We start from the raw sequence: 47,510 nt of genomic DNA, 5'->3' as shown, positions 1-47,510 counted from the left end.
TTCGTTCGCTCAATTCTGGGATCTTCTAAGTCGGCAAAATGGTCGGCGATGGTGATTTTAGGTTTGAGTTTCATACAAGTAAACTCTAATTAAATGTTTTTTGGATACTCAAGAATTCTCCTCCAATATACCAGATTCTGTTAACATAAAATTTAGATGCGTTCGCCCTGGGTTCTACTGCACCTCTCCCAAGTCCTAATAATCAAGGGGATTATATAGGAAGAACTTATCATACTTATTGGGAAGTAGTAGACTCAGACCCAAAGGGGTTAAATTGTCGCATGAATTCTTCTTTTGAAGAATTTATGCGTGTTGACAACCGCACTCCATTTGATGTTTTTAATTGGTCTGTAGTTGGTGTTTTAAAACAGGGACAGCGTTTTGAAAGCTTTCCTGGTAATGCTGGTGTTACTTTCCGTGATACCAGGGGTTTACCTTGGCTTTTTGTAGGAAAAACCTACACTGCTGGTGCGGCGCAAGGTTATTTTATTCGCGCTAATAGTCAATTTGTCAAACCAATACAGATGTCATCGACTCGCGTACAACCCCAAGCGAGTCAACCGCTCACAAGTTCGACAGCACTACCGATGAAGCTTGGTTTTGACGAAGGATTTGGATCGATTGTAGTACCAGAAAGCGATACCAGAGCATCGGCCTATGGAGGACGCTTAAGGCGATATGATGTTCACATTGCTAAAATGTTTGAAGTCACTCACTTTATGTGTCAGGAGGGAACTTTAACACCCGGTATTATATGGAATTACGAGGCTGGAGGTGGCACGATTAATATGGGAAGTTTTGTAATAACCTGCCGACTTGCTAATCAAATAGCTAGTGCCTATGGTTTAGGTAAATCCGAACCTACGAATATTACTTTTTCGGCTGGTGAAATCGGTCGCCCTGATGTCAGAAGTTTCAACATTCCTATCCTAAATATTACAGGTGATAAAGTACCACGCTGGATAAGTTTTGTGCAGGGATTTTAGCCAGTGAGGAGGTAGGGCGATCGCAGAAAATAGGCTCTACTGTCACTTAGAGCAATGTACCTTGATAAAATAGTTGAGAGGAGTTTATGAATATAGATGAAAACGAACTGAAACAACTTTATTCAGAAGGCAGAAGAGATTTTCATGGTTGTGACTTAAGCGATGCTGATTTGACAGAGATCGATCTGAGCTTTGCTAATCTAAGTGGTGCAAATTTGAGCAATGCAAACTTAAACTATAGCAATCTAAGCTATACTAATTTAATCAGCGCTCAATTAAGAGGGGCATCTATTATAGAGGCTAATCTGAAATGGTCAGATATTATTTATGCAGAGTTGAAAGATACAAATCTTGAAGGAGCAGATCTAGATTGGGCTAATCTTAGAGGCGCTAACCTTACCAATGCTTACCTAAAAAAAGTAAAAAATATCGAAAGGGCTGATATAACCGATGCTATAGGATTAGAAAAACCCGAACACATCATTCGGAAAATAGAAGAAAAGAATATATATCAGCTAAATCTATTTTTTCCCGACGACAGAGTTATATCCGATTACAAAAAACAAAAAAATGAACCAAAGTATCAAGAGAGTTGTAATAAAAAACCTCCAGCAGCTTTATGGCCAAATATTTCAATACATACTAAAACACAGGGAATTCTGGCACAGATAGGACAAAAATTAGGCCATAAAGTATGGATTGCGGGAAACGATCACTCAAAGGAGTATATATTCGGAGAGCATAGATTGCGGGACAATACTTGCGAGGACTCTAGGCTCGGTAAGCTTAAGGAGTTAACAATGGAAGAATTCCCTGTTGGTGGATTAGACAAAAAGGTTGAAAAAATTAGTAAATTAATTGATGTAATATGGCTAGATACTCAGTTTAAAATAGTAGCATTATTTGAAATTGAATGCACTACTGCTATCCACTCTGGGCTATTGCGTATGGGTGATTTTGTGGCTAATGTCAAATTAAATCCCCTAACATTTATCGATCCCAATTTTCCATTTATATCGTAATTCCTAAAAAACGAAAGATGCATTTACAAACCTAATTATTTCGACCCATATTTCAATATCTTGAATTGCACAAAAGTTGTAAAGGTATTTATATAGAAGATATAGAGAGAGGTTGAGAAACTATTATCAAGCAAGGAATAGACCCAAATATTATTGATAGTATAGCCTATAGATTTTAGTAAGTCCTTACTTAGTAGAGTGCATCACCTCCGATAATCTATTTGATAATAATCTCAATTGGACGCACTTACATCTAAGCCTTGTGATGAAAATATTTTTATTTATCGTTATCATTGATTAATTTTTTATCAAACTCAATATCACCATCTGCGGCTTAAGCGGAATTGGTAAAAGCAATCTCGCCCTCAAACTCATCGAACTAACTCAAAGCGAATTTGATTATATTATTTGGTTAAGTCTCGCTGATAAACCCACACTTTCAACCGTCCAAACCGAACTCAAGCAATTTTTTGGGCGATTGCCACAACCCCCATTACCCACAGTCATCGATTATTTTCGATCTTCTCGCTGTTTAGTAATCCTTGATGACGTACAAAATATTTTTAAAAGCAGTCAATTAGCCGGTCAATATTTAGCCGGCGCTGAAGATTATGGCAAATTTTTCAAACAAATTGCCACATCCTCTCATCAAAGTTGTTTAATCCTCCTCAGTTGGGAAAAACCCAGAGAAATTACTGCTTTAGAAGCAGTAAACCTCTCGACGCAAACCTTAAACCTCAAAGGGTTAGGAGAACAAGCTGCTGAAATTCTGAGAGAAAAAGAATTAGCAGATGAGGAAAAATGGTCAGACTTGATCGACCTTTATCAAGGACATCCTTCCTGGCTAAATATCATCGCGGCTACAATTTTGGAATTATTTAACGGTAGCGTTTCCCTATTTTTAGCAGATGGAACAGCAGATTTATTTTTAGGTGAGTTAGAACCTATTTTAGAATCTCACCTAGAGCGTTTATCAGACTCAGAAAAAAAGGCGTTATACTGGTTAGCCAGTCAAAATGAAGCTGTAGATATTTCGCCAAAACCTGCTGATAGTGAATTATCCCAATCAGAATTTTGGCAAGCCATACAATCCTTAGCCCGACGCGGCTTAGTGGAAAAAATGTTAGTAGGAGCGCGATCGATGTTTTTTCTCAATCCCGTATTCAAAGCATAACTTCAGTGCAAGTTAAATATTATATAAGCTATGAGTAATTTCACCCGATCGCAACGCAATTAAACCAAAGAATTACTCTTTTCTATTCTACATCGATCGCATAAAAGCACTCACCGCATCATATTGGTCGGCCATCCGCGAATAAAACTCGATCGATCGCAAATCCAACTCCGGCAACAGTTCACTCTTACTCACCAACTCATATCCCGTTGGACGCAAGCAATAAACCGAAATTACCCCATCCTCCCAAAACCAAACCTCCTGCACTCCCACCCGACGATAGATTTCCAGCGCATCAATTCCACCACTCGTCACTGTTATTTCGATCGCCAACTCTGGAACTGACTTGCGTACACCCAAACAATAAGACTCATCTGGTTCCTTCCGTGCACCCAACTCCTTCATGCCGATGGTTGTACTACCACGCGCATAAAAACGAATGTCTTTCGTCCGCATATACATTTCTAAAAGCTGATCTAAAGTGTTTCTAGACTCTTCATGTTCCTCAGAAAAAGGAGCCATAATTTCTAAACACCCATCCAAATAAGTTAAACGCGCCCCAGTCTCAGCCAAATCTGCATCCAACTTTTCCAGAGTCTCCCATGTCACGTTTGACAGGAAAGCCACACCTGTATCCAATCCTGCTTTAGAAATTGCGACAACCATTTGACTTACCTTTTACAATCGCTTTTCTATAATATACGACTTCCAAAACTTGGCGTCTATCCTAATATTCTATTCTTTAGTCCGCGGAGGTGGAATTCGTTTGTGTAGACGCAGTTTCAACCGCCGAGTCATCGCAAAATTATTTTTTTTAAACAAAAAGCGCTCCTAGAAATAGGGCCGCTTTTTGATTATCTCAAGTTAAAAATTAACCATTGATAGAAGGAGCAACCATTGCTACTGGGGTGGTTTCACCAGCAGCCAAATCAAGCGGGAAGTTGTGAGCATTGCGCTCGTGCATCACTTTCCTACCCCAGTTAGCGCGGTTAATCACATCAGCCCAAGTATTGATCGCACGACCTTGAGAGTCGATAATCGATTGGTTGAAATTGAAGTTGCTAGGTCGATCGAGATGACAGCTTAATTATGCCCGCACCAACTCCAACCGATATCGATACAGAGCCACAGGATGCCCCCCAGCAGCAAAATAATCCGGGTCTTGCGGCGACAAATAAATCGCCGTCACCTGATCGGCCTCAATTCTTTTACTCGCAGAATCGCCATTTTCTCCGCCTCCAACAACTCGATAAGCCGTTGTTGTTTCCACCTCATTTAAATAAATATCAGACTCTCCCCGAAAAATCTGCTGAGAAATCTCTGTAGACACAAACTCGCGAGGATTCGGCGTTTCAGTGCCGCGACTGGTAACAATCGAAATTAATTGGCGTTCCCCTTTCAACACAGTAATTTGGCGGTTGGGATTGGTCGGATCGACTTTCACCGAAACTACCCCACCATCGCCTAAATAAGCCTTAGCAATATTCAAACCGTTAAAAGTGCGATCTGCTACAATCTTTTGAGCCTTTTTAAAGGTATAATTAGAAATTAACCCAATATTTTTTTCCGGTTGAAATCGCACTTTAAATAATACCGGATGCTGCAAATACTGGCGGTTGCTTTCAAGCCCTGGCGTGACAATATTTGGCGCTAAAGGAGCGGCTAAATCTACCAAAGTGCTAGCAACATTCCAATTCCCCGCCATCCAGTCGGGATATACCAAATCTCCCTTAGCTACAGCGATAGGAGGCTTGCTTTCCCAATTGGGAAAACTTGATATGCGATCGCTCAAAACCCCCGCCCTCGCACCGCCTCCCCACAGCAACACCAGCAAAACCAAACAAAAACTCCAAATTACCTTCATACCCAATTACACTCAAAAAACGCACCTTCTATCTCTATTTCTCTTCTTTATCTCTTCTCGACTTTCTCTGTGCCCTCTGCGGTTCATTAATTCAGAAATTAGACAACAAATCATTTAAACATCATATTTTATACCCTTTTCATAAACAGGCATCCTGCCTGTTACACAAAAATCAATTTTATTCTTGGGGGGAGTAGGGGTTGGGCAGGATCTCCCGCCCCCCAGATGCAATTTAAAGGTGAGAAAGCCTAGGTTTTAAAGCGCCTCAACAGGTACAGGTTCCCAAACCTCCCCGTATTTTTCCTTCAATTCTTGCCAATTTTCTACCTGTCCTGGTTCGTATTCCCCCGGCTTTCCCCACTGCAAAAACGCGCTCAAAGCAGCCTCATTTTGTTCGTCCAGAAAACGGATTGCATAAGTAGTAAAATTGCCTCTTTTAGCCTCGCCCGTTTCAAACTTCACCTGTTTTATTTTGTCCATATTCACATGAAACTCAAATATTTCGGCGTGCATATTGGCATAGTTACCCTTCGGCAACTCCGCATAAAACAGCTTGCGAATTGAACCGCGCACTTCCAGCACAGCCGCGCTGCTAGTCACGATTAAACGCAGCGTTCCCAATTGTTCGCAAGCTTCCAAGAATTCTTTCAGAGTCGCAGTCATATCAATTTTGGATTGTGGATTGTGGATTTTAGATTAAATCGATCAGAAGAAAATGGTATTTTGGAATTAGGAAAAGGAATTAGAGAAAAAAGGATAATTCTTCCTTCTCCCTTCTCTCGTAGATAACTAAAGCTTTCCTTCTCTCTAAGATAACTAAAGCCTTCCTTATTCCTTATTCCTTCATGTTTCGTGCAGTTCGTAAGCAGCGACGATTCGCTGCACTAGAGGATGTCGCACCACATCCGCCTGAGAGAATTCGCAGAAAGCAATGCCCTCAACGTTGCGTAGAATGTTTTGGGCGACTGACAATCCCGACTGTTGGTTTGGCGGCAAATCTGTTTGAGTGATATCGCCCGTTACTACCATTCTCGATCGAAAGCCCAGACGAGTCAACACCATTTTCATTTGAGCCGGCGTCGTATTTTGAGCTTCGTCTAAAATTACGAAAGCATTGCTGAGAGTGCGCCCCCGCATATAAGCTAAAGGAGCTACTTCGATCAAGCCTCTTTCCATTAAATCGGCCATTTTTTCAGGGTCGATCATTTCTTGTAGGGCGTCGTAAAGCGGGCGCAAATATGGATCGACTTTTTGCTGCAAATCTCCCGGCAAAAACCCTAATTTTTCGCCAGCTTCCACCGCTGGCCTGGTTAAAATCAGCCGTTCGTACTGCTTGCTTAACAGCGCTTGCACGGCGAAAATAGCTGCTAGAAATGTTTTGCCAGTACCAGCGGGGCCAATGCAAAATGTCAGGTCGTGCGTGCGTACTGCTTGGACATATTGCCGCTGCTTGAAGGTTTTGGCTCTAATTTCTTCGCCGCGGCGGGTTCTGGCGAGAACGTCTCGCTGCAAGTCTTGTAAATCGCCTTGGCGGTTGGTATCCAAAGCTTGGCGCGCCGTCTGGATTTCAACTCCGGTAATATTTTTGCCGGATTTCCAATAGTCGGAGAGCGATCTCACTAATTTATGACACAATTCTACTTGGCTTTTTGTGCCGGAAATCAGCAGTTCTTGCCCTCGCATTACCAGGTTAGCACCAGTTTGCTTAGAGATCATTTTCAGGTTTTCTTCTTGATTACCCGCCAGCGACATTGCGCTTTGAATGCTCGGTAACTCTATTGTTAATTTTTCATTCATGCCAACATAAGCTCCTCCAAATAAGCAATTAAAAGTTAACAACTAAACATTAAACCCGTCACTATTTGCGAACAAAAAGACGCCCATTACTAGGTTTTACCTAGTATCTAAGGCGTCTTTTAGATTTAGCTCCCAAATGAGTTTGGTGCTTGAGGCACAAATCAAATCTCCCTTCTATTAAGTCAGGCAATTTTAGATTTTAGATTGGAAATTTTAGATTTTAGATTAACCTGATGCCGCTGACATTTGAAATTTAAAATTTTACATTTGTTTCCGATCGCAAAACCGGCAATTTCAAACCAAACGGGTCTTGTAATACAAAGTCTACAACAGGCAATCTAAAATCTAAAATTCTTTCTGGGCTATGCAGTTAGTTAATAACCGGGAGTATTTCTGCTCGTTCTAAACGTAGGTGTGTTAGTACGGCGAGGTTGTTCTCTCGGAGTTCTGCTAGCTAAGGGACTCGGCGACGGAGGTGGCGTCCGGGGTCGGAAGTCGCCTCGCGGCTCCCGCGAGCCACGATCTGGGCGGTCGCGATCCGGACGATCGCGATCTCCCCTGGGCGGGCCCGATCCGCGATCGCCCGCTTCACCATCGTATATATCTAAGTACAGGGACTGACCCGCTGTTTGCGCCACCGCTTCAAGCGTAGTTCTAATTGCCTGAATATTGCGTCCGCCCCTACCGTACACCCGGCCTTTGTCGGGATCTTCAAAAGCAAGCCTAACCCAGACCCGCGATTGGCGCGGGTGCAGTTCGCAATCAACCCGCAAAGAGCCTGGGGTCTCTAAAAAAGGCCCAATTAAAAACTTAACCAGTCCAGCATAGTTGGGACTAGCTGACTGTTGCTGTGCTGGATTCAACGTTGGCTCCGGCTCCGACTTGTTCAAATACATGGGCTTTTCTCAGGATGTCACGCACGGTGTCAGTTGGCTGAGCGCCTTCTTGTAGGCGCTTGACAATCGCTGGAACATCCAGCCTGGTTTCATTATTTCTGGGGTTGTAATAGCCGAGCTCTTCTAGGGGACGGCCGTCGCGGCGAGTAGAACTGTTCATCGCTACAATCCGGTAGCTTGTCTCGCGTTTTTTCCCGTATCTCTTCAATCGCAGTTTGATCATCTTCTTGCACAATAGTCTTGTTCCAATTCTAAGCTATTTTGTCAGTGCTCCTTCCCCGAACTCCAACTCAACCCCTATTTCTTAACCTCCCACCAAAATATCACTACGATTTGCTGCCCCCAAGGCAGGTCTGGCACCGTCAATGTGCGGTGTAATTGCTAGTGGCAAAATCGATGCTGTTCCCCACTGCTGGACCAATTTTTGCAAAAATATGTCCTGCTGCGCTCTCAAAGAGTCCCAATCGGTGCCGCGATTAATAATTGCAAACCACACTAAACCCCGATCGCGCGTGGGTATGGCTCCAGCCAAAGCAATCACCGTGTCCAAAGTACCAGTTTTCACCACAGCCGATCGCGGAATGTGTCGGTGTTCCAAAGTTCCTCGATCGCGCCCTGACACCGGAAACAAGTCAGCAATCGTCAGCCCAGTAGTCTGAAGGTTGCGGGCTATCGCCTGCAGCATCCCACAAGCCGCCCTCGGAGACATCTGATTTTCCACTCCCAATCCCGAACCGTTAACTAATTGAAGTTCCTCCTCTGGCACCCCCGCAGCCCAAGTCGCTTGCTGCTGCACTATCTTGGCCCCGCCCAAATCGTCTGCCAGCATCTGAGCCATTTCATTGTCGCTGTGGACGTTCATCTGCTTGAGAATTTCGGCTAAAGGAAGCGATCGGCGTTTCAGCAGCAAATGCCCCGAACTCACAAATTTCTCAGCAATGACGCTGCCGGCAACTGTTACTTGCGGTTTTCTAGTTCCTGGAGCCATCTTAGAATACATTGCCACCACGTCCGGAGGCCAATTGCTACCCTCAAGAGCTTGCCGCAGTATCTCCCCCGCGGCCAAAGGATCGGACTCGTAATTCATGCGGAAATTGCCTGTCACTACCAAATTGCCCGCCACGCGCTCGATACCCATTTGATTGAGAGCATTGCCAACGGCGATCGCCTCCTCCCACACGAACAGCGGATCGCCCCCGCCGCTGACCACCAAATCTCCCTGCAACACCCCATTCCTAATCGCCCCCGTTCCCCGGAACCGCGTTTCAAACTGATAATCAGGGCCCCAAGTTTCCAGCGACGCCAGAGAAGTCGCAATCTTAGTCAGCGAAGCCCCAGGCATCAGCACTGTCCCCTGCTTACTTACCAGTGGAACAATTCCCGCTTGCACCCAAATTCCCTGATTGCCCTCAATCAGGTTCTTGTCCTTCAAATCTTTTAAGTATTCCCGCACCGTCGCTTCTGTTGGCAAGTCGGGATTTGCTACATCTATTCCCCCAAAAGCCAAATCTTCGGCCACCACTAACGCGGGTATCCCTCCCCGCCAAGCCAGCACTGACGCAGCATTAGGCCCGACACTGCGTACCCCAGCCATGTCCAGCCACAGAGACATGATCCCCGAGCTAAATAAATCCAGCATTTTTTACTCCTAAAGTCAATCGATTTGAGATTTGAGATTTTAGATTGAAGAAAGCGCTTCCACTGATAAATCCGGAGGCTTGTGATGAGGATGGGCAGCTTTTCTCTCCCTCCACCGATGAATCCGGGGGTACCTGACTAAAGTGCTTGCGGTCATGTAAACTATTCCATTGATTTTTTCAATTTGCAGTCAAAAATAGTAAAGTAGTGACAAAACAAGTTCTATCAGAGTAGTCGGAAATGAGAATTGTCCGATCGCCGTTGCGAGCGGATTTTAGTTCTTTATTCAGACTTCTGGATTCACGCTCCTGACTTCCTGGTAGAATTTTTAGTGTTTCTCAAACATTGGTCAATGGGATCGACACGCGCAAGAATTGCAATAGACGCTATGGGTGGGGATCATGCCCCCGCCGAAGTTGTAGCTGGAGCGCTTAAGGCACAAGAAGAATTAGGCGTAGAGATTTTGCTGGTGGGCGACCCCCAGCAAATAGAAGACTCGCTCCGGCAACAAGACGCGATCGGCCGCGTCTCTACAGGTCAGCTAGAAATCGTTCCTTCTGAAGGAGCGGTGGAAATGCACGAAGAACCTTTGAGTGCTCTCAAACGCAAGCCCAACGCTTCGATTAACGTAGCGATGAACTTGGTAAAGCAGCAGCAAGCTGATGCTGTGGTGTCCGCCGGTCACTCCGGCGCGGCAATGGCTGCTGCCCTGCTGAGGTTGGGGAGGCTCCCCGGAATCGATCGCCCTGCCATCGGTGCGGTTTTGCCGACAATGGTACCGGGCAGCTCTGTACTTATTCTCGATGTCGGCGCTAATGTGGACTGCCGCCCCAAATTTTTGGAGCAGTTCGCTCTTATGGGAACTATTTACAGCCAGTGCGTGCTGGGCGTCGCCGAACCTAAAATCGGCCTGCTCAACATTGGCGAAGAACCTTCTAAAGGCAACGATGCAGCGGTGCGTACCCACCAGTTATTGGTGGACAACCCGAACATTCCTTTTGTGGGCAATGCCGAAGGCCGCGACGTGCTGTCTGGAAAGTTCGACGTGATTGTCTGCGACGGGTTTGTTGGCAACGTGTTGTTGAAGTTTGCCGAAGCCGTGGGCGAAGTCGTAGTCCAGGTGCTTAAGGAAGAGTTGGTCAAAGGGCTCCAACATCAAATTAACGACCCTATGCTGCAAGAAAGCCTCAAGGGGTTTAAGCAGCGGGTAGACCACGTTGAACACGGCGGCGGTTTACTATTGGGCGTTGCTGGAGTTTGCATTATCAGCCACGGTTCGTCTCAGGCTGCCTCGATTTTTAATGCCATTCGTTTAGCGAAGGAGGCTATTGACAACCAAGTGCTGGAGCGAATTCGATCCTCCAATCACCAAAGCGCTATGGAACAAGAAGCTGTGAATTAGAGGCAGTAAGTAGGAATTAAAAATTAAAAATGTAAAATTAAAAATGTCAGCTTAAACCAACTGTTTTGCTTAAAAAAAGTAATTTCAGCAGTTTAAAAAATAATTTTAATTGGTAGTTTTTAATTTTTAATTTCTCGATCGAACAGCGAGTAAATGGAGAGGAATGTTGCAGCAATCAGGGTTCGGCATTGCCGTCACGGGTAGCGGTTCTTGTACACCGCAGGTTTCGCTGGATAATAACGGTTTGAGTCAGATAGTAGAAACTTCTGACGAATGGATTGGGGCGCGGACGGGCATTCGTTCCCGCAGGCTGGCGGACGATCGCACTTCTTTGTGCGATTTAGCTTCGGAGGCATCGCTTCAGGCGATCGCAATGGCAGAAATTTCGCCGACAGATATCGATTTAATTATTTTGGCGACTTCCAGTCCTGACGATTTGTTTGGCACTGCCAGTAAAATTCAATATCAGTTGGGCGCGACAAAAGCTGTAGCGTTTGATTTGACAGCAGCTTGTTCGGGCTTTGTTTTTGGTTTAGTTACAGCCTCGCAGTTCATTCGGACAGGGGTTTATCAAAATGTTTTGCTCATCGGAGCCGATATTTTATCTCGCTGGGTGAATTGGTCGGATCGGGGTACTTGCATTCTATTTGGAGACGGTGCAGGTGCGGTATTATTGCAGGCCTCAGAAGTCGATCGCTTTTTGGGCTTTGAAATTCGTAGCGACGGAACGCAAAATTCCTCTCTCAATTTGGCTTACAAAGCCGAGTCAAAAGGATTAATTGAGGGCGTGAATATCGCCCAAGGTGGATTTCATCCCATCACCATGAACGGTCAAGAAATTTATCGTTTTGCCGTAAAAAAAGTGCCGGAAGTCATAGAAAAAGCTATGTTTCGGGCAAATATCAGCGTTGCTGAAATTGACTGGCTGCTGTTGCACCAAGCCAATCAGCGGATTCTGGATGCAGTTGCCCAAAGGTTAAAGATTCCCCCCGAAAAAGTAATTAGCAATTTGGCGAATTACGGCAATACCTCAGCGGCTTCAATTCCCCTTGCCTTAGACGAAGCCGTGCGTCTGGGTAAAGTTAAAGCGGGCGATACTATTGCTGCTGCTGGTTTCGGTGCAGGTTTGACTTGGGGGGCGGCAATTTTTAAATGGGGAAGATAATATTTGGCGACCGTTTGTAAACTTGCTCCGGTTATTGTCGGGAGTTCGATCGAGTAAAATACAAATCCTTTAACACGCCATACCTAAGGCAAGGTTCGCAGCGGTGCACCACCTCGACATCAGTTATTGACAAGCGCGTGCTGAAATGGAAAATCCTCTATTCTTCGATCGACTTTCCCCGGCTTGAAGGTGAAAATTTTTGTTACGGCTATTAATTAAATTAAAGTAGCAAAAAAAATATAAACCTGGTAAAAAAGGCAATTATATGTTATAATTGTGAGTCGCGTGAGTCGCGAGTAGATAGTTCGTTAACCGAAAGATAGCGGATACCAGCGAGCGAAGTTAGAAGCGGGAAAGAAAGAATTTTTGCAATCACCAATTAGCAACCACCAATTAGCAGATTACCGGAAAAATGACTAAAACAGCATGGGTATTTCCCGGACAAGGTTCCCAGGCGATCGGGATGGGTGCAGACTTATTAAACTTGCCAACAGCCAAAGCCAAATTTGAGCTCGCTAAAGAAATTTTAGGCTGGTCTGTCCCGGAAGTTTGCCAAAAAGAAGAAGCAAAACTATCTCGGACTCTCTACACTCAGCCTTGCTTGTTCGTAGTAGAAAGTATTTTGGCCGACTTAGTGCGAGAAAAAAGCGATCGACCAGCGGTAGTTGCCGGTCACAGTTTAGGAGAATATGTTGCCCTATACGCAGCAGGCGTCTTTGACTTTGAAACCGGATTGCGTTTAGTCAAACGCCGCGCCGAACTCATGGAAACTGCCTCTGGCGGGCAAATGGTGGCTTTGATCGGGTTCGACAGGCAGGAACTAGAATTGCAAATTCAATACAGCCGAGACGTAGTGCTGGCAAACGACAACAGCGAAGCACAAGTCGTGATTTCTGGAACGCCTGCAGCAGTAGAAGATTTGCTTGCCAAAATCAAAGTCAAACGCGCCGTTAAATTGAATGTTTCCGGTGCGTTTCACTCTCCCCTGATGGCATCAGTGGCGGCAGAGTTTCAGCTAGCCTTAAAGTCTGCCAGGTTTTCCGATGCTAAAATGCTGGTGCTCTCGAACGCAGAACCCTCCGCCACTACCAGCGCCGCAACTTTAAAGCAGCGGTTGACTCAGCAGATGACCAAAGGCGTGCGGTGGCGAGAAATTTCCCTGCAATTGCCACAACAAGGAATTGATCGGGTAGTGGAAATTGGCCCCGGCAAAGTTCTCACAGGTTTGATCAAACGGACTTGTCCCGATTTAGCGCTGGTAAATGTTAGTAGTTTTGCAGATTTACCCGCTTAATATATTTTTAGCCTGTTATTAAACGGCAGGTTATAAAATTGAGAGTTAACAGGCCTGAAGATTGCCGAAAAACAAATAGCAAAACAGGCAAATCCGAATATTGCCTGTTTTGCAAATGGGGGATAGACGATCCAGACAGTTAAAAAATATTAATCCAAAATCTAGAAATCGATCGACCTGACGGGGCGATCGACAATTCCTGATGTAAACTAGGCGTAAAAACCAAGCTTATCTGGTACTTATATGAAAAAAGTCCTTTATTGGTTGATGGGTGACAAGGCAGGCAGAACCATCGTAGGTGCGTGGAACTGGATGTGGGGACTGCCCGTAGAATCCGGCGGCCAGGTGTCGGTGGCGGTAGCCGAAGAGTCACTGCGATCAATGCAAGAATCAGTGCAAAAGCTAGCAGCAGCAGTCTCTACCCAAGTTGCAGCCTACCAGCGCGCCAAAACTAAATATGAAGAAAAAGTTAGGGAAATGCAAACCCTAGAGCGCCAAGCCATCACAGCCCAGCGCAACGGCAACGAAGAAGCAGCCCGCTTGGCAATGGCGAAGGTAATTCAGACAGAACAAATCCTGCCGCAATTAGAATCCCAAGTAAAACAAGCCGAACAATACGTCAACGCTTCCAAAGACAAGCTAAATCGAGAACGGATGAAGCTGGAAGCTTACAAAACCGATATGCAAAATATGAAAGATATGGCCGAGATTAACGAAGCCCTCGGAGCCATATCCAAAGTCAACAACGACCTCAGTATCGATTCAGCTCGATCGCAGTTTGAGCAAGCCAAAAACGCCGTCCACGGCCGCCACCTCAAACAGCAAGCTTTAGCAGAAATATCTGAGAACCCCCAAGAAAGACTTCAGGCAGAATTAGAAAATATGACCTTAGACGATGAAGTTAATCGCAGGCTGCAAATGTTAGACGACTCCAACAACAAAGAACTTCCCAACTAAGGAGAATTTTATGGCTAAGAGCGGGCCTCCCCCCATAGTTTTTATTCTGTTATTTCTGTTGCTCGCCGGTGGCGGTTGGTTCTTTTTTCTCAACAAACCAACATCCCAGGATGCCAACAACACCCCGACTCCCACACCGGCAGGCAATGCTGTCGCACCTCCAGTCGCGCCAGTAGTCGGCGGCGCTTCGCCTGTTGCGGCTAGTTCCTTTGCGCTTGCAGCTTCCGTGCCTGCGGGTACGGCGGTGAGAATTGACGGTTCCACCAGCATGGTGACAATCAATCAGAACCTCAAGAACGGCTTTCAAGGCAAGTTTTCCGGCACGATAGTCGATACCAAAGCAAACGGTTCTGCAAAGGGAATTCAAGATTTGGTCGCAGGAACAGCCGATATTGCAGCGATATCGCGACCTTTGACGGCTCAAGAACAAGGTCAGGGTTTGGCAGCGGTGCCTGTTGCGCTAGATACGATCGCCCTTGTAGTCGGCATTAACAACCCCTTCAAAGGAGGTTTAACCTCGGTTCAAGTTCAAGATATTTTCAAGGGAAATACTCAAGACTGGTCGAAAGTCGGCGGCCCGGCGGGCCCGATTAAAGTAATTAACAGACCGGCAGTTAGTGGCACTCACCAAACGTTTAAACTGGACTTCCCCCATAAAAATGTACTAACAGTCCTAAAACTCTTACTCTACAAAGGATGCAACTGTTGAGTAAAAAATTTGTACCCATTTATAAGCAATAGCTGACGCAGGATCTCGCCCTCAATTGTTGTAGATTCAATATAATTGCCGAGCGCAAACAGATATCAATCATCTACATGGGTACACATTTTTTACTCAACAATTGAAACCTTTGTGGTTTGAGGGTTTTGAGCCTGTGTAAGTATATTTGCAGGGGGGGAAGTTCAGTTTAAAGAACAAGTGCTTGGAGGTGGCGAGTTTGGCACGACGCGAAATACTACCACGCTCGATCGAGATGCGACAACTCCCCTGCTGCAAGCTTTAGGCAACAATGGCATTGGCTATGCGACTTTCGCTCAAGTAGTCAATCAGAGAACGGTGCGCGTTGTTCCCGTCAACGGTGCGACGACGGATGCGGGTAACTATCCTTACAAGCGGCAGTTGTACTACGCCTACAAAAATCCTCCTAGCCAAGCAGTTAAGGATTTCTTGGGCTATGCCACTTCTTCGGAAGGACACAAAGCCATGCTGGCAGGAAATTGAGCCTTTGCACACAAAAGTCCGACATTCACTGAAATAGTCCACCCGACTCAAGTCTGGCGCTACACAAGCTTCCCCCCGCGCAGGCGGACTTCTTCTTTAACCGGAACTTATATCAATTCCGCCAGCGCCGGAATGATGTCATATCCGCGCTTGATCGTCATGGTAAAGTCGAATGAAGCTGCCAACAAATATCAACGCAATTTTCAGTTTTTTGACTCACAGTCAACAGTTACAGCACTTTCCTGGTAAGTGCTTTAAGATGCGATTACCCTAGCCTTGTGTAATCTACCAAAGAAATTGTGCGTATTCGTAATCGCTATTCGCACCTTAAAAAAGATAAATTGTGCAGAATTACCGATCGACTAAAAACACAATTCCCAATTCCCCAATGTCATCGCATTTCCGCAACTCTCACAGTCTCTGTAGGTGGCATAATTGCCTCTTTAGCATTCAACTTTTGATTCAACTCCCGAATCCGGCGCGACAGCAAGCGAATAATATTCACAGCAATTCCCGGCGTTTCATCAATCGCATCGTATAGCTGCATTTGAGTCAGCATCAAACACTCGGATTGTTCGAGAGTAGAAATAGAAGCCGATCGAGGTTCTGCATCAAACAGCGACATTTCCCCGAAACAAGCCCCCGCTTTCAACTGTGCCAAATCCCGATCGCCTATATGGACCCGCACCGTTCCCGATACCAAAATATAGAGAGACCGCCCTTCTTGTCCTTCCGTAAAAATCCTGTGCTTGGAAGGAAATGAAAGTTCATCCATTACCGATGCTAGACGCACGAGAAAATCATCCCGCAGTTCCTTAAAAATCGGAACCTCCCTCACAAACAATAGGCGTTCGACGCTTGTTAACATAATGAGATGCAATGATTAATTTAAACTTAAAAAGGGGAAGGAGAAGGGGAATAAAAACGGTTGACAATTGACGGTTAACTGTTGACTGACAATAACAACTGCCAACTGACAACTGACTAACGTTACCTTTTTCCCCCAGCACCCAACTCTGCCATCATCTCTTCAACTTGAGCGGATACCAAATTATCGGGGTCATTTTGCAGCCTGGGCAACAATTCGACCAAAGCCCGCGGCGAGGCTATTTTCAAATAGGCTAACACTGCTTCGCGGACAAAACCCGTCGGGTGTTGCAGACATACAAGAGTTTGTTGAGCGGTAAGACTCCAGCGCGCTTCCCTCGCCAAGTGAAAGCAGCAGGCCAAGGCCCAATCCGAAAGGAAGTGGCGCAATTCTAGCAAGCGGCGCAAACGATCGCTAGGGGCTAGAGGTTTGTAAACCATCAATTCCGAGAGGTTGCTCAATTTTTCTCTTTCCGAGTGTTGATCTAACAAATTGATGAGCGATCGCTTCCTAGCTATATCCACAGTATTATCGAGAATTTCCAATCCCCTAGCAACCAAAGAAGGTTGGCCTGAAGCGATGTTGAAAGCAGCGGCTTGTACCGTGTCCAGCGGATAAAGAAACTTCATCAGCAAAAAACACCGCTCCCTAGCATCAGCTTCCAACCCCGCCAGAGCCCGCTGCAACAATTGAGCCGTATCGTTCCCCGGTTCCCGGCGGCTGTTGCCCTCTCGCTCTGAGAAATTGCCGTAGCTTGTTACCCCAGACAAATCTACCAGAGCTGCATAAATTTGACCGATAAACATTAACTCCTGTTCGATGAGAGTTTCCAAGCCGCTACGGCCGATGCGGTCTAGAACCCCTTCTATCCCCGCTTCCGAAGGCATTTTCAACAGGATGCGGAGGATATTGCGCCTCGTCGTTCCCCAAGCCGTCATCAAATTGCTCACCAAAATGTCTATCGCCTCCGGAGTCCCAATTTGACCGAGAGCGGTCCAAGCCTGCAACCTAACCAAATCCGACTTGTGGATGTCCTCAGCCAAATACACGAGCAAAGGAATGGCGTCGTTGTGAAGTTTGACTATAGCCTGCAAAGCCGCTTCTCTAGTCGATTTGTAACCAAGTCCGCGCAGCAGCGAAGGATAATATTCTTCCGAATGAGTAGACGAAATCACGTCTAACAGAGCGCATCGCACTCGCAGAGATTCATCTTGCAACAGATTGGGGATATGCAGCCGCAGTCCTTGCAAATAATCAGCTTCTCCCAGAGCCCGCGTCCCCATAACACGTTCCCGCTCTTGCTTGTGTGTCAGCATTTGCCGCAGCGTATTAGTAGCCTCTGCCTTTTGCTGGCGATCGCCCCTTCTCATAATTAAAGCAGCCGCCGTACCCCGCACCACCGGATCGACCGTCGGCTGCAAGTAAGGCCGCAAGCTCTCAATATTCGGTTCAGCTTCCGTCAGCCAGATGTAGCGCAAAGCCAAGGCCAGAACCTCCGGCGGTAATGATTGCTGCGAGAGTGCGCGGACAGATTCTAAATATGCGGGGTTCGGGTGTTGCAGCATCGTTTCCAAGCTCTGGCGCTGCAAACCTGGGGACAGGGAATCGAGGAGGGGAGCCAGAACTTCTCCGACATTTTTGGGGTCAATTTGCGTCAGGAGTTCTATGCAAGAGCGCTTTTCATCTTCGCCCCCCGGCTTTTGTAGAGTTTCCACCACTGCGCGCTTGAGAGCTTTGAGGTCAACGTCTGTGACGCCCAAGCGCCCCCGCTCCGCACTTTTGACCAACAAACCCACGTATTGAGAGCGGATCAGCCATACGACAAACACCCACAACATTGCCAATATTACGATCGCGCCAATAAATATCAAGCTTTGCTGGTCGTGAAATATATTTTCGTCTTGCTGGGGGAGTATTTTGCCTGTCACCCACAGCATAATCAGGATGCCTACTCCTGTAGCTCCGCAGGATAAAGGTTCGCCCACACCGTTGACCAAAGTTTGAATTCCCGATCGAATATTGTCGGGAATCGGTTGAAATAAAACCGGGCTAACGGTTTCCAAAAGCGTGTAGTGAAGCAGTTCGTCTAAAAATCTCAGCAATATTAGCCCGATAAACACAGATACTAGCTGGCTCAGAGATGCTCCTATGGTCAGCACCCCGAGTATAGCGATGCCCGCCGGCAAAATCATCGCCGTCACGAATACACCGATTCTTTCCACCAACCTGCTCGAAGCGAACCACTGAGTCGCCACTTGAAACAAGCCTTGTATGCCTTCATAAATGCCCAGGAAGCTAGCGATCCAGCTAGCTCCGTCTTCCGGGTTTTGGTATTCTAACTGGCTGTAAAATTGGAAATCTACCAGCACGTAGACGACTTCTGCGAGGATGAAGAAACTGACTAGAGGTACGGCGTATTTTTGTAGCGGGCCTGTAACTTTGCGGGCGGTAAATTCTTCTTGGTCGTCGTCTTCGTCGTCATCCGTCCAGTGAGCCGTTTCCGGGAATGCTTGGCTGTATTTTTCCGTGAGGTAGTAGAGCAACACCGAGCCTGTCGCCACCATCAACCCCGATATGAGGGTAACGTTTTTGAGTCCAACTACGTACAGCAAAACAGGCAAAGAAAACCCGCTGACTACTCCAGCCACTAGATAGCCGCTGCTGACTAGCGGATAGGTGCGCTTGATTTCTCTAATGTTAAACAGTTGGTTGGAAGTGATGGAAGTGTTGAGGTCGTTGAGGACATAGCAAGCTTCCACCCACAGCCACATTAAAAAAATAGTAATAAAAGCGATGCTGATGCCAGCTATCTTAGTATTTTCGTAGCCGATGCCGAATCGAAACAAAAATAGCGGTACCGACATCATACCCAGAACCACTACGACGGTGCGCCTCAGCGGCAGGATTTTTTGCAGCCACGAGTAGACAAATCCCAAGCCAGAACCGATAAAGGCGCTGGCTATGTAGATAAAGGGCATTTTGTCGGCACCGTACTCGTCTAAAAACAGACCTACTGTGCTGAGTTCCAGCCAGATCAGCCCGACGGAGGTTAGAGTGTAGACGAGGAACATCAGTACGGTTCGCTCTACTTCTTCCGATCGCAGGTTGAGCGATCGCAGCACTCCTTGTCTTACTCCCGCCGAACCGCTGATTTGAAAATTTTCCATGCAGCGTTGATTTCCCTGTGTGGTAGCTTAATTCCTGACTAAATTCGCAAGTCATCAGCTATCAGTCACCAGCTTATGACTGATGACTGCTTACTAATGACTATCTATTTATACTTTCTTGGGCGACAGCAGCATCATCATACTGCGTCCTTCTTTTTTGGGGGCTTGCTGCACTTCTGCGATTTCCTGCAAATCTGTGGCCATGCGCTTAAGCAAGTCCTCTGCTAGGTTGCTGTGTTGGATTTCCCGACCTCTAAACATGATCGTGGCTTTTACTTTGTCCCCAGATTTGATAAAGCGGTCTGCTAGTTTGAGGCGCACTTGGTAGTCGTGTTCTTCAATTTTGTAGCGCATCTTCACTTCTTTAACATCGGCAGTGTGCTGCTTCCGCTTTGCTTCTCGCGCTTTCTTTTCCTGCTCGAATTTGTACTTCCCGTAGTCCATTACCCGGCATACGGGCGGGTCAGCTTTGTCGCTGACAAGTACGAGATCGAGTTCTTTTTCTTCTGCCAGGCGCAGCGCTTCTGCAGGCGTCAATATCCCTAGTTGCGCGCCGTCGGTATCGATTACCCGGATTTTGGGGTATCGAATATTTTCGTTGATCTGGGGTAGGTTGCGATTTTGTCTTCTTTCAATCACAGGCATGAATGGTTTTACAAGCAGTAGTTTAATAGCGAAGCTTCTTGATAGTTACAGGTTTGATCTGTCAATATTTCACGATTGACGATCGAACTGTTTTATAAGGTGTTACCCTTACCGGACGTACTACCGCGCCCTGTGTCCCCTCCGCTAAAGCCTTGGGGAATATTTGGACGATCGTAAATGAATTCTTACAATACTTGCTATTCTACTCAGTCTGGCTGGGTTTCTGCCTAGTTTTATTTTAACTTCACACACGATCGCCCGCCCTGTTGCCCGATTGATGACAAAACCGTCAAAAATTCAGGGTAAAAGCTTAAGGATGAGGTACAGCCGCTTTTCCTAGCCCATCTCGCCCGGTCTGGCAAGTCCCCCAAGTCGCCTGATTTGCCTTGTAGAATAGGTATAAGCAAGTGTAAATTTATGTTGCGAGCTGAGGCAAAATTGACAAATTCTCTGCTGTGGCACCAACGGGTGGGAACTCAACGAGACTGGATGTGGCGGGGTTGGCAAACTCGCTACACTTATTTGCGGCCGACTTTGGGGCGAAATCAAGGCGCGCTGGAATTTCAAGATTCTGCGGCAGAACCAATGGTCCCGCGCGCATCGGGAACGCCGATTATTTTACTGCACGGGTTTGGAGCTTCGATCGGGCACTGGCGACAAAATCTCGCCCAACTCGCCGAAAACCAAACCGTTTACGCCTTGGATTTGTTAGGGTTTGGCGCTTCCCAAAAAGCTCCGGTCAACTACTCTGTGTCTTTGTGGGTCGATCAAGTTTATGATTTCTGGCTGACTTTTATCAGAGAGCCGGTAGTCTTGGCAGGAAACTCGATCGGATCGCTAATTTGTCTGGCCGTAGCTGCAGCTCACCCGGACATGGTAGCCGGCATCGTGATGATTAGCCTCCCAGACCCCTCTGTACGAGCCGAAGCGGTGCCCGGATGGCTGCTTCCGGCGATCGAAGCTGTGGAAAGTTTGTTTGCTTCTCCGATCGTACTCAGGCCTTTGTTTTATTTGGCCCGCAAGCCTTCCTTTGTCCGTCGCTGGGTTGGCTTTGCCTACTCCAACCCCGAAGCTGTTACCGACGAATTAGTTGAAATTCTAGCAGGGCCTGCGGGCGATCGGGGAGCTGCCCGCGCCTTCTGCGCTTTATTTAAAGCTGTAGGCAGTTCAAAATTTTGCCCCAGTGTCAAGATTGTGATGCGAAATTTAACAATCCCCATGCTGTTAATTTGGGGCAAACAAGACCGGATGATTCCCCCTCGGTTCGCCCGACCCCACCAATTTGTCGAATGCAATCCCAATTATGTAGAGCTAGTGGAATTAGATAATGCGGGCCACTGTCCCCAGGATGAATGCCCGGAACAAGTAAATCAAGCAATTTTGAACTGGATGAGCCGGAATTTTACACCTATGGGCGAGAGCCCATTGCAGCACTGTTGATTAGACATGAGGTCGTGGATTACTAAGATAAAAAAATAACTTTTAGGTATCGATCCCCCTCAAAAATAACTTTGCTAGAACTCCATCCCCCTGGTGGTATGGTATAGCAGATGTTGAAGGCGATCGCGACGAGCGGAGCGGGTAAAAAGAAGTCCGAGGCAAGGCGCAATCAACCACTTAGGTTTCAAAAATTAAGAACGTCCTTACCGTCACGGCGGTTGCTATATTACAAAACTTCCCTATCTTGATAGTCAGTCGATTTGAGGTTCAAGATAGACTCCCCAGCGGCTATCTAGAGGCTTGAACTAACCTAAACCACTTGTTTGCTGTGAAGGACTCCTGCTGGAAAGTAAGTCTCCGTCTTTCTGTGATGTCATGTATCTACTGTTATTGATGGCGCCTTTTTTTAGAAGCTCAGACATTGACACAATCACCAAGATAGTGTATCTTCTCTAACTGGTAGTACACATCCAAGTTATGCAGTTAGTCGAAAGGCAACTCATTAAACCAAATCACAGGTTTTACCCAGAAGCCGATCGATTGTCCTGGCTGTCCAACAAACTTTACAACTGCGATAACTATATCTACGGTCAAAACTTTTTCTCAGGTCAACTAACTAATGCTCTGGCTGTCGATCGTGCACTCAAAAAGAGTCTAAAGGACAAAGCATTGCCCGCCCAAGTAACACACAAAACTCTCGCGTTACTGCTGAAAATATGGACTAGCTATCATACTGTCAAATTGGCTGGCGCGATAGCGATCGCCCCACTAAGTTTCAAGCAGTACCGAAAATCCCTGATTAAAAAATTCAGAAAAAAAGAGAGCAGGGGGGATATGTAGTTGTATTTAGTCAATGTGTTAGCAAAAAAAGCTTTCCCAAAAGAATATGCCAGTTGGTCTGGGAGTAACATTTGGCAACCTTGAAAAGTTACCTAAATCTTGAAAATCCGGATTGTTCGCGAGTTAAGTTGTTAAGTTATTGAGGTAGTTTAGGAAAAGTTAGAAGAAAATGCAAGTGTAAAGCGGATTATAACCCTTGCCATAACGAGCTTCGCCAACATTAAAGAGCTATGAAACCCCTCCCTGGAAGAACGCTAAGATTCTACCTTCTAACTTGTACCTTCTAACTTGTACCTTCTAGCTTCAAGAAACACCCTGTTTCTTGCTCCTAAAAATAAATACCTTCCCTTGTGCAAACAATATTTCAGTCTGCTTATAACCGATCGCCCCCAAGTATACGGGAAAGTTAAAAAAATGCAGGGTTCTGGCATTTGGAAGCCTGTTAACGCATAAAAAAGTCAATTTAGCCAACAACTGACGGCCCCCGTGCCACCGGTCTGCTGGCGGCTAACTGCTGAAAGCCGATCGGGCAAGCAGCGCCCTTCCAGCTTTTGGCAGTAACGCAAACGAGGAAAAAACTGTCGTGAAATTCCACTGGCTACTACCGAGTTTCTTAAGTGTATTTTTGCTCGCCGGAGCCGCCGAAGCAGCTAGACTGCAATCTTGGCGGTTTGATGCTTCAGAGAACCGGCTTTACATTACAACAGACGGGGGAGTACAACCCAAGGCTCAACTGATTTTCAACCCGATGCGGTTGGTAATCGACTTGCCGGGGACGAGTCTGGGTCGTCCCTCGGTCAGCAAACCCATCTCAGGGGCGATCGAATCGGTACGGGTAGGGCAGTTTGACAACGATACGACCAGAATTGTGGTCGAGATCAAAGACGGGTTTACTATAGACCCTCAGCAAGTAAAATTCCGGGGGATTTCTCCGAGCGAGTGGACAGTGGATTTGCCAACGCCGGTGCGGGGAGAAACTCAAAATCCGATTTCAGAGCCCGGGGGAGAAAGATTATCGGCTGAACCTTCAGCATCCCAAGCCCAGTCGGCCGAGGCGACTGTAGTTCAGAACGTTCAGGCGACGGCGGACGGTTTTTTAGTCCGCACAGTGGGCGGTCGCCCCCAAATTAATTTTCAACAAAGTCGGGCTGGGGACATCGCCACCCTCGATATTGAAGGAGCTAGTGTAGCTCCGGGCCTAAGCAGCCAACAGCCTCAAACCAACGGTCAGCACGGGGTTGACAAGATTGAAGTCCGGCAACTACCAACAGACCCGCCCGTTACCCGCGTGACTTTGCGGATGAAGAATTCTAATACTCAGTGGCGGGCATCTGTGAGCAATTTGGGCGGGGTTGTGCTATTGCCTGGAAGTGTAGTACGACAGCCCTCGGTTTCCCGCCGCGTGACTGTAGATCCTCCGGCTAGACAAGCTCAAGGAAATTTAGCGAGAGTTCAGTCAATTGATTTAGCCAGTAACGGCACGCAACTGGTGGTGAAAACTGACCGCCAAGTCTCCTATACCAGCGGCTGGGACCAGGGGTCGAGAGCTTACTGGATCAGGATCGCCTCTGCTGTCCTAACGGGGGAAATTCCTCAGCTCGATGCCAACAGTCCTGTATCTTTTACAGCCAGCCAAGAAGATGCGGAGACTGTGGTGATTTGGGTGCAGCCGCGATCGGGGGTAGAGGTAGGCAGGGTGACGAGACCGAACCCGCAGTTGCTGTCTTTGCAGTTGCGATCGACTGCTAGCGCGCAGCAGCCTTTGACTCGCACTCCCAATTTGCAGCCTTTGCCGAGAAGGACTTTCGGAAACGAAGATTTGCCCCAAGCTTCTAACCGCCGCGCCGTAGTAGCGATCGATCCTGGTCACGGTGGCCGCGATCCGGGGGCAGTCGGAATTCAGGGCATTCAGGAGAAGGAGATTGTTTTGGATATCTCTTTTCAGGTGGCGAGGCTGCTGGAACAGCAGGGCGTGCAGGCGGTGATGACTCGGACTGACGACAGCGAAATCGACCTGGAACCGAGAGTCTCTTTGGCGGAACGGGTGAATGCTACTTTGTTTGTCAGCATTCACGCTAATTCGATTAATATGAGTCGGCCGGATATCAGCGGGATTGAGACTTATTATTTCAATAACGGCGAAGATTTGGCTCGGGTGATTCACGGCAGTATTTTGCAGGGCACGGGGGCGACTGACCGCCGAGTGCGGCAGGCGAGATTTTATGTTTTGAGAAAGACTTCTATGCCTTCTGTTTTGGTGGAGGTGGGTTTTGTCACGGGTGCTGAGGATGCTGCTAGGCTTTCTGACCCAGCTTACCGCAGTCAAATGGCCGCTTCGATCGCTCGCGGCATTTTGCTTTATCTTCAACAAAGATAATATATTGCCGGAGGGATTGGTAATTGGTAATTGGTTACTTGTTATTTGTTATTGGTAGCAACTGACAACTGACAACTGCCAACTGACCAGTGCCCAGTGCCCAGTGACAAGTGACAACTGCCAACTGACAACTGACAACTAACAAATGACAACAGACTCTGGACAACAAAGAATCGGTATTTTTGACAGCGGCGTGGGCGGTTTGACTGTTTTGACACAGTTGTACCGACAATTGCCTAACGAATCGATACTTTATTTTGGAGATACGGCGAGGCTGCCCTACGGCACTCGCACGCCGTCAGAAATTGTGGAGTTTGTCCGCGAAATTATGGCCTGGTTGGTGGAACAGGATGTGAAAATGGTCATTATGGCCTGCAACACCAGTTCTGCTTTGGCGATGGAGATGGTGCAGGCTGAATTTGATATCCCGGTGCTGGGAGTAATTCTGCCGGGGGCGCAGGCTGCGGTGCAGCAAGGCAAGCGAATCGGGGTCATCGCAACTCCTGCTACGGCTGCTAGCAATGCTTATCGAAATGCGATTTTGGAGATGGACGATTCTTGCCTGGTGTGGCAGGTTAGCTGTCCGGCTTTTGTGCCGCTGGTGGAGCAAAACCGGATTCACGACCCTTATACTTGTGAGGTGGCTCGGGAATATTTGGCTCCTTTGATTCAGCAGCGCATCGATACGCTGATTTACGGCTGCACTCATTATCCTCTGTTGGCTCCTGTGTTTCGCTCGCTTTTGCCTGCTGGGGTGACATCGATCGATCCTGCAGTACGGGTGGTGGCTGCTGCTGCCAGAGAATTGGAGCTTTTGGGGCTGCGGAATCCTGGTACTGCGCTACCTACTCGTTTTTGCGTGAGCGGCCCGCCGCAGCAGTTTGCGGAGTTGTCGGTGCAGTGGCTCGGTTGTACTCCTGCTGTTGAGAAAATATCCCTGCCGACAGTTGTACGTAGCGAAGCGGGGCGTAAGCCATCGCCCGTATCGCTGGAATCTGCCGAATAAGCTGGAAAATTTATAGGTTAATCTAACCCCCCAAAACTCAGGTAAAGCTGGCTCTGGGGGGTTTAATTATTGCGATGTAACCTAGCAATTACACATCAATAGGTAATATTATTGAACAAAAGCTTTGATGAACAATGCAAATAATGTCCTATACGTGCTGGATCTCTTCAGCCTTGAACCATGTCACCCTATGTATCACAAGCAGTTTTACTTGTAGACGGCTATAACATAATTGGACTTTGGCCTCGACTCCGAGAGAAGCGCGATCGCGACGAACTCGAAACAGCTCGCCGCGAGTTGATTGAGGTTTTAGTTAACTACAGCGCCGTTCAAGATTTTGAAGCTCGACTGGTGTTTGACGCGCACTATCGAGATACTCCCGGCGTTAAAGAAATTATTACTAAAAATTTATCGGTGCACTACACTGACTTCGGTCAGACAGCAGATACTTATATTGAAAAATCTTGTGCTAGTTTGCGCTACGAGTTGCGATCGGTCAAAGGCAAAGGCCGCATGATTGTCGCCACCTCAGACCGAGCGCAGCAATTGACCGTAGTCGGCTATGGTGCCGAATGGATGTCCGCCGAACAACTAGCGGCTGAGGTAGAATCCACTGCCCGCCGCAGCGAGCGCCAGCACAAATCCCGCAAACACAACTCCAGTCGCTTTCTCGCCAATTCCCTCGATCCAGAATCACAGCAGCGCCTCGCTAAATTGAGAATGGGGCTGCATTAGCTGCTGAAACCCTCTTGCTGTATGACAAAAAAAAAGTTTGTCAAAGGCCTTGCCAAATCGAGTAAGTTCAGCTATTGTTAGTAATTGTGGGTAACAAAAAAACCCAATCCTCGGTAGCTCAGTGGCAGAGCGGTCGGCTGTAATGAATGCAAGCCTTTGGCATCAACCAAAAGCCCTAATGACATAGCAGCTCTATCCGGTAACGGGTACTGAAAAATCGGGTGAATTCAAGGAAACCGTAGCACTTCGGGTGGCGGCAATCTTGAGCCAAGTCTGGCGAAAGGCAGCGGTTACGATCGCAAGTAGCCGGAAAGGTGCAGAGACTAGAGATGAGGAGCCTAACCAATAAATCTCACAGCGCCCGACATCCGACGACAGATCAAAAGCATGATTTGTAGGGATGATGAAATAGTCCGCGCCCTTCGGAAACGTTGGGATAAGTGTAACCGATTGGTCGTAGGTTCAAATCCTACCCGGGGAGTTAGTAAAAGTCTGAAGTTGGAATTTTCCAGCTTCAGACTTTTTGTTTTTTAAGATTTGAGATGGTTTGGTGTCAAGCTTTCTGGTAGCGCCTTAATTCACATCGCTGTGAGTGTGGATTAACTCACCTTCCATAGGTATGGAAATATTCAACTTAGACAACTCCGGGTTTAATATCGCCTTGACAATACCAGAACTCACCATCACCTCCAAACACCCAAGGGCTTGATGAAGAGCTACTCGAGCGTGTTGCACAGAAAAACGCTCTCCAAGCACCAGTATCAACTGCCGATAAATTTGTTCAATGTACTGAGTGTGGCTCAAAATGTCAATCAGCAAACCATAAAAACCTGTAATGGGCAAGCGCTGACCGTTCTTAACATAACACTTGATCCTGTTAATTTCACCAGCATTATAAACCGCTACAAATTCAACATCAGCCTCCACTAAGTCTAACTGAAACACATTGTACGCCGAAAGTAGCCAAGGAACCTCCTCCTTTGAAAAGCGCTGCATCACCTGTTTCATACAACCCAAATCAAATCCAGCAATCACCGCTTGACCCAAAATATCATTCGTAAATCCACCTTGAGCTAACCACCGAAAAGCTTTTTCCGGGCTTAAATTCAAACCAGCATCCCGCGCAATTTCCCTTGAATGTTCTTGTAAATCAGTGAATTGACCGTTAGCAGCGTACCAATAATCAGCGAAGCGAATATGCTGTTCAACTCGGCTCCGTTGATTGTGGTCGTATTGAGATTTAAGCCAGTTGCCGTCGTATTTCTGCTGCTCTTCTTGCTCTAATTCCAAAATCGTGTAAGCCAATTCACGGGCACCGGTATGAGCTAAAGTCATGCCCGCCGATAAAATCGGGTCAGCAAAACCAGCAGTTTCACCTACCAAAAACCAGTTTTCTCCTACTGTTTTATCAGCCAAGAATGACCAATCTTTTGTAGTTTCAATCTTTCCGGTACTGGTAGCATTAGCGATTAACTTGTTGATGCGAGGTTCGCTATTGAGGGCTTCGGTATAGATATCCTCTGGTCGCTTTTTCAGTGACTTATAATGTTCCGCAGGGCAAACGAAGCCGATACTGGTGCGAGTTGGCCCCAAGGGAATGAACCAAAGCCACCCGTGACTCAAACTCATTACCTGTATCCGGGTGCCGCCAACGCCAATTTTATCTGACCATTCAGCGTTTGTCCAATAGTCCCAGATAGCTATATTTTGTAGTCGCGTCGGGCTGTGTGTCTTAACGCCCAAAGCTCGCCGCAGCACGCCAATGTGACCGGATGCGTCGATGTAGTAGCGGGCGGTTATTTGTTCTTGCGATCGCACGTGCAAAGCCGTAATCCGATCGCCCACTACATCTACCTTAAGAACCGCAGTTTCTTCTCTGACTAAGCATCCCATTTCTGCCGCGTGGCGCAGCAAAATTTCGTCATATTTTGCTCGATCGACCTGAAAAGCAGTTTGCCGTCTCTGTCCCTCAAATTTAGCAGGCCGCTGTTCATCTTTAAACAACTCCGGCTGAATGAAATTAAAATCCCAAGGCTGTGGATCTGTTCCCCAGCGATAGATTCCACCAATCTTAATCGGGAAGTCGGCTGCTTCTACTTTGTCCCAGCATCCCATTTCCTGAAGCACATCACTAATTTGAGGCAATTGACTTTCCCCAACGTGATCGCGAGGGAATTTTTCTTTCTCTACGATTAGCACGCTCAGATTGGGATTGTATTTCTTGATCAGAGTGCCAGCAGTGCTCCCAGCGGGACCGCCGCCGACAATAACAACGTCGTAATGGCTCATATCAAATAGAGATAGTAGATACTACTTTTTTTGGGCATTGAAGAGACAAATGTATAACTGGTCAGCCTCGTCGGAATCAGCGAGGCTGAAATCTGTTTGCAACAGGTTTTATCCGACTGCGAGTTTTTCCTCTTCCGGTATGTGAGAAGTGTGGGAAATATCTAAATTCTCAGTCCAAGTATGAGCAATATCTAAATTCTCAGTCCAAGTATGAGCAATATCTAAATTCTCAGTCCAAGTATGAGCAATATCCAAATTCTCAGTCCAAGTATGAGCAATATCCAAATTCTCCGTCCAAGTATGAATAAGATTCGGTTCTAGCTCATTGATTGGAGTTGAATTGCTGTTCACTTGTGACATAATGCCTCTCCTTCTAAGTAATGAAGTTATCTAATTCTAAAACGTTCTAGTTCTAAAAGTGGAAAAGTTTACATTTCGCAATCTACGCAGCTTTTAAAGGTTGCAAAATATCCCATGGTTTGGCAAAAGGTTGCTCAAAGCTATGGGTTTTTGCATAAACCAGAAGCTCATCCGTCAGTTCGGTAAAAACTTCAAACAAGTTATCAACTATCTTAACAGCCTCTTGACGGGTTTCCTCTGACAGTTGTATGTTTTTAATCAATTGATCCACTTCCGGCGTTCCTGTAGTATGACCTGTTTCCACTGCTAGATGAAAACACCCAAAATAAAGAAACTCCTGTTGGGTAATTGTTCGTAATTCTTGAGCAATAGGTGCCGCCGTTGAGAAGAACACATTACCCGTTGCTTCTATCACTTCCAGAATAGCTAACTTCGTAGTAGGACTAGCCCCAAAAGCAGAGCGAAAAATTTGATGTGAGACCCAACGCGAAGCTTTTGTTTCTTCATTCCACAGAAAATTCAAAGCATCGCTGAACTTCACAGATCTGTTAATACCCAGTGTTTCCAAATCTTGCAAAAACCACAACCAGTGATGATCGTCTTCATAAGTGTGATTGTTGACTATTACCTGAAGTGGATCGTTGGTTGGTTCTTCTCGGAAGACATACTTGTTAAATTCACCAAAACTCATCACGAAAGGAGAAACACAGGGAGCGAAAGCTAGGCGCTGTCTTGGGTCTATACTTGTGTCCCGCATAAACTCAAATAGCCCAGATTTAGCAAATTCTTGCTTCTTCTTTTCAATCAATGCTAGGACTTCTTCCATGGCGATGCACCTGATGATGAAAACATGGTAGCAAGTTGATCATCATAAATCTATGATCTAAATCATGCTTGTTTATGATGCACGTCATATTAGATTGTACTCTCGATCGGCTAAACCAGCGTTTTCCAGCCCTGGGCGTCCCATTTTTTCTGGGTGACAAGGCTCAAAGATTTAGCTAAACCTTTAATTTATAAGGATTTGCCTGTCCTGTGTGCGATCGGCATCATAGAATTTTGTTACAATATTGTAATCAACTGAGTGAGGTGTGAGACCGTACAGGATTAAGTCTAAGTTCAAACCAGATGTTCTGCCGTCCGCTCCTCCATGCCATTTCAAAAAAGTTTAGGCATCTCCCTATTTAAAAAATCCATGAGTAATTACTGGTGTTTTAACATTATCTAAGTATTCTAATATACCCCGATCTATAAAAATACTTAAGTACCCTAAACTCGACAGTCGATCGATATCAAGCAAAATGTTTACCCAAAATTTAGTCATAGATAGAATAAGACCCATGAAAGCAATTCCTGGTTACAGAATCACAGAAGTTGTTCAACTTGGTGTGAACTCGATCATTTATCGCGGAGTCCGAGAATGCGATCGAGCGTCAGTCATTATTAAAACACTCAATACGGAGTATCCCACAATAGAAGAAATTACTCGTTTGAGACATGAATATAAAATTAGCTCGAATCTCCGACTCGAAGGGATTGTCCAACCCCATAGCTTAGAAAAATATAACAACAGTTTCGCTCTGATCTTAGAAGATTGTGGCGGTCAATCTCTCAAGCACCATCAAGCTGGTAAAAATATTAAAATTCAGAAGTTTTTGCCACTGGCTATTCAACTAGCTCAGACTCTCGGAGAAGTGCATCAAAACCAGATCATTCATAAAGATATAAAACCCTCAAATATTATCATCACACCAGATTTGAAACAAGTAAAAATCACTGATTTTAGCATGGCAACACGCCTATCTAGAGAGATTCACCAAAATAGCAATACCACAGCGCTAGAAGGCACTCTAGCCTATATATCCCCAGAGCAAACTGGTCGAATGAACCGCGACCTCGACTACCGAACTGACTTTTACTCTCTAGGCATCACGTTTTATGAAATGCTTACAGGAGAGTTACCCTTTAATTCAACCGACCCCTTAGAATTAATTCACAGCCACATTGCGGTGACACCTGTTCCTCCCCATCAGCTAACCAGTGAAGTCTCCTTGATGGTTTCATCTATTGTTATGAAACTATTAGCTAAAAATGCCGAAGACCGATATCAAAGTGCCTTGGGAGTAAAAGCAGACCTGGAAAAATGTCTAACTCAGCTACAAACTACGGGCAAAATAGAAAATTTTATTCCGGGCCAACTTGACAAATCCGGTCAATTTTTGATTTCCCAAAAACTTTACGGTCGCACACAAGAAGTAGCTAATTTGATGGCATCTTTCGAGCGAGTCAGTTGGGGAAAAACTGAGATGGTATTGGTAAGCGGTTACTCAGGCATTGGTAAAACCTCAGTTGTCAGTGAAATCAAAAAACCAATTGTACGGCAGCGGGGTTATTTTATTGCTGGTAAATTTGACCAGTTTAAGCGGGATATTCCTTATGCTGCAATAACTCAAGCGTTTGAGTCATTGATGCAGCAGTTATTCACAAAAAGCTCTGAAGACTTGGTAATTTGGAAAGAAAAGCTTTTGTCAAAGCTGGGTAATAACGGTGCAATTATTATTGACGTTGTCCCTTCTGTCGAACTAATCATTGGTTCGCAGCCTGCTGTTCCACAATTGGGAGCGACAGAATCTCAAAATCGCTTTAATCGATTGTTGAAAGAATTCATGAATGTGTTTGCCCAAGCAGAACACCCATTAGTTCTATTTTTGGATGATTTACAGTGGGCTGACTTAGCTTCTTTAAAATTGATTCAGGAATTAGTAGCTTATCAAGATAGCAGATATTTTTTACTAATAGGAGCCTATCGAGATAACGAAGTAAATTCCACTCATCCTTTAGTTCAAACTGTAGAAAAAATTCAAGAGAATGGAGTTGCTGTGCATCACATTATCCTCCCATGTTTGGATTTGAACAGCGTCAGTGAGCTAGTAGGGGATACTTTGGGCAATCAGACCAAAAATTTAAAGTGTTTGACAGAGTTAATTTTTAATAAAACTGGCGGAAATCCCTTTTTTATAACTCAACTGCTCTCAACTATTTACTCAGAACAACTGTTAGCTTTTGATTTCACTGTTGGTGCATGGCAGTGGGACATCACGGAAATTAAAGCCGCTGGCATTGCAGATTACAGTGTCGTTGAATTAGTTGCTAGGAATCTGCAACAACTCCCGGAGGAGACGCAGCAAGTATTAAAATTAGCTGCTTGTATAGGCAACCATTTTAATTTAGAAAATTTGGCAATTGTTAGGGGCAAATCAGGTTCCGAAACTGCGGCGGATTTATGGGATGCGCTGCAAGCTGGTTTAATTCTCCCCATCAGCGATGCTTATAAAATTCCGATGCTTGATGAGGAAATTGTAAAAACACACCGGAAAGGCGGGACTCCCATCCCACAAAACAATCAAAATCATCCGGCAATTATGCACCGCTCAATTGATTATAAGTTTTTGCACGATCGCGTACAACAAGCCGCCTATTCTCTAATCCCTGACTGCGATAAAAAACAAACCCACTTAAAAGTCGGCACCCTGCTACTAAATTCAACTCCAGCATCGGAGATAGCAGAAAATATCTTTGATATTGTCAACCAACTGAATATCGGGGTGGAATTCATCACAAATCAAGAAAAGCGAGATGAACTAGCTAACTTTAATCTTATAGCTGGCAAAAAAGCTAAGAGTTCTGCCGCCTATGAAGCAGCGTTCAAATATTTTAATGTGGGTCGAGAACTTCTACCCGATCGAGCTTGGCAGAGTCACTATGACTTAATCATGGAACTCTATGCCGAAGCGCTGGAATCCTCCTATATAAATACCGAGTTTGAGGGTGCATTTCAGCTCTCAGAGGTTATTATAGCACGCGCCCAAAATTTGCTTGATAAAATTAAAGTTTACGAGCTAAAGGTTTTTTTCTACTTCAATCAGAATCAATCCCAAACTTCGATAGATGTAGCTATAGAAGCTTTAAAAATGCTGGGAGTCTATATCCCGAAAAAACCAACTAAATTAAATATTTTCCTAGAGTTGATACGGACAAAACTAGCTTTAAGAAATCATCAGATTGAGGATTTATTGGAGCTGCCACCAATGACTGACCCTAATAAAATTGTGGCTCTACGGATTTTAACTAATATGAGTCCGGCCGCTTTTGTAGCAGCACCCGAAATATTCCCGCTGATCATATTTAAAATGGTTACTCTTTCTCTTAAATACGGGAATGCGCCACTGTCTAGTTTTGGGTATGCAAACTATGGTGTGATCCACTGTGGAGTATTAGGTGATATGGATTCTGGATACCGATACGGTCAAATGGCTCAGGCACTTTTAGAACGATTGCACACCAACTTGCGCCACTCTCAAATTTCACTACCTTTTAATGCTATGATCCGTCACTGGTCTGAGAGTGGCAGAGCAAGTTTTACAGGTTTAATTGAGGGTATTGAGAGCGGACTAGAAACCGGAGATATAAACAATGCTTGTTACTGTGCGAGTTTTTACAGCAATTATATATTTTTGAGTGGCGAACCTTTGGACTCTGTGGAGACTAAGCAGAGTCAATATATTCAAATGTTGGTGAATTATCAGAATGAATTTATGATGAACCATAGCAGAGTAGGGGCGCAAGTTGTCTTGAATTTGCAAGGTAAAACAGCTAATCCTTGCCTGTTAATTGGCGAAATATTTAATGAAGATATGATTCTGCCAACCTTAAGGGAGAGTAAAAATAATCTAGTACTATTTGTAGTATATCTATCTAAATCATGGCTAAGTTATCTCTTTAAAAATTATGTAGAAGCCGTAGAAAATGCCAGAACAGCATCAATTTACTGTGAGGCTGTAATGAGCATGATGTATATTCCCATCCACAATTTTTACTATTCCCTAGCGCTGTTAGCGTTGTATCCCACCCTTGCCAAAAATGAACAGAAAAAACATTTAAAACAAGTGACTTCGCTTCAAAAAAAAATGAAGCATTGGGCTGTGAGCTCTCCGGGAAATTATCAGCATAAATATGATTTAGTAGAAGCAGAAAAAGCGCGAGTATTGGGACAATATGAACAAGCTGCTCTGTATTACGATCGAGCAGTGAAAGGAGCATCGAAAAATGAATACATCCACGAAGAAGCTCTAGCCAATGAACTAGCTGCAGAATTTTATCTAGCTAACGGTCGAAATAAAGTGGCTCAGACTTATCTGATAGATGCTTACTACGGCTATATTCACTGGGGAGCAACCGCCAAGGTAAAACATTTGGAGTCACAGTATCCGATCTCTTTACCCCCTACATCGATGGGAAAAGCCAGCGCAGATCGAACTATTACTAGCACTAATTATAGCACGAGCAGCAGTCACAGCAGTTTATTGGATTGGACAACTGTTGTTAAAGCATCTCAAGCGCTAGCTAGCGAAATTGTATTGGACAAGTTGTTAGAAAAGTTAATGAAAATGGCGATCGAGAATGCTGGAGCCCAAAAAGGTTTTCTCCTGATGCCCGAGGAAGGGAAATTGCGGATTAAAGCAGCGGCATCAGTGGAGTCTTCGGATGTTGCAATTGAGCAATGCCCTAGAGTATCTCCTGCAGAGGTTTTGCCAATAACGGTGATTAATTATGTCGAGAAAACGCACTTAGATGTAGTTTTAAGCCAGGCAGCTAGAGAAGGTATATTTACAGACGACCCCTATATTAAAAGGCAGCAAGTGAAGTCTGCGCTTTGTACTCCTATTCTGAATCAAAGCAAACTCGTCGGTGTCTTTTATCTGGAAAATAATTTAGCTACTGAAGCGTTTTCTCCAACTAGGTTGGAGGTTTTGAAAATTCTTTCTTCCCAAGCTGCTATCTCTTTAGAAAATGCGGTACTTGTTGCTAATTTGTCGGAGGCTAAGGAACAGTTGGAGGATTATTCGCGGACGCTGGAGTTGAGAGTAGAAGAGCGCACGCAAGAATTAAAGACTAAAGAAGCTAAGCTGCAAGAAGCTCAAAAACTGGCACACCTCGGCAACTGGGAATTTGATTTGGAGGGGGATAAATTAACTTGGTCTGAGGAAGTATTCCGAATTTTTGGCCTTGACCCTAAACTACCAGAACCCACGATTTTAGAACACAAGAAGCAAATTCATCCAGATGACCTACAGTTGTGGCTAGAGGCAGTAGAGCAGATTAGTCGGTTAGGAAATCCTTGCGAGTATGAGATGAAAATTTTGCGCCCTGATGGAGCTGTCAGATATATTTATGTTAAGGCGCAAGCTATTTTTGATGGCGGTAAGGTGATTAAGTTATTTGGAACTATACAGGACATTACGGATCGCAAGTCAGCAGAGGATGCTTTGCGACTGTCTGAGGGGCAATTGAGAGAAAAAGCGACACAATTAGAAGTTACTTTGTCCGAATTACGCTCGACGCAGACTCAACTAATTCAAACGGAAAAAATGTCTTCTTTGGGGCAGTTGGTAGCGGGGGTTGCTCACGAAATCAATAATCCGATTAATTTCATTTATGGGAATGTTCTCCATGCTAATGATTATAGCTCGGATTTGCTGGGATTGATTAAGCTTTACCAGGAGTCTTACCCGAATGCTAATCCTGAGATTGTTGCTAAAACAGAAGATATTGACCTCACTTTTATTCAAGAAGATTTGCCCAAAATTCTAAAATCAATGCAGGTTGGGGTCGATCGCGTTCGCAATATTGTGCTGTCGCTCCGGAATTTCTCACGCCTGGATGAAGCCGAGATGAAACCAGTAGATATTCACTCCGGGATTGATTCGACTCTGCTAATTTTGCAGCATAGGTTGAAAAAGGATGCACTCGGACATGGCGTTGAGGTAGTTAAAGAGTACGGTAAACTGCCGAAGGTAAATTGTTATGCTTCTGGGTTAAATCAGGTGTTTATGAATATTTTGAGCAATGCAATTGATGCAGTGGAGTTAGCAGTTGGGCGACCGGAGACAACGGCAAAACTAGAAAATCCTTTATCTCCAATCTTTGAGCGAAAGATTAAGATTCGGACTGAGGTATGCGACAAAAACTTGGTAAGAATTTATATTGCTGATAATGGTCGGGGGATGACGGAGGAAGTACGATCGCGAATATTTGATCCTTTCTTTACTACAAAATCTGTGGGGCAAGGTACCGGTTTAGGGTTGAGTATCAGTTATCAGATTGTAGTAGAGAAACACGGCGGGAAGTTAATGTGCTTTTCCGCGCCCGGTGAGGGGGCTGAGTTTGTGATTGAAATTCCCGTGAAGCAGTGAAGATTTTTTTATAAGATTTTTTTAACCGCAGATGGACCCCGATGAACGTAGATACAATTCTGTCGGCATTCATCTGTATTTCTCGGCTGATATCTGCGGTTAAAACTTCTCAATCTAAATATTAAACATCGCGTTCTGTTCGCACCCATTTGGTTTGGCGTTTCAGGAGAAAACCTAGATACAAAGGGATTTTCCAAAGGATGTAAAAAGGTACAGATAAAAGAGTTGAGCCAGAAATATTGGCACGCCCGAATTTTGCCCAAGCGCTGACAATTGAAACTAAAATCAGCAATCCTTGTACTGCTAACAAAACGGCGGGAAGTGAGGATGTTCCCAAAATTGCTGCTAGTAAGGAGGCGGCAAAAGCAGCTAGCCAGATAGCGACTAACAGCGACAGGGGAGGGACGGATAAGTCTAGGGCGATCGCCAATAAGTCAAAACGTTTTTGCTGGACTGAAGCTGCTGTCAGCCGGGGAGTTTGAGTTAACAATGTCTGTATGTGACCGTGTTCCCACCTGGTTCTTTGACTTTTAGCTGCTTGCTGCTGTTGTGGCAAACACCCGGTGACGTTGGCTTCGGGGCAGAATACTGTTGGATGTCCGGCGATCGCCAAATCCAAACTCATCTGCATATCTTCAACAATATTGCCGCTAGCTAGGGAAACCGAGCGAATTATCGACCAGGGAAAAGCCATGCCAGTACCCGTTAGTAATGATGGGAATCCTAACTTTTTTAATCCGCTGGGACGAACTAAGTTTTTTACAAGAAATGCTAAAGCAGAAATGGAATCTTTAGGAGTAGGATTTGGTGGCTGTTCCATGAGATAAGTTGCTTGCACAGGTCTTTGTTCAGCAACTGCAACCCGAGCTAATTTTTCTATAGAGTCGGGCTGACAGATGCAGTCTGCGTCAACCATGATGACTACTTCGGGGGGATCGGATTCGATCGACTGCAAGCCGAAATCCAGTGCGTATCCTTTGCCCTTGCGTTGTGTGTCTTGGCGCTCGATCGCACTTGCACCGGAGTTACGGGCGATTTCTGCAGTAGCGTCCGTGCAGTTGTCAGCAATCACTAACAGGCGGTCTTGAGGTGTTAGCTGTGGCAATATGGTGGAGATGGTGGCGGCAATTCCTGCTGCTTCGTTGTAAGCGGGAATTAAAACTGCTACTTTGGGGCGGGGTGCTTTACTTTCCACTGTCTCGCCCTGGCCGGACAAGAAAGCTGCACTGCATTCTAGAAATAGAACTGCAACGGGAATTAGAAGGATCAGGGCGATCGCCAATAGCACAACATCTATCAATAGGAACAGTAGCTGATTAATTTCCACAATTCTCGTACCTTAATTTAATTTAATTTGTTGCGTTCACTGAGTTTATTTAATGTTATTGTACCTTTGTTAACTCACGAAGCCACGCTCTTTAAAGTATCATTATATCATGCAGGCACAAAATCATCATTTTCACATTTGTTGTGACGGCTTACGTCCTACTAAAATTACTAGGACTAGCTTCATTACTACCAATTAATTTCATTACGGTTGTGCGATCGTAACGACTATTATATTATGTCTATTATGACAATGTTAAGTCACTCAATTTAATTAAACCTCAAATAATGCCAGACTGGAGAAACCTGGTTTCTTTTAGAAACCAGGTTTCTGGGTGTTATATTTTTAATCAACTAAACACTTAGTCGATGTTTAACATCCAATCCGGTTGCATCGGAATAATAAAATCGAGTCAACAGTTAACACTCAACCATTCAGTTTTTTGACACGGAGTAAACAGTCAACAATCATTTCGCTCTTGCAACCGGAATTGATATAACTCATTCATCCCTTGTGGGTGGGCACTCAGGAAGCAATCTCCCAACTCAAAACTAGGTTTAAGCTACGCTGCATCGGGGATAGCAACAGGTTCAGATTTTTTGGTGGTGAACTGTGCGGGGGGTGCAAATTCTCTGAGATATCTCGACACCGATCGCAAATATCCCACTTCTGCTTGAATCAAATCCAGCGTAGAAAGACTTTCAACTAAGTCATCAAACTCATCTGCCGTAACTCCAGCACTGTGCAAGACTTCTTGGTTAAGCCGCCCGCAAATTCCTTGCAGGAGGAGTTCGATAATCTCGCTATAGTCAGCGATTTCGGTTCCGTAACCTTGCAATTTCTTCGGATTGATTCCCCACTGCAAAATCTTCAACAAGTCTTCAGGGGCACTCCACGCAAAAGATGAAGCAATCACTTCTTTTTCCGCTGCGACAAGAGCGTGCTTGATTTGCACTTCGGGGAAAGCAGGATCGATGATTAAGTTTTCCAATTTCGACACTTGTTTATCTAACACGCGCAAAGAAAAAGGAGCTAATTCTACAATCACCATGTCGCCAGCATCGTTAACCTTTCTAAAAGGATCTTCCAAAACATTAATTAGGAGGTGAATGTCTGTAGGTTTTTTCCAGTCAAATTGTCCAAGGAAAAAGGGTTCTTCGTATCCCGGCAAGAGTCCTTGAAAATAAATCGGCAGATTTTTGCCAGATTCAAGAATTTTATAAAGAGCTACTTCCAAGGTTTCTGTCGGCCACCCGAGATTACTCACGGCAACAAATTTCAGTTTTCCGGGAACGGACACAATCAGAGAATTCAGCAATAAATGTACGGCTTCAAAAAGATTTTGAGCAGTTACGTAGCGGTGGGGAGCGTGAACGTTGACAGTTTTACCTTGCTCTACTTTTTTGGACATTTGCTCGCAGAACAAGCTATTTTCCAACATATGAGTAAAGCGAACCATCCCGTAAGTGACATTTCCTTCTTGAGCGGCTTTGGCAAATTGCCATTCGGCAAACTTCTTCGAGGCGGCGTAAACTTCGGTTGTAAAATATCGAGATGTTTTGCCTGTAGAAGAGAAGATGCAGTGTTCTACGCCGTATTCTTCGCAGAGTTGGATGACGTGTTTACATCCTAACAGGCTGGTTGTAACTGTTTCTCGGATTTTGATTTCAGCTAGCCCGGGTTGGCGCTGGGCCGCTAGGTGAAAAACAATTGCTGGTTTTTCTACCTCAAATATGTGTTTGAGCGCGTCGAGGTTGCGAATGTCAACGGCATAGAAAGTTACAGCACCTTCTCTGGTAAAAAGCGGGAGATTTTCTTCGGGGTTTTGACATCGGGCGTTGTCTGCGGAAATGATTTTAGTTGCGCCTAATTCGAGGAGTTTTGCGATTAAGAAACGACCGACACATCCTTCTCCACCGGTGATGAGGATGGTTTTTCCTTTTATTTGGTTGCTGATTGCGGATGCGTATAGGTGAATAGTGCGACCGCGCACGTCACTAAAAGGTTCGCTTTCTAATTGTCCGTCGGCTTGATATGCCCTGATTAGCTGTGCGGTGAGAGTTTGTAAGGCTCCGAGGATTTCAGGATGTTGCGGTTCCGGGGAACCCGGCGGAACTAGCTGCTGGATGCGATCGATGATTTCTGCTTTGCTGGCACCTTCAAACACTTCTGATGGGTTAAATGCACTCTTCACTTTTTAGCCTCCTTTAATTTCTAGGGATACGGTTGCTGATTCTAAATTGTTAAACAGATTTTTGAGGGACAGAATTTTTAAAAGCCTGCTTGGATTTAGGATTTTTTAGACTGAAAGCTACTTTATCCGAAAGATACGCGCTTGGTTCTGCTACTAATTGCTTGTATTAAGCATACTTGTAGTTTTATTAAGCGCTTTTTTTACCTACTTACTTTAGCGATCGGCAAAGTCGGAACCTTCTCTGTGCAAAATTTGTCTCTACAACTATAAACTTAAGTTGCTGACTGTTGGCAATACTCAGAACAGATCTTTACCATTTCTTTGTAATCACCTGCGAGTTTTTACGCAATTTTAAAGTTAATGTAAAGTAGGGTCGGTGTTTAAAAAACTTAACACTATACTTGATATTGATAATAGCATTTTATTACTTAAATAAAATGTATTTGTTGCTACTAAATAAACTAAAATTTTTAAGTAATAATACGCACAAAATCGCCCAATCTTGGCGTCTGCTGAAAAGATTGCTACTTAATGGGTGGGGTAGTGCTGTGGCTACCCCTGTATGTGTGCTGCTACTAGGCGCGAACGATGCGTTCTTTTTTGCTACCTTCAAAGCCACGAGCATCCCCAACATCGTAGCCTCCTGTCCGCAAGCGGCGATCTAAATCGCTAGCTTCGGGAGAAGTTTTTGCTGCTTCTTCGATCGTCACTCTGCCTTCAAGCACCAGTTTGTAAAGACCCTGGTTGATGATCTGCATTCCTTCGTAAGTATCATGTTCCATTAATCGGAAAGCTTCATCATCAGCACCTTTCATCAAGTAATCGTGCATGGCAGGTGTATTCACCAAAATATCGTGAACTGCTACTCGACGGTTGTCAACAGTTGGCAGCAAAAGTTGAGCAATTACCGCTACTAAAGAATCGCAAATTTGAATCCGCATCGCCTGTTGTTCTTCGGGGGGGTAGAGGTTCAACAATCGGTTAATAGCGTTAATGGCACTGCGAGTGTGGAGAGTTCCCAATACTAAGTGACCTGTTTGAGCTGCTTGCAATGCTGTATTGATGGTAACGCGATCGCGCATTTCCCCGATCAGAATCACATCCGGGTCTTCCCGCAAAACAGCCCGCAAAGCCTGTTGAAACTCGTGGGTATGCAAGCCGACTTCCCGCTGGCTAACCAAGCATTTTTTAGAAGGGTGAATGAATTCGATCGGGTCTTCAATGGTAACTACGTGCTTTTGCTCCATCTGATTGAGGTGGTCGATCATCGCAGCTACGGTTGTCGATTTCCCCGAACCGGTAGGCCCCGTAACTAATATTAATCCCTGCGACCGCAAAATAATACTTTTGAAAACTTCTGGCAACCTCAAGGAATCGATAGTAGGTATTTCCAAACTGATCAATCGCAATACTATGGCACCGCCGCTGAGAGACTCAAAACAGTTTAGCCGACACCGCACGAAGCCAGGGTAAAAAATTGCTGAATCTAATTCCTTGGTAGTTGCAAACTGTTTTCGCTGTTCGGGGGTGAGAATTTCGGCTAGGTACTGTTCAAAAATTTCTGGCGTTACTTTGGGGTGGGTGGTTGCTACTTGCATCACGCCACGAATCCGAAATCGAGGTACTTGGCCTACTCGAATGTGAATGTCGGAAGCCGAGGCACTATGGGCATCTCTGACCATTTGTTCGATCGTGCTGACGGGTGTCTCAACAGGCCGCTGCTGGGCTGCGGGGGGCGGACTCGGCGCAGGTGCAGGAGGCGGCGCGGGAGTTGCAGCCAAGGGCGGCGGCGGCGGCGGTGTTCGGCGGGCTTGAGCCTCTGGTCGAAGGGGTGTAGGATTGTTTAATGGGTTCATTTTTTTGTCTCCAGTCAATGTAGATTTATTGCGAAAAAATGCCCGATTTCTAATCTTATCGCTCGCAGCTAATTCGGTGTTAAATGCTGAGAATATTTTACAATTAGGCTTGATGGGGCGATCGAGTAATTAACAATTTAAACTCCTATGAACATCGGTCACAAAATCGCCGACTGGCTGGAGAATCGCGCTGTTACCCCTGCCTACGCGGGTTGGCTGCTGTTGGGGATGACAGTTTTCTTTTTTGGGTCCGCGACTAATACAATGTCTGGGTGGCTGTACGTGCTCAGCGGTGGGGGTTTGGCGCTGTTGGGAGTAGCGGCGGTTTTGCCTGGAAAATCGCTCCATTCCTTGGAAGTGCGTCGCCGCCCGATCGAACCGGTGAGTGCGGGCGATCGAATCACCGTCGAACTAGAAATCGAAAATAGCGCCCGCCAACCTAAGACTCTATTGCAAGTCGTAGACATCTTGCCGTTTGTATTGGCAGAACCAGTCGTCCGCCCGATCGAAGTCATAGAGCCTAACAGTATATACAGAGATACATACTATTTAGAAGTCCGGCAGCGCGGGGTCTATCGGTGGCAAGAGGTAAACTTGAGGACGGCGGCACCTTTAGGGTTGTTTTGGTGCCGGCGCAGCCGCCCAGTCAAAGCGGTGGCGGTTGTGTATCCACAAGTTTTGCCGTTGAGCACTTGTCCTTTGATCGATCGCATCGGTCAAGAAGACAGCCCGCAATTTTACAATCGCAGTCGATCGCAAACTGCTACCGAAGGCCTCACCCGCAACCTGAGACCTTACCGCCACGGAGACCCCACCCGCCTGATTCACTGGCGCACCAGCGCCCGCTACGGAGAACTGCGGGTAAGAGAGTTGGAAGTTGCAGCGGGCGGTCAAGAAATTATTATTGCTCTCGACAGCGCTGCGGCGTGGCAGCCAGAAGAATTTGAACGGGCCGTGACAGTTGCTGCGTCTCTTTACTTCTATGCTAGCAAGCGCCTCTTAAACGTCAAACTTTGGACTGCCGGGACTGGAATCGTTTCGGGCAACCGAGTAGTTTTGGAAACTTTAGCGGCGGTTAATGCTGGCGAAGATGCGGTTGAGAATCGGCCGAAACTGCCGATAATTTGGCTGACTCAAAACTCTGCAACTTTAAGCACTCTTTCCCCAGGCAGCCGCTGGGTACTCTGGCCGTTGGCAACTGCTGAAACACGCGAAAAAATGTTAGTCAAACATGAGTTACCTGGTTTAGAAATTCGCTCCGGCAGAGCCTTAGAACTTCAGTTACAAGATCCTCTGGAAAGAGCGATTAGTTATTAAAACAGTCCCCGCAAGCTTTTCTGGAAAGAGCGATGAGTTATAAAAATTAACTTCATGAGTTTTTAGGTATCAGAAACTTTTTCTCTTTTAGATCACATATTTTGGGCTACCTAAGAGTGCCCACCACAATATTTTAATTCTAGAGAGATAGTTTAATTTAAATGCCAATCGGCTCGAATCGAACTCTTTGTCTGGCAATAAAAGCTCAACCCTTATCACTCTGTAGTGTCGGGGAGAATTTCGACTACATACTCCGGTACATATTCGGGTCGATTCTCTGGCCGATTCGGGGGCACATTCTTGGGCACATTCTCCGGTGGATGTTCGAGCCGGACTCGCCGGATCGGGAGATTTGCAATTAGTGCTGTGGCTCGCTGGTCGCTCTCCAGCGAGAACTCAGACCCAGTGGTATCGATTTCCACGTAGCGAGATACCACCTCTAGAATTTCTCGGCGCATCGACTCAACCATTTCTGGGCTGAGTTCTGAGCGGTCGTGGGCTAGAACCAGTTTGAGGCGCCGTTTTACCTCGTCGCGGCTGTTGTCGGGGGTACGCGGGAAAAGTCGTTCGAGCAGTGTATAGATCATGGGTCGGGCGGGTTTGTCAAGGGTTAGGCATAGAAAAGGTCATACCATTTTCGATTTTCGATTTTCGATTGGGGAATCACTGATTCCCGTCTAGTTTGGGGCTGGTCTACAGTTTCATTCTTTTTGGTAACTGGTGTCACTGGGGGAAAATTTGGGGTAGTTTTTGTGATGCGGTCGCTGCTGTTAAAGATCGATCGCCAATGATCACATCACATAATTTTAGTATTTAAGAACTTGCGGAGGCGAGTAAAGAAGTTTTCCGGACGGGGATTGAGATCTAGAAAATCAACTTTTTCGCCTTCTAAGCGGCGGGCAATATTGTCGAAGGCAGTTCCAGCTAAAGAGGCCGTTTCCGACAATACTAATGGTTCGCCTCGGTTGGTGGAAACGATGACGCGCTCGTCGTCGGGAACGACGCCTAACAGCGAAATGGCGAGGATTTCCCGCACGTCTTGCACCGACATCATATCATTTGCCAGCACCATTGCGGGTCTGATCCGGTTGACGATTAGGTTGATTTTCTTGACGTTGTTGGCTTCCAGCAGACCGATGACTCGATCGGCATCGCGGACTGCAGCGATTTCGGGAGTGGTGACAATTATCCCTTCTTGAGCCGGCGCGATCGCATTTTGAAAACCTTGTTCAATCCCCGCAGGAGAGTCGATCAAAATATAGTCGTATTTTGGTCCCAACATCCCCACAAGCTGCTTCATTTGCTCGGCGCTGATGGCGTCTTTCATCCGAGTTTGGGCAGCCGGCAACAACACCAAGCGCGGCTGCCGCTTATCTTTCACCAAAGCTTGCTCTAATCTGCACTCTCCAGCGAGAACTTCTAATGCCGTGTAAACAATCCGATTTTCTAAGCCCAGCAGCAAGTCTAAATTTCTGAGACCGAAATCGGCATCAATTACGGCAACGTTGCGCCCCCGCTTAGCTAAAGCCATGCCGAGATTGGCTGTGGAGGTGGTTTTTCCTACACCGCCTTTCCCTGATGTAACAACAATAATGCGAGCCATAAGCGATTTTAGATTTATTGGGAATTGGTGATTGGGAATTAGTAATTGGTAATTGGTAATTGGTAATTGGTAATTGATTTTATTATTGGTTGATAATTAGCAATTATTTTTGGGTAATTTTGCAGCAATCTGTTATTCAGTGAATTAACTCAACACTCAAAACTCTTGTTGTAATACTTATTCTCTATGAATTTGCACTTGATTTTTAAATCGTCCTTTAGTGGCTCATTTAGCCAAGGGAAAAAGTATCAAGTGCCGGCTTAAAGAGAAATAGTATTACCAATTACTCATTACTAATTCCTAATTATCCATTAACAATTACCAATTATCGATTACTCATTACCCCCGACTAACTGCGATTTGTCAAAATCAGAGGCTCTACCGATCCGAATCCCTTGGGGCGTCACATAGGCGACTTCCGGGAAAAACTGAGCGGGTGAGGTTTCTGGGCCTCTGGCAACATACTTAGCAATCCTAATCACCATCGGTTCCATCTGCAAGGTCATAATCACGCTTTTGGTATTGCCACCGGCACCGGCGTGCACTACTCCCCGCAAACGGCCCCAAACTAGGATATCGCCTCCGGCGATGACTGAGCCGCCGGGATTTACGTCTCCCAAAAGTACGACGGTGCCTGGATGACGAATTTCTACGCCCGATCGCACTGTCATCTGCAAATATAAAGGTTCCGCCAGCGATTGCGGTTTTTCAGAGGCGGCTTTATTCAGGGAAGAAACCGGAGGCTGCTGTTCTACACAATAACCTGCCGTAGCTGCGGCAACGGCGGTTTGGCGGCGACTGGTGTGGACTCGTTTGAGTTGCAGTTCCACTTCGGAGAGGGCCTCAGCGATTTCTTGCAGTTGGCGGATATCTAAAAGTCGATCGCTCCCCATCAATTGTACTTCTGCGTTTGGCTGCCAAAAGCGTTCTCCTGCGTTCAGCCTGACTTTTAGCTGCTGCCAAAGTTCAGTCCAAGTCGAGGCGGAGGCTGTTGCGGGTTCGCTATTGGTTTCTGGGGGGAGTAGCAACAGTAGCTGTCCATCTTCGGTTTTGAGTCGGACTTGCAGCTCCAAGCTGACTTCGGGTGTTGATTGAGTGGCAGGGGCGGAAGTAGCTCCGGCGGTGGCATCGGGTGTCATGGACAGGTCTGAGTTCGGGTAGGGACAGGTTAACATCAATATTAGCCTGAGTGGTCATTAGTCATTAGTCATTAGTCATTAGCAGGGGACTCCACGCGCACTTTAGACAATTATAGGACTTACGCATGGAGGTCTAGAAACCGGTTTTTTTTACAAAAATACTTCGTTGCAACTTGCCGATTCGCTAAAAAACCCGGTTTCTTCGATCCGTGCATAAATCCTGAATTACCAATTCCCCATTCCCCATTCCCCATTCCCCATTCCCCATTACTATATGCAACAAATAGAACGTTATCGCGGCAGTCTCCTAGGTTTAGCAGTTGGTGATGCTTTGGGAACAACTTTAGAGTTCTGTCGCCCAGGAACGTTTGTGCCTATTAACGATATAGTTGGCGGCGGCCCGTTTCGATTGCAACCGGGCGAGTGGACTGATGATACTTCGATGGCGCTTTGTTTGGCTGAAAGTTTGATTGAGAAACAAGGTTTCGATCCTGTCCATCAGTTAGAAACTTATTTGCGGTGGTGGCGAGACGGACATTTGAGCAGTACGGGTGAATGTTTTGATATTGGCAATACGGTGCAACAAGCACTTTGGCAGTTTGAAGATACAAACAAACCTTATTGCGGTTCTACGGATGCTTGGACTGCTGGCAATGGTTCGATTATGCGCTTGGCTCCCGTGCCTTTGTTTTATGCTACAAATCCTTTGGAAGTCATAGAAAAATCTGGACAAAGTTCGAGAACTACTCACGGTGCTGCTACTTGTGTGGATGCTTGCCGCTATTTTGGTGCTTTAATTGCGGGGGCTGTGAATGGAGTTGCTAAAGATGTGTTGCTTTCGGAAAGATATTGTCCGATTTCGGAATATTGGGCAGCAAATCCCCTGGTGGCAGAGATTGATGAGATTGCGGCGGGTTCTTTTAAACTGCGACAACCTCCTGAAATTAAAGGTACGGGTTATGTTGTCAAGTCTTTGGAGGCTGCACTTTGGGCGTTTTACAACAGTTCTTATTTTGCGGAAGGCTGTTTGTTGGCTGTGCATTTGGGCGACGATGCGGATACTACTGGTGCGGTTTACGGACAATTGGCGGGGGCTTTTTACGGGGAGGGGGGAATACCGGAAAAATGGCGATCGCAATTAGTAGATCGCTCTTTAATTGCATCTTTTGGCGATCGGCTTTTGACTTTATATAGATCGCTCTGAATCCTTATATCAGTTTTCAACCTTCTTTGTTTTTACAATAACCAGCAACTTGAGTTAATATAAATAGATTTACACAAACGTTTCTGGTTGATGGTTAATACAATGGTACTCGAAGGCCAGTCTATCAAAGCCAAACCAACCGTCACCTGGAAAACCCTACCAGCTAACTTCGTATTACCAGACTATCCGGTGGAAAATATTCAACAATCTTCTCTCGCCGCTGGTTTCACCGATGCACTGGTAGCCGCAGGATGTATCCAGACAAAAATGCTGATTGGCTCTAATTTTGGGCTAGTCGCCACAGCCAATAAAACAATTGTTTTCAAAGCTCCAGACTGGTTTTATGTGCCACAAGTGCCTTCTAGCAGAGGGGGTAATTCGCGGTAGTTATACTCCGGCTCTCCTGAGTTTATGGTGTAAAATAGATCAACCAATACAGTTAGAGTAATGAGCTTTCATTTAGACTATTTATT

Annotated in this window: 36 protein-coding genes and 1 pseudogene; 17 read left to right on the top strand and 20 right to left on the bottom strand. The window is 45.7% G+C overall.

The features are described from left to right. Positions 1-281: 281 nt before the first annotated feature. The 3 genes from QUA45_RS14195 (at position 282) to QUA45_RS14185 (ending at position 3,182) form a co-directional block, all read left to right on the top strand. Positions 282-986 (top strand): hypothetical protein, encoded by a 705-nt coding sequence (locus QUA45_RS14195; RefSeq protein ID WP_333221189.1) that lies wholly within the window; start codon positions 282-284, stop codon positions 984-986. A gap of 86 nt (positions 987-1,072) precedes the next feature. Then, a complete protein-coding gene (locus tag QUA45_RS14190) occupies positions 1,073-2,008 on the top strand; it encodes a pentapeptide repeat-containing protein (RefSeq protein WP_333221186.1) in 936 nt (311 codons plus the stop codon). Between the two features lie 478 nt (positions 2,009-2,486). Next, positions 2,487-3,182, top strand: a complete 696-nt coding sequence (locus QUA45_RS14185) for a hypothetical protein (protein WP_333221184.1) — start codon at positions 2,487-2,489, stop codon at positions 3,180-3,182. 87 nt (positions 3,183-3,269) lie between these two features. Here QUA45_RS14185 and QUA45_RS14180 read toward each other — a convergent pair whose 3' ends face one another. The 8 genes and pseudogenes from QUA45_RS14180 to QUA45_RS14145 all read right to left on the bottom strand — a co-directional run bounded on the left by QUA45_RS14180 (position 3,270) and on the right by QUA45_RS14145 (position 9,378). Next, positions 3,270-3,848 (bottom strand): Uma2 family endonuclease, encoded by a 579-nt coding sequence (locus QUA45_RS14180; RefSeq protein ID WP_333095968.1) that lies wholly within the window; start codon positions 3,846-3,848, stop codon positions 3,270-3,272. A gap of 205 nt (positions 3,849-4,053) precedes the next feature. Next, positions 4,054-4,245 (bottom strand): annotated as a pseudogene (locus QUA45_RS14175) (photosystem II q(b) protein); the annotation flags it as partial. Positions 4,246-4,269: 24 nt separating this feature from the next. After that, a complete protein-coding gene (locus tag QUA45_RS14170; RefSeq protein WP_333095967.1) occupies positions 4,270-5,046 on the bottom strand; it encodes a DUF6816 family protein in 777 nt (258 codons plus the stop codon). Positions 5,047-5,301: 255 nt separating this feature from the next. Next, positions 5,302-5,709, bottom strand: coding sequence for a ChuX/HutX family heme-like substrate-binding protein (locus tag QUA45_RS14165; protein WP_333221182.1), 408 nt, complete (start codon positions 5,707-5,709; stop codon positions 5,302-5,304). Between the two features lie 180 nt (positions 5,710-5,889). Further along, positions 5,890-6,843 (bottom strand): PhoH family protein, encoded by a 954-nt coding sequence (locus QUA45_RS14160; RefSeq protein ID WP_333095965.1) that lies wholly within the window; start codon positions 6,841-6,843, stop codon positions 5,890-5,892. Between the two features lie 374 nt (positions 6,844-7,217). Further along, a complete protein-coding gene (locus QUA45_RS14155; RefSeq protein WP_333085049.1) occupies positions 7,218-7,706 on the bottom strand; it encodes a KH domain-containing protein in 489 nt (162 codons plus the stop codon). After that, entirely contained in the window at positions 7,678-7,962 is a 285-nt protein-coding gene (rpsP, locus tag QUA45_RS14150; protein WP_006633724.1) for a 30S ribosomal protein S16, read from the bottom strand. Before rpsP ends, QUA45_RS14155 begins: the two co-directional genes overlap by 29 nt. Positions 7,963-8,043: 81 nt before the next feature. Continuing rightward, the gene (locus QUA45_RS14145) at positions 8,044-9,378 is read right to left on the bottom strand and encodes a D-alanyl-D-alanine carboxypeptidase (protein WP_333095963.1); all 1,335 of its coding nucleotides are present in this window, start codon (positions 9,376-9,378) and stop codon (positions 8,044-8,046) included. Between the two features lie 351 nt (positions 9,379-9,729). Here QUA45_RS14145 and plsX point away from each other — a divergent pair, with 351 nt between their 5' ends. From plsX to QUA45_RS14115, 6 genes are all read left to right on the top strand, one after another. Then, complete coding sequence (plsX, locus tag QUA45_RS14140; protein ID WP_333095973.1) at positions 9,730-10,779, top strand: phosphate acyltransferase PlsX; 1,050 nt, start codon at positions 9,730-9,732, stop codon at positions 10,777-10,779. A 163-nt stretch (positions 10,780-10,942) separates the two neighbouring features. Next, complete coding sequence (locus tag QUA45_RS14135) at positions 10,943-11,944, top strand: beta-ketoacyl-ACP synthase III (RefSeq protein ID WP_333221180.1); 1,002 nt, start codon at positions 10,943-10,945, stop codon at positions 11,942-11,944. Positions 11,945-12,356: 412 nt separating this feature from the next. Then, on the top strand, positions 12,357-13,238 hold the full coding sequence (gene fabD, locus QUA45_RS14130) for an ACP S-malonyltransferase (RefSeq protein ID WP_333095961.1): 882 nt from the start codon (positions 12,357-12,359) through the stop codon (positions 13,236-13,238). Positions 13,239-13,481: 243 nt separating this feature from the next. Next, positions 13,482-14,195, top strand: a complete 714-nt coding sequence (locus tag QUA45_RS14125) for a PspA/IM30 family protein (RefSeq protein WP_333095960.1) — start codon at positions 13,482-13,484, stop codon at positions 14,193-14,195. 10 nt (positions 14,196-14,205) lie between these two features. Beyond that, positions 14,206-14,904, top strand: a complete 699-nt coding sequence (locus QUA45_RS14120) for a substrate-binding domain-containing protein (RefSeq protein ID WP_333221178.1) — start codon at positions 14,206-14,208, stop codon at positions 14,902-14,904. Between the two features lie 210 nt (positions 14,905-15,114). Further along, positions 15,115-15,417, top strand: coding sequence for a substrate-binding domain-containing protein (locus QUA45_RS14115; protein ID WP_333221176.1), 303 nt, complete (start codon positions 15,115-15,117; stop codon positions 15,415-15,417). Positions 15,418-15,808: 391 nt separating this feature from the next. On the opposite strand, the gene QUA45_RS14110 is transcribed toward QUA45_RS14115, so the two are convergent. The 3 genes from QUA45_RS14110 to infC form a co-directional block, all read right to left on the bottom strand. Continuing rightward, positions 15,809-16,285, bottom strand: a complete 477-nt coding sequence (locus tag QUA45_RS14110; protein WP_006635260.1) for a Crp/Fnr family transcriptional regulator — start codon at positions 16,283-16,285, stop codon at positions 15,809-15,811. A gap of 122 nt (positions 16,286-16,407) precedes the next feature. Then, positions 16,408-19,452 carry a HEAT repeat domain-containing protein gene (locus QUA45_RS14105; protein WP_333221174.1) on the bottom strand — a complete coding sequence of 1,015 codons (3,045 nt, stop codon included), beginning with the start codon at positions 19,450-19,452 and terminating at the stop codon, positions 16,408-16,410. Between the two features lie 108 nt (positions 19,453-19,560). Continuing rightward, positions 19,561-20,097 carry a translation initiation factor IF-3 gene (gene infC / locus QUA45_RS14100; protein WP_006635262.1) on the bottom strand — a complete coding sequence of 179 codons (537 nt, stop codon included), beginning with the start codon at positions 20,095-20,097 and terminating at the stop codon, positions 19,561-19,563. 417 nt (positions 20,098-20,514) lie between these two features. Here infC and QUA45_RS14095 point away from each other — a divergent pair, with 417 nt between their 5' ends. The 4 genes from QUA45_RS14095 (at position 20,515) to QUA45_RS14080 (ending at position 26,495) form a co-directional block, all read left to right on the top strand. Beyond that, complete coding sequence (locus tag QUA45_RS14095; protein WP_333221172.1) at positions 20,515-21,537, top strand: alpha/beta fold hydrolase; 1,023 nt, start codon at positions 20,515-20,517, stop codon at positions 21,535-21,537. A gap of 1,423 nt (positions 21,538-22,960) precedes the next feature. After that, the gene (locus QUA45_RS14090) at positions 22,961-24,754 is read left to right on the top strand and encodes an N-acetylmuramoyl-L-alanine amidase (protein WP_333095954.1); all 1,794 of its coding nucleotides are present in this window, start codon (positions 22,961-22,963) and stop codon (positions 24,752-24,754) included. A 145-nt stretch (positions 24,755-24,899) separates the two neighbouring features. Further along, positions 24,900-25,760, top strand: coding sequence for a glutamate racemase (gene murI / locus QUA45_RS14085; RefSeq protein WP_333221170.1), 861 nt, complete (start codon positions 24,900-24,902; stop codon positions 25,758-25,760). 180 nt (positions 25,761-25,940) lie between these two features. Then, a complete protein-coding gene (locus QUA45_RS14080; RefSeq protein ID WP_333150679.1) occupies positions 25,941-26,495 on the top strand; it encodes an NYN domain-containing protein in 555 nt (184 codons plus the stop codon). A 573-nt stretch (positions 26,496-27,068) separates the two neighbouring features. On the opposite strand, the gene QUA45_RS14075 is transcribed toward QUA45_RS14080, so the two are convergent. From QUA45_RS14075 to QUA45_RS14065, 3 genes are all read right to left on the bottom strand, one after another. After that, positions 27,069-28,784, bottom strand: coding sequence for an NAD(P)/FAD-dependent oxidoreductase (locus QUA45_RS14075; protein WP_333221168.1), 1,716 nt, complete (start codon positions 28,782-28,784; stop codon positions 27,069-27,071). A gap of 108 nt (positions 28,785-28,892) precedes the next feature. Then, on the bottom strand, positions 28,893-29,144 hold the full coding sequence (locus QUA45_RS14070) for a hypothetical protein (RefSeq protein ID WP_333221167.1): 252 nt from the start codon (positions 29,142-29,144) through the stop codon (positions 28,893-28,895). Between the two features lie 82 nt (positions 29,145-29,226). Then, on the bottom strand, positions 29,227-29,970 hold the full coding sequence (locus QUA45_RS14065) for a hypothetical protein (protein ID WP_333221166.1): 744 nt from the start codon (positions 29,968-29,970) through the stop codon (positions 29,227-29,229). Positions 29,971-30,484: 514 nt separating this feature from the next. Between QUA45_RS14065 and QUA45_RS14060 the strand changes: the two genes are divergently transcribed. Continuing rightward, entirely contained in the window at positions 30,485-36,397 is a 5,913-nt protein-coding gene (locus QUA45_RS14060) for an AAA family ATPase (RefSeq protein ID WP_333221163.1), read from the top strand. A 121-nt stretch (positions 36,398-36,518) separates the two neighbouring features. On the opposite strand, the gene QUA45_RS14055 is transcribed toward QUA45_RS14060, so the two are convergent. The 3 genes from QUA45_RS14055 to QUA45_RS14045 all read right to left on the bottom strand — a co-directional run bounded on the left by QUA45_RS14055 (position 36,519) and on the right by QUA45_RS14045 (position 41,774). After that, positions 36,519-37,724: a glycosyltransferase gene (locus QUA45_RS14055; RefSeq protein ID WP_333095947.1), complete on the bottom strand. Its 1,206-nt coding sequence runs from the start codon at positions 37,722-37,724 to the stop codon at positions 36,519-36,521. Between the two features lie 562 nt (positions 37,725-38,286). After that, positions 38,287-39,918, bottom strand: coding sequence for a polysaccharide biosynthesis protein (locus tag QUA45_RS14050; RefSeq protein ID WP_333095946.1), 1,632 nt, complete (start codon positions 39,916-39,918; stop codon positions 38,287-38,289). A 575-nt stretch (positions 39,919-40,493) separates the two neighbouring features. Beyond that, on the bottom strand, positions 40,494-41,774 hold the full coding sequence (locus QUA45_RS14045) for a PilT/PilU family type 4a pilus ATPase (RefSeq protein ID WP_333095945.1): 1,281 nt from the start codon (positions 41,772-41,774) through the stop codon (positions 40,494-40,496). A 147-nt stretch (positions 41,775-41,921) separates the two neighbouring features. On the opposite strand from QUA45_RS14045, the gene QUA45_RS14040 reads away from it, so the two are divergent. After that, on the top strand, positions 41,922-43,091 hold the full coding sequence (locus QUA45_RS14040) for a DUF58 domain-containing protein (protein ID WP_333221161.1): 1,170 nt from the start codon (positions 41,922-41,924) through the stop codon (positions 43,089-43,091). 215 nt (positions 43,092-43,306) lie between these two features. Here QUA45_RS14040 and minE read toward each other — a convergent pair whose 3' ends face one another. From minE to minC, 3 genes are all read right to left on the bottom strand, one after another. Next, a complete protein-coding gene (gene minE, locus QUA45_RS14035) occupies positions 43,307-43,678 on the bottom strand; it encodes a cell division topological specificity factor MinE (RefSeq protein ID WP_333095943.1) in 372 nt (123 codons plus the stop codon). Between the two features lie 209 nt (positions 43,679-43,887). Further along, the gene (gene minD, locus QUA45_RS14030) at positions 43,888-44,694 is read right to left on the bottom strand and encodes a septum site-determining protein MinD (RefSeq protein WP_333221159.1); all 807 of its coding nucleotides are present in this window, start codon (positions 44,692-44,694) and stop codon (positions 43,888-43,890) included. Between the two features lie 332 nt (positions 44,695-45,026). After that, a complete protein-coding gene (minC, locus tag QUA45_RS14025) occupies positions 45,027-45,833 on the bottom strand; it encodes a septum site-determining protein MinC (protein ID WP_333221157.1) in 807 nt (268 codons plus the stop codon). A gap of 274 nt (positions 45,834-46,107) precedes the next feature. On the opposite strand from minC, the gene QUA45_RS14020 reads away from it, so the two are divergent. Both QUA45_RS14020 and QUA45_RS14015 read left to right on the top strand, forming a co-directional pair. Next, positions 46,108-47,037 carry an ADP-ribosylglycohydrolase family protein gene (locus tag QUA45_RS14020; protein ID WP_333221155.1) on the top strand — a complete coding sequence of 310 codons (930 nt, stop codon included), beginning with the start codon at positions 46,108-46,110 and terminating at the stop codon, positions 47,035-47,037. A gap of 102 nt (positions 47,038-47,139) precedes the next feature. Continuing rightward, entirely contained in the window at positions 47,140-47,424 is a 285-nt protein-coding gene (locus QUA45_RS14015; protein ID WP_333095941.1) for a hypothetical protein, read from the top strand. Positions 47,425-47,510 lie beyond the last annotated feature (86 nt).

Source organism: Microcoleus sp. Pol12A5 (assembly GCF_036701435.1).
In the GTDB taxonomy this organism is placed as follows: Bacteria; Cyanobacteriota; Cyanobacteriia; order Cyanobacteriales; family Microcoleaceae; genus Microcoleus.
This window is presented reverse-complemented; position numbering and strand designations above follow the sequence as displayed.

Excerpts from the sequence above, each read along its gene's own strand:
- QUA45_RS14065 (WP_333221166.1), bottom strand. The coding sequence starts at position 29,970 with ATGGAAGAAGTCCTAGCATTGATTGAAAAGAAGAAGCAAGAATTTGCT.
- QUA45_RS14015 (WP_333095941.1), top strand. The coding sequence starts at position 47,140 with ATGGTACTCGAAGGCCAGTCTATCAAAGCCAAACCAACCGTCACCTGG.
- QUA45_RS14075 (WP_333221168.1), bottom strand. The coding sequence starts at position 28,784 with ATGAGCCATTACGACGTTGTTATTGTCGGCGGCGGTCCCGCTGGGAGC.
- QUA45_RS14145 (WP_333095963.1), bottom strand. The coding sequence starts at position 9,378 with ATGCTGGATTTATTTAGCTCGGGGATCATGTCTCTGTGGCTGGACATG.
- QUA45_RS14060 (WP_333221163.1), top strand. The coding sequence starts at position 30,485 with ATGAAAGCAATTCCTGGTTACAGAATCACAGAAGTTGTTCAACTTGGT.
- minE (WP_333095943.1), bottom strand. The coding sequence starts at position 43,678 with ATGATCTATACACTGCTCGAACGACTTTTCCCGCGTACCCCCGACAAC.
- QUA45_RS14125 (WP_333095960.1), top strand. The coding sequence starts at position 13,482 with ATGAAAAAAGTCCTTTATTGGTTGATGGGTGACAAGGCAGGCAGAACC.
- QUA45_RS14040 (WP_333221161.1), top strand. The coding sequence starts at position 41,922 with ATGAACATCGGTCACAAAATCGCCGACTGGCTGGAGAATCGCGCTGTT.
- QUA45_RS14080 (WP_333150679.1), top strand. The coding sequence starts at position 25,941 with ATGTCACCCTATGTATCACAAGCAGTTTTACTTGTAGACGGCTATAAC.
- murI (WP_333221170.1), top strand. The coding sequence starts at position 24,900 with ATGACAACAGACTCTGGACAACAAAGAATCGGTATTTTTGACAGCGGC.
- QUA45_RS14120 (WP_333221178.1), top strand. The coding sequence starts at position 14,206 with ATGGCTAAGAGCGGGCCTCCCCCCATAGTTTTTATTCTGTTATTTCTG.
- QUA45_RS14170 (WP_333095967.1), bottom strand. The coding sequence starts at position 5,046 with ATGAAGGTAATTTGGAGTTTTTGTTTGGTTTTGCTGGTGTTGCTGTGG.
- QUA45_RS14180 (WP_333095968.1), bottom strand. The coding sequence starts at position 3,848 with ATGGTTGTCGCAATTTCTAAAGCAGGATTGGATACAGGTGTGGCTTTC.
- infC (WP_006635262.1), bottom strand. The coding sequence starts at position 20,097 with ATGCCTGTGATTGAAAGAAGACAAAATCGCAACCTACCCCAGATCAAC.
- fabD (WP_333095961.1), top strand. The coding sequence starts at position 12,357 with ATGACTAAAACAGCATGGGTATTTCCCGGACAAGGTTCCCAGGCGATC.
- plsX (WP_333095973.1), top strand. The coding sequence starts at position 9,730 with ATGGGATCGACACGCGCAAGAATTGCAATAGACGCTATGGGTGGGGAT.
- QUA45_RS14110 (WP_006635260.1), bottom strand. The coding sequence starts at position 16,285 with ATGTTAACAAGCGTCGAACGCCTATTGTTTGTGAGGGAGGTTCCGATT.
- QUA45_RS14190 (WP_333221186.1), top strand. The coding sequence starts at position 1,073 with ATGAATATAGATGAAAACGAACTGAAACAACTTTATTCAGAAGGCAGA.
- QUA45_RS14195 (WP_333221189.1), top strand. The coding sequence starts at position 282 with ATGAATTCTTCTTTTGAAGAATTTATGCGTGTTGACAACCGCACTCCA.
- rpsP (WP_006633724.1), bottom strand. The coding sequence starts at position 7,962 with ATGATCAAACTGCGATTGAAGAGATACGGGAAAAAACGCGAGACAAGC.
- QUA45_RS14095 (WP_333221172.1), top strand. The coding sequence starts at position 20,515 with ATGTTGCGAGCTGAGGCAAAATTGACAAATTCTCTGCTGTGGCACCAA.
- QUA45_RS14020 (WP_333221155.1), top strand. The coding sequence starts at position 46,108 with ATGCAACAAATAGAACGTTATCGCGGCAGTCTCCTAGGTTTAGCAGTT.
- QUA45_RS14105 (WP_333221174.1), bottom strand. The coding sequence starts at position 19,452 with ATGGAAAATTTTCAAATCAGCGGTTCGGCGGGAGTAAGACAAGGAGTG.
- minC (WP_333221157.1), bottom strand. The coding sequence starts at position 45,833 with ATGACACCCGATGCCACCGCCGGAGCTACTTCCGCCCCTGCCACTCAA.
- QUA45_RS14070 (WP_333221167.1), bottom strand. The coding sequence starts at position 29,144 with ATGTCACAAGTGAACAGCAATTCAACTCCAATCAATGAGCTAGAACCG.
- QUA45_RS14045 (WP_333095945.1), bottom strand. The coding sequence starts at position 41,774 with ATGAACCCATTAAACAATCCTACACCCCTTCGACCAGAGGCTCAAGCC.
- QUA45_RS14160 (WP_333095965.1), bottom strand. The coding sequence starts at position 6,843 with ATGAATGAAAAATTAACAATAGAGTTACCGAGCATTCAAAGCGCAATG.
- QUA45_RS14165 (WP_333221182.1), bottom strand. The coding sequence starts at position 5,709 with ATGACTGCGACTCTGAAAGAATTCTTGGAAGCTTGCGAACAATTGGGA.
- minD (WP_333221159.1), bottom strand. The coding sequence starts at position 44,694 with ATGGCTCGCATTATTGTTGTTACATCAGGGAAAGGCGGTGTAGGAAAA.
- QUA45_RS14135 (WP_333221180.1), top strand. The coding sequence starts at position 10,943 with ATGTTGCAGCAATCAGGGTTCGGCATTGCCGTCACGGGTAGCGGTTCT.